The organism is Aeromonas sp. QDB14 (assembly GCF_027707845.1).
In the GTDB taxonomy this organism is placed as follows: Bacteria; Pseudomonadota; Gammaproteobacteria; order Enterobacterales; family Aeromonadaceae; genus Aeromonas; species Aeromonas caviae.
Map to the genome: position 1 here is coordinate 1 of NZ_JAPCJD010000014.1, position 56,549 is coordinate 56,549.

At 61.8% G+C, this 56,549-nt stretch carries 55 protein-coding genes and 1 tRNA gene (1 of these 56 running past the window's edge); 42 read left to right on the plus strand and 14 right to left on the minus strand.

Features of this window, described 5'->3' with window-relative positions; all coding sequences use genetic code 11:
• Positions 1-152: 152 nt before the first annotated feature.
• Entirely contained in the window at positions 153-1,403 is a 1,251-nt protein-coding gene (locus PG887_RS06725) for a methyl-accepting chemotaxis protein (protein WP_270821382.1), read from the minus strand.
• A 100-nt stretch (positions 1,404-1,503) separates the two neighbouring features.
• Here PG887_RS06725 and PG887_RS06730 point away from each other — a divergent pair, with 100 nt between their 5' ends.
• From PG887_RS06730 to PG887_RS06770, 9 genes are all read left to right on the plus strand, one after another.
• Positions 1,504-2,256: a potassium channel family protein gene (locus PG887_RS06730; protein ID WP_029314808.1), complete on the plus strand. Its 753-nt coding sequence runs from the start codon at positions 1,504-1,506 to the stop codon at positions 2,254-2,256.
• Positions 2,257-2,408: 152 nt separating this feature from the next.
• Positions 2,409-3,014, plus strand: coding sequence for a TIGR04211 family SH3 domain-containing protein (locus PG887_RS06735; RefSeq protein ID WP_223915461.1), 606 nt, complete (start codon positions 2,409-2,411; stop codon positions 3,012-3,014).
• Positions 3,015-3,179: 165 nt separating this feature from the next.
• Positions 3,180-3,953, plus strand: coding sequence for an NAD(+) diphosphatase (gene nudC / locus PG887_RS06740; RefSeq protein WP_223915464.1), 774 nt, complete (start codon positions 3,180-3,182; stop codon positions 3,951-3,953).
• Positions 3,954-4,092: 139 nt separating this feature from the next.
• Positions 4,093-5,160 (plus strand): uroporphyrinogen decarboxylase, encoded by a 1,068-nt coding sequence (gene hemE, locus PG887_RS06745; RefSeq protein ID WP_043154833.1) that lies wholly within the window; start codon positions 4,093-4,095, stop codon positions 5,158-5,160.
• A gap of 151 nt (positions 5,161-5,311) precedes the next feature.
• Entirely contained in the window at positions 5,312-6,241 is a 930-nt protein-coding gene (locus tag PG887_RS06750; RefSeq protein ID WP_043154831.1) for an ROK family protein, read from the plus strand.
• 50 nt (positions 6,242-6,291) lie between these two features.
• Positions 6,292-7,302 (plus strand): erythrose-4-phosphate dehydrogenase, encoded by a 1,011-nt coding sequence (epd, locus tag PG887_RS06755; RefSeq protein ID WP_041211676.1) that lies wholly within the window; start codon positions 6,292-6,294, stop codon positions 7,300-7,302.
• A 66-nt stretch (positions 7,303-7,368) separates the two neighbouring features.
• On the plus strand, positions 7,369-8,532 hold the full coding sequence (locus PG887_RS06760) for a phosphoglycerate kinase (protein ID WP_052815671.1): 1,164 nt from the start codon (positions 7,369-7,371) through the stop codon (positions 8,530-8,532).
• Between the two features lie 115 nt (positions 8,533-8,647).
• Complete coding sequence (gene fbaA / locus PG887_RS06765; protein ID WP_010675658.1) at positions 8,648-9,727, plus strand: class II fructose-bisphosphate aldolase; 1,080 nt, start codon at positions 8,648-8,650, stop codon at positions 9,725-9,727.
• 153 nt (positions 9,728-9,880) lie between these two features.
• Positions 9,881-11,182: an NAD(P)/FAD-dependent oxidoreductase gene (locus PG887_RS06770; RefSeq protein WP_041213912.1), complete on the plus strand. Its 1,302-nt coding sequence runs from the start codon at positions 9,881-9,883 to the stop codon at positions 11,180-11,182.
• A gap of 18 nt (positions 11,183-11,200) precedes the next feature.
• Here PG887_RS06770 and PG887_RS06775 read toward each other — a convergent pair whose 3' ends face one another.
• The 4 genes from PG887_RS06775 to cutA all read right to left on the minus strand — a co-directional run bounded on the left by PG887_RS06775 (position 11,201) and on the right by cutA (position 14,321).
• Positions 11,201-11,626: a hypothetical protein gene (locus PG887_RS06775; protein WP_270821383.1), complete on the minus strand. Its 426-nt coding sequence runs from the start codon at positions 11,624-11,626 to the stop codon at positions 11,201-11,203.
• 86 nt (positions 11,627-11,712) lie between these two features.
• Positions 11,713-12,165: a GNAT family N-acetyltransferase gene (locus PG887_RS06780; protein ID WP_052224802.1), complete on the minus strand. Its 453-nt coding sequence runs from the start codon at positions 12,163-12,165 to the stop codon at positions 11,713-11,715.
• A gap of 63 nt (positions 12,166-12,228) precedes the next feature.
• Complete coding sequence (locus tag PG887_RS06785; RefSeq protein WP_270821384.1) at positions 12,229-14,007, minus strand: protein-disulfide reductase DsbD; 1,779 nt, start codon at positions 14,005-14,007, stop codon at positions 12,229-12,231.
• Positions 14,004-14,321 (minus strand): divalent-cation tolerance protein CutA, encoded by a 318-nt coding sequence (gene cutA, locus PG887_RS06790; protein WP_270821385.1) that lies wholly within the window; start codon positions 14,319-14,321, stop codon positions 14,004-14,006. The genes PG887_RS06785 and cutA overlap by 4 nt, the downstream gene beginning before the upstream one ends.
• Before the next feature lie 183 nt (positions 14,322-14,504).
• Between cutA and PG887_RS06795 the strand changes: the two genes are divergently transcribed.
• Positions 14,505-14,846 (plus strand): hypothetical protein, encoded by a 342-nt coding sequence (locus PG887_RS06795; RefSeq protein WP_010675652.1) that lies wholly within the window; start codon positions 14,505-14,507, stop codon positions 14,844-14,846.
• Between the two features lie 70 nt (positions 14,847-14,916).
• Here PG887_RS06795 and PG887_RS06800 read toward each other — a convergent pair whose 3' ends face one another.
• The gene (locus PG887_RS06800; RefSeq protein ID WP_201996509.1) at positions 14,917-15,354 is read right to left on the minus strand and encodes a PACE efflux transporter; all 438 of its coding nucleotides are present in this window, start codon (positions 15,352-15,354) and stop codon (positions 14,917-14,919) included.
• Between the two features lie 124 nt (positions 15,355-15,478).
• On the opposite strand from PG887_RS06800, the gene PG887_RS06805 reads away from it, so the two are divergent.
• Positions 15,479-16,360 (plus strand): LysR family transcriptional regulator, encoded by an 882-nt coding sequence (locus PG887_RS06805; protein ID WP_270821386.1) that lies wholly within the window; start codon positions 15,479-15,481, stop codon positions 16,358-16,360.
• Positions 16,361-16,367: 7 nt separating this feature from the next.
• Here the strand turns inward: PG887_RS06805 and ygfZ are convergent, their stop codons facing one another.
• The gene (gene ygfZ / locus PG887_RS06810) at positions 16,368-17,279 is read right to left on the minus strand and encodes a tRNA-modifying protein YgfZ (protein WP_182951366.1); all 912 of its coding nucleotides are present in this window, start codon (positions 17,277-17,279) and stop codon (positions 16,368-16,370) included.
• Positions 17,280-17,392: 113 nt separating this feature from the next.
• Here ygfZ and PG887_RS06815 point away from each other — a divergent pair, with 113 nt between their 5' ends.
• Together PG887_RS06815 and PG887_RS06820 are read left to right on the plus strand one after the other, a co-directional pair.
• Entirely contained in the window at positions 17,393-17,662 is a 270-nt protein-coding gene (locus PG887_RS06815; RefSeq protein WP_010675648.1) for an FAD assembly factor SdhE, read from the plus strand.
• Positions 17,663-17,720: 58 nt separating this feature from the next.
• Entirely contained in the window at positions 17,721-18,092 is a 372-nt protein-coding gene (locus PG887_RS06820) for a protein YgfX (protein WP_270821397.1), read from the plus strand.
• A 120-nt stretch (positions 18,093-18,212) separates the two neighbouring features.
• Here PG887_RS06820 and nadB read toward each other — a convergent pair whose 3' ends face one another.
• On the minus strand, positions 18,213-19,820 hold the full coding sequence (nadB, locus tag PG887_RS06825) for an L-aspartate oxidase (RefSeq protein WP_270821387.1): 1,608 nt from the start codon (positions 19,818-19,820) through the stop codon (positions 18,213-18,215).
• 181 nt (positions 19,821-20,001) lie between these two features.
• On the opposite strand from nadB, the gene rpoE reads away from it, so the two are divergent.
• From rpoE to pdxJ, 10 genes are all read left to right on the plus strand, one after another.
• Positions 20,002-20,583: an RNA polymerase sigma factor RpoE gene (gene rpoE, locus PG887_RS06830; RefSeq protein ID WP_270821388.1), complete on the plus strand. Its 582-nt coding sequence runs from the start codon at positions 20,002-20,004 to the stop codon at positions 20,581-20,583.
• A gap of 22 nt (positions 20,584-20,605) precedes the next feature.
• Entirely contained in the window at positions 20,606-21,193 is a 588-nt protein-coding gene (locus PG887_RS06835; RefSeq protein ID WP_041211670.1) for a sigma-E factor negative regulatory protein, read from the plus strand.
• Between the two features lie 21 nt (positions 21,194-21,214).
• Positions 21,215-22,195, plus strand: a complete 981-nt coding sequence (locus PG887_RS06840; protein WP_104454755.1) for a MucB/RseB C-terminal domain-containing protein — start codon at positions 21,215-21,217, stop codon at positions 22,193-22,195.
• 90 nt (positions 22,196-22,285) lie between these two features.
• On the plus strand, positions 22,286-22,747 hold the full coding sequence (locus PG887_RS06845; RefSeq protein WP_270821398.1) for a SoxR reducing system RseC family protein: 462 nt from the start codon (positions 22,286-22,288) through the stop codon (positions 22,745-22,747).
• A gap of 159 nt (positions 22,748-22,906) precedes the next feature.
• A complete protein-coding gene (lepA, locus tag PG887_RS06850; RefSeq protein ID WP_042016225.1) occupies positions 22,907-24,700 on the plus strand; it encodes a translation elongation factor 4 in 1,794 nt (597 codons plus the stop codon).
• A gap of 3 nt (positions 24,701-24,703) precedes the next feature.
• Complete coding sequence (lepB, locus tag PG887_RS06855) at positions 24,704-25,627, plus strand: signal peptidase I (RefSeq protein ID WP_010675640.1); 924 nt, start codon at positions 24,704-24,706, stop codon at positions 25,625-25,627.
• Positions 25,628-26,299 (plus strand): ribonuclease III, encoded by a 672-nt coding sequence (gene rnc / locus PG887_RS06860; RefSeq protein ID WP_010675639.1) that lies wholly within the window; start codon positions 25,628-25,630, stop codon positions 26,297-26,299.
• Between the two features lie 61 nt (positions 26,300-26,360).
• Positions 26,361-27,260 carry a GTPase Era gene (gene era / locus PG887_RS06865; protein ID WP_041211854.1) on the plus strand — a complete coding sequence of 300 codons (900 nt, stop codon included), beginning with the start codon at positions 26,361-26,363 and terminating at the stop codon, positions 27,258-27,260.
• Positions 27,261-27,971: a DNA repair protein RecO gene (gene recO / locus PG887_RS06870; RefSeq protein ID WP_039040537.1), complete on the plus strand. Its 711-nt coding sequence runs from the start codon at positions 27,261-27,263 to the stop codon at positions 27,969-27,971.
• Between the two features lie 157 nt (positions 27,972-28,128).
• Entirely contained in the window at positions 28,129-28,866 is a 738-nt protein-coding gene (gene pdxJ, locus PG887_RS06875) for a pyridoxine 5'-phosphate synthase (RefSeq protein WP_010675636.1), read from the plus strand.
• A 150-nt stretch (positions 28,867-29,016) separates the two neighbouring features.
• On the opposite strand, the gene PG887_RS06880 is transcribed toward pdxJ, so the two are convergent.
• The 3 genes from PG887_RS06880 to barA all read right to left on the minus strand — a co-directional run bounded on the left by PG887_RS06880 (position 29,017) and on the right by barA (position 33,201).
• On the minus strand, positions 29,017-29,898 hold the full coding sequence (locus PG887_RS06880; protein WP_104454752.1) for an N-acetylmuramoyl-L-alanine amidase: 882 nt from the start codon (positions 29,896-29,898) through the stop codon (positions 29,017-29,019).
• Between the two features lie 32 nt (positions 29,899-29,930).
• Entirely contained in the window at positions 29,931-30,416 is a 486-nt protein-coding gene (locus tag PG887_RS06885) for a DUF1456 family protein (protein WP_270821389.1), read from the minus strand.
• A 64-nt stretch (positions 30,417-30,480) separates the two neighbouring features.
• Positions 30,481-33,201 carry a two-component sensor histidine kinase BarA gene (gene barA, locus PG887_RS06890; RefSeq protein WP_270821390.1) on the minus strand — a complete coding sequence of 907 codons (2,721 nt, stop codon included), beginning with the start codon at positions 33,199-33,201 and terminating at the stop codon, positions 30,481-30,483.
• A 269-nt stretch (positions 33,202-33,470) separates the two neighbouring features.
• Here barA and rlmD point away from each other — a divergent pair, with 269 nt between their 5' ends.
• The 14 genes from rlmD to rpoS all read left to right on the plus strand — a co-directional run bounded on the left by rlmD (position 33,471) and on the right by rpoS (position 48,356).
• A complete protein-coding gene (gene rlmD / locus PG887_RS06895; RefSeq protein ID WP_104454749.1) occupies positions 33,471-34,793 on the plus strand; it encodes a 23S rRNA (uracil(1939)-C(5))-methyltransferase RlmD in 1,323 nt (440 codons plus the stop codon).
• Positions 34,794-35,142: 349 nt separating this feature from the next.
• Positions 35,143-37,353 (plus strand): GTP diphosphokinase, encoded by a 2,211-nt coding sequence (relA, locus tag PG887_RS06900; protein ID WP_010675631.1) that lies wholly within the window; start codon positions 35,143-35,145, stop codon positions 37,351-37,353.
• Positions 37,354-37,524: 171 nt separating this feature from the next.
• Positions 37,525-38,322, plus strand: a complete 798-nt coding sequence (gene mazG / locus PG887_RS06905) for a nucleoside triphosphate pyrophosphohydrolase (protein WP_042016228.1) — start codon at positions 37,525-37,527, stop codon at positions 38,320-38,322.
• 141 nt (positions 38,323-38,463) lie between these two features.
• Complete coding sequence (gene pyrG / locus PG887_RS06910) at positions 38,464-40,101, plus strand: glutamine hydrolyzing CTP synthase (protein ID WP_039041042.1); 1,638 nt, start codon at positions 38,464-38,466, stop codon at positions 40,099-40,101.
• Positions 40,102-40,190: 89 nt separating this feature from the next.
• Complete coding sequence (gene eno / locus PG887_RS06915; protein WP_043154803.1) at positions 40,191-41,492, plus strand: phosphopyruvate hydratase; 1,302 nt, start codon at positions 40,191-40,193, stop codon at positions 41,490-41,492.
• A gap of 177 nt (positions 41,493-41,669) precedes the next feature.
• A complete protein-coding gene (gene ftsB, locus PG887_RS06920) occupies positions 41,670-41,987 on the plus strand; it encodes a cell division protein FtsB (RefSeq protein WP_010675628.1) in 318 nt (105 codons plus the stop codon).
• Positions 41,980-42,711 carry a 2-C-methyl-D-erythritol 4-phosphate cytidylyltransferase gene (gene ispD, locus PG887_RS06925; RefSeq protein WP_134996885.1) on the plus strand — a complete coding sequence of 244 codons (732 nt, stop codon included), beginning with the start codon at positions 41,980-41,982 and terminating at the stop codon, positions 42,709-42,711. The genes ftsB and ispD overlap by 8 nt, the downstream gene beginning before the upstream one ends.
• A gap of 58 nt (positions 42,712-42,769) precedes the next feature.
• Positions 42,770-43,246, plus strand: coding sequence for a 2-C-methyl-D-erythritol 2,4-cyclodiphosphate synthase (ispF, locus tag PG887_RS06930; protein ID WP_052814805.1), 477 nt, complete (start codon positions 42,770-42,772; stop codon positions 43,244-43,246).
• A complete protein-coding gene (truD, locus tag PG887_RS06935) occupies positions 43,246-44,304 on the plus strand; it encodes a tRNA pseudouridine(13) synthase TruD (RefSeq protein ID WP_160837289.1) in 1,059 nt (352 codons plus the stop codon). Before ispF ends, truD begins: the two co-directional genes overlap by 1 nt.
• Positions 44,285-45,046, plus strand: a complete 762-nt coding sequence (surE, locus tag PG887_RS06940) for a 5'/3'-nucleotidase SurE (RefSeq protein ID WP_041211067.1) — start codon at positions 44,285-44,287, stop codon at positions 45,044-45,046. Before truD ends, surE begins: the two co-directional genes overlap by 20 nt.
• A gap of 4 nt (positions 45,047-45,050) precedes the next feature.
• Complete coding sequence (locus PG887_RS06945; RefSeq protein WP_010675623.1) at positions 45,051-45,668, plus strand: protein-L-isoaspartate(D-aspartate) O-methyltransferase; 618 nt, start codon at positions 45,051-45,053, stop codon at positions 45,666-45,668.
• Positions 45,665-46,246 carry a YqaA family protein gene (locus PG887_RS06950; RefSeq protein WP_010675622.1) on the plus strand — a complete coding sequence of 194 codons (582 nt, stop codon included), beginning with the start codon at positions 45,665-45,667 and terminating at the stop codon, positions 46,244-46,246. The genes PG887_RS06945 and PG887_RS06950 overlap by 4 nt, the downstream gene beginning before the upstream one ends.
• Before the next feature lie 9 nt (positions 46,247-46,255).
• Positions 46,256-47,326 (plus strand): LysM peptidoglycan-binding domain-containing protein, encoded by a 1,071-nt coding sequence (locus tag PG887_RS06955; RefSeq protein WP_160837271.1) that lies wholly within the window; start codon positions 46,256-46,258, stop codon positions 47,324-47,326.
• Between the two features lie 46 nt (positions 47,327-47,372).
• Positions 47,373-48,356 carry an RNA polymerase sigma factor RpoS gene (gene rpoS, locus PG887_RS06960; protein WP_010675620.1) on the plus strand — a complete coding sequence of 328 codons (984 nt, stop codon included), beginning with the start codon at positions 47,373-47,375 and terminating at the stop codon, positions 48,354-48,356.
• Positions 48,357-48,429: 73 nt separating this feature from the next.
• Here rpoS and tsaD read toward each other — a convergent pair whose 3' ends face one another.
• Positions 48,430-49,443, minus strand: coding sequence for a tRNA (adenosine(37)-N6)-threonylcarbamoyltransferase complex transferase subunit TsaD (tsaD, locus tag PG887_RS06965; RefSeq protein ID WP_010675619.1), 1,014 nt, complete (start codon positions 49,441-49,443; stop codon positions 48,430-48,432).
• Between the two features lie 179 nt (positions 49,444-49,622).
• Here tsaD and rpsU point away from each other — a divergent pair, with 179 nt between their 5' ends.
• From rpsU to PG887_RS06990, 5 genes are all read left to right on the plus strand, one after another.
• Complete coding sequence (gene rpsU, locus PG887_RS06970) at positions 49,623-49,838, plus strand: 30S ribosomal protein S21 (RefSeq protein WP_005309452.1); 216 nt, start codon at positions 49,623-49,625, stop codon at positions 49,836-49,838.
• 15 nt (positions 49,839-49,853) lie between these two features.
• Positions 49,854-50,297, plus strand: coding sequence for a GatB/YqeY domain-containing protein (locus tag PG887_RS06975; RefSeq protein ID WP_041211069.1), 444 nt, complete (start codon positions 49,854-49,856; stop codon positions 50,295-50,297).
• Positions 50,298-50,386: 89 nt separating this feature from the next.
• Positions 50,387-52,174 (plus strand): DNA primase, encoded by a 1,788-nt coding sequence (dnaG, locus tag PG887_RS06980; protein WP_113068962.1) that lies wholly within the window; start codon positions 50,387-50,389, stop codon positions 52,172-52,174.
• 183 nt (positions 52,175-52,357) lie between these two features.
• Entirely contained in the window at positions 52,358-54,253 is a 1,896-nt protein-coding gene (gene rpoD, locus PG887_RS06985; RefSeq protein WP_263639565.1) for an RNA polymerase sigma factor RpoD, read from the plus strand.
• 194 nt (positions 54,254-54,447) lie between these two features.
• Positions 54,448-54,524 (plus strand) — tRNA-Ile (locus PG887_RS06990).
• A gap of 47 nt (positions 54,525-54,571) precedes the next feature.
• On the opposite strand, the gene PG887_RS06995 is transcribed toward PG887_RS06990, so the two are convergent.
• Together PG887_RS06995 and PG887_RS07000 are read right to left on the minus strand one after the other, a co-directional pair.
• Positions 54,572-55,042 (minus strand): tetratricopeptide repeat protein, encoded by a 471-nt coding sequence (locus tag PG887_RS06995; RefSeq protein WP_270821391.1) that lies wholly within the window; start codon positions 55,040-55,042, stop codon positions 54,572-54,574.
• Between the two features lie 147 nt (positions 55,043-55,189).
• Positions 55,190-56,549, minus strand: partial view of an alpha amylase C-terminal domain-containing protein gene (locus tag PG887_RS07000; protein WP_270821392.1) — the 3' portion only. The gene runs 1,217 nt beyond the window's last position; only the last 1,360 of its 2,577 coding nucleotides appear in the window; the start codon falls outside the window, past its right edge — the gene reads right to left on this strand; it ends in the stop codon at positions 55,190-55,192.

A 56,549-nucleotide genomic window follows, 5' to 3' on the forward strand; every position in this document is an offset into this window, starting at 1 on the left:
CCCAGGGCGGTGAAGATATCAAAGACCCGTTTTCCGGTAAATCGCAATGCGGCTCCGCTTAAGTGAACAGCATTGGGCCCCTAAGGGGGCCTTCCAGTGTACTCAAATCACGACCTCAGGCCAGCCTGAAGGTTTGACGATGGGCGCCAGCATCAGGCCAGCTTGAAGGCCTGGATATGGCTGTCCAGCGTCTGGCTGTGGTGTTCCACCAGTTCGGAGGCATCTTTCAGCTCCCGCAGCACCACGACGGAGCCTTCCACCACCTGTTTGACCTGCTCCAGGTTGGCATTCATCTCTTCGGCGACCGAGCTCTGCTGCTCGGAGGCGGCGGCGATCTGGCGGTTCATGTCGGCCACTCCCTGCACCCGCTGCACTATGGTGTCGAGCTGGGTACCAGCCTGAGTCACCTGCTCCACCCCCTTGTCCGCCTGCTGCACGCTCTCGGCCATCAGGCCGACGGCCTGGCGGGCGTTGCCCTGAAGCTGCTCGATCATCTTCTGGATCTCGACGGTGGCCGCCTGGGCACGGTTCGCGAGTTCGCGCACCTCGGAGGCGACCACGGCAAAACCGCGACCCGCCTCACCGGCGCGGGCGGCCTCGATGGCAGCGTTCAGGGCCAGCAGGTTGGTCTGCTCGGAGATGCTGCGGATGGTGTCCACCACGGAGCCGATGCGATCGACCTCGTGCTCCACTTCGTTGACCACGGTGGAGGAGCGCTGGATGTTGCCGGAGAGAGTGTCGATGGTGTTGACGGTAGCCGCCACGCAGCGGCTGCCCTCCTCGGCCAGCTGGCTGGTTTCGGCGGTGGCGTGGGACGCCTGCTCCGCGTGGTTGGCCACTTCTCGAATGGCACCGACCATCTGGCTCATGGCGCTGGCAAGCTGCTCAATCTGGGTGAACTCCTCGTTGATGGCCTCGTTCGCCTCATCCATGCAGAGAGTCACCTGGGAGGCGATCTCGTTGAGCTCCTTGCAGGCGGCACGCTGGGTCCCGAACACCTCCTTGAGGTTCTCCTGGGAGTGGGCCACCGCCTTGGCGATGTCGCCGAACTCGTCCCGGGACTTGAGCAGCACGCTGTGGCTGAGATCCTTGTTGGCGAAACGCTCCAGCAGCCCCACCAGGTAGTGGACCTGCTTGACCATGAGGCGGGAGCCGGTGAGCAGCAGCACCACGAAGACGACCCCCATGAGCGCCGTCTCCACCAGCCCGGTCCAGAGCAGGCGATCGGCGATGGTGTTGGCCATGGCGGCATCAATGCCCTCGCTGAGCAGGGTCGCTTCCAGGTTGCTGGCATCGAACCAGAGTTTGGCCAGCAGCAGCAGGGTGCTGAACACCATGAGCAGCACCACCTTGGGCACCAGTCGGATGTTGCTCATGCGCCTCTCCAGCGGGTTCAACTGCATAATTTTTCTCCTTTCAACGTCCATTATTCCTTTGCCGTCATAGCTATCGGCATTATCTTCCTTTTTATTAATTTGCACCGTGCTTAAAGTTGGAAAATGTATGCGACATCACTTAACTCATTTGCGTACCATGGATCTGCTGATGGGGTTTCTCTCCGTGATTTCGGTTTGCCTGGTGGCTGCTCGCTGGCTGGGGCACGGTGAACTGAGCCCCCAGACTTTGCAGCTCTTTTATGATGTCGACAGCCTGATCTGCTACTTCTTCCTCGCTCACTTCGCCTATGGCTGGGCGCGTGCCTCCGACAGGATGGCTTTCTTCAAGAGCAACTGGTTCTATCTGCCCGGCAGCCTGCCCATGGTGGAACAACTGCGCTGGGCGCGGCTCATCCAGCTGTGGCGGGTCTACCAGTTGCTCCGGGACAGACCGGATCTGCTGGCCATGTTCCGTCGTGAACGCAACGAAACCACCCTCTCCGGCATTCTCTTCCTCTTCTTCCTGTTGCTGGGGGTCGGCTCCGGCGTCATGTACTGGCTGGAAACGGGGCAACCCGGCAGCCAGATCCAGACTCCTTACGATGCCTTCTGGTGGACGCTGGTGACCCTCTCTACCGTGGGGTACGGGGATCTGGTGCCCAAGACGGAGGAGGGGCGCTTCGTCGCCAGCCTGCTGATCCTCTTTGGCGTGGGGTTGTTTGGCGCCCTCAGCGGCTTCATGGCCAGCCTGTTCGTCCATCCCGGCAAGACCAACGACGACACCGCGGTGTGGCGACGCCAGCAGAGCGAGCAGCAGGCGCAACTGCTCAAAGAGCTCAAGGCCCTGCGCGCCGAGGTGCAGGCGCTGAAACAGAAGTAGGTGCGACGTCTGGAATGGTCGCGTGGCAAACCGGCGGCGCTGCGAGACAGCTCTCACTCGGGGAGATGGCGCTTTTCTTTGCTTGTCCTTTGACCCGCAGGCGGCTTAACATTCGGCCTGCAACCTAATCCAACGAAGAGAATCGATCGACCATGCGCGCCCTTCTCGGGATCCTGATCTGCTTGTGTGCCCAACAGGCACTGGCCGATACCCGCTATGTTTCAGACAACATCTTTACCTATATCCACAACGGTCCGGGTACCAAGTACCGGATCCTCGGCAGCGTCAAGGCCGGTGAGCCGCTGGAGGTCAAGGCGGTAAACCAGGAGGCCGGATTCACCCAGGTGGTGGACGGTCGTGGCCGCGAGGGCTGGATCAAGAACAGCGAGCTGCAGGGGGAGATCAGCCTGCGTGAACGCCTTCCCCAGGTTCAGAAAGAGCTGGACGAAGCCAAGGCCCGTCTGCTGAACCTCAATGGCGACAACGAGAAACGTTTCGCCGAGAAGGATGGCAAGATCGCCGAGCAGAGCAAGGAGATCGCCAGCCTCAAAGCCCGTCTGGACAGCCAGAGCGCCGAGATGAGCAGCCTCAAGGAACAGAACGACGCCCTGACCCAGAGCTATGACAACCGTGAGCACGACATGCAGATGGACTGGTTCATCCGCGGTGGTGCCATGGTGGGGGGCGGCATCCTGCTCGGGATCCTCCTGCCCATGCTCCCGCGCCGTCGCAAGAGCAGCGAGCGCTGGATGAACTGATCGCCCGGGCGGTCAACAGGATGAAAGGTCGCCAGAGGCGGCCTTTTTTCATGGTGTGCCTGGCGAGAAGAGGGCCATGTCGGGGGTCGCCATCGGCCCTTCCCGCTCGTAATATGAGGCAAACGATCCTGTGCCGCGCGCATTCTCAACAAGAGCCTTCATCATATGTCATCAACTGAACAGGCCTTCTGGTTCGTGCTGGGGGGCGATCACCTCGTCCTGCTGGATGAACAGGGGCGCATTCCACAAGGGCCCCGCGCCGTTTTGCCCACCCATCTGCACACTGCCCCCTTCGAGCACTTCGACGAGTTGGACGGCCTGCCTTGCCATCTGCTGGATCTGGAGGCGGAGACCAAGGCCATGGCCCCGCTGCGCCAGCTCATGGTGGCGGGGGACGAAGAGGGCTTTCGCCTCGCTGGACGGGCCTGGCAGCTCGCCACTTTTCGCCGTACCCATCGCTTCTGCGGTGAGTGCGGCGCCCCCATGACCCCGAGGGAAGGGGAGTGGGCCCAGGGGTGTCATCACGGCCATGTCGTCTATCCGCGCATCTCCCCCTGCATCATCGTCGCGGTGCGCAAGGGGCCGGCCATCTTGCTGGCAGCCCACCGCCGTCACTATCAGGCGGATGATCCCATGTATACCGTGCTGGCCGGCTTCGTGGAGGCAGGGGAGAATCTGGAGCAGTGCGTGGCGCGGGAGGTGTTCGAGGAGAGCGGCATCCGGGTGACCAATGTGCGTTACGTGGCGAGCCAGCCCTGGCCCTTCCCCCACAGCCTGATGATGGGCTTCACCGCCGACTACGAGAGCGGCGAGATCCGGGTGCAGGATGACGAACTGGTGGCGGCAGGCTTCTTTGAGGCTGACCGGCTGCCGCGATTGCCCCCTCATGGCACCATAGCGCGCCGGCTCATCGAACAGTGCCTCGCCGAGGCGCGTTGAGGGAAAACAGGGGCGCTTGTATGCGCCCCCTCACATCTTTGCACTCCTGCGGCGATGTGCGGCGTCAGGGGCGCCCTCAGCCTTGCACAAAGTGGTATCATGTCCGCCATTTTATGCGTGACATGACTCAGGAACTGGGATGAAAGAGCTGAAAAACGATCGATACCTGCGTGCCCTGCTGCGCCAGGAAGTGGACATGACCCCGGTATGGATGATGCGTCAGGCTGGCCGTTATCTGCCGGAATACAAGGCGACCCGCGCCGTTGCGGGGGATTTCATGTCCCTGTGTCGCAACGCCGAGCTGGCCTGTGAAGTCACCTTGCAGCCCCTGCGCCGCTATCCACTCGATGCCGCCATTCTCTTCTCCGACATCCTGACCGTGCCCGATGCCATGGGGCTGGGCCTCTACTTCGAACAGGGGGAAGGCCCGCGCTTCGAGCGCCCGATCACCTCCATGGCCGACGTGCAGGCCCTGCCCATCCCGGATCCGGAAGACGAACTCGGCTATGTGATGAATGCGGTGCGCACCATCCGCCGCGAGCTCAAGGGCGACGTGCCGCTCATCGGCTTCTCCGGCAGCCCCTGGACCCTGGCCACCTACATGGTGGAGGGGGGCAGCTCCAAGGCGTTCACCAAGATCAAGAAGATGATGTATGCAGAGCCGCAGACCCTGCATCTGCTGCTCGACAAGCTGGCGGACAGCGTGATTAGCTATCTCAACGCCCAGATCAGGGCGGGTGCCCAGGCGGTCATGGTATTCGACACCTGGGGCGGCGTGCTCACCCCGCGCGATTACCGCGACTTCTCCCTGCAGTACATGCACAAGATCGTCGATGGCCTGATCCGTGAACATGAGGGCCGCCGTGTGCCGGTCACCCTGTTCACCAAGAACGGCGGCCAGTGGCTGGAGCAGATCGCCGCCACCGGCTGCGATGCCCTGGGGCTGGACTGGACCACCGACATCGCGGACGCCAAGCGCCGGGTCGGCGACAAGGTGGCGCTGCAGGGCAACATGGACCCCTCCATGCTCTACGCCACCCCGGAGCGGATCCGCGAAGAGGTCGCCACCATTCTGGCCGGTTTCGGTCATGGCAACGGTCATGTCTTCAACCTGGGGCACGGTATCCATCAGGATGTGGACCCGGAACACGCCGGCGTGTTCGTCAACGCGGTGCATGAGCTCTCCGCCCGGTACCACGGTCGCTGAGGGCGGCAAACAGCGTGATGAACGGGGCCTGCGGGCCCCGTTTTGCTGTCCGTGACACAGGGGGCTGCATCCTGGTTGCGGCTCGGGTTACACTGCACCCCCATGTTGGCAGTCGTGGCCGGGATGGGGTCGTTGAGGGGCAGGAGGCTGGATGGAGAAGCAGGCGTGGGATTGGGGGATCGACCTTGGCGGGACCAAGTGCGAGTGCGTGGTGCTCGATGGCGACGAGGTGTTGCTGCGCCACCGCATTCCCACTGAACGGCACGGCGGCTACCAGCACATGCTGGGCCAGATCGCCAAACTGGTGGACGAGTGTGCCGCCAAACTCGGTCAGCGTCCTGCACTCATCGGCATGGGGACGCCGGGGGCCCGGGACCCCCAGACCGGGCTGCTGAAAAACAGCAACACCACCGAGTTCAACGGCAAGCCGCTCAAGGAAGATCTGGAGCGCAGGCTGGGCGTCCCCGTTCTCATCGCCAACGACGCCAACTGTTTCGCCCTGGCGGAAACCCATCTGGGGGCGGTGCGCCAGCAGCATCCCGATGCAAAAGTGGTGTTTGGCATCATCATGGGCACCGGGGTCGGGGCCGGCATCGTCATCAACGGCCAGATCCTCAACGGTCACCACGGCATCGCCGGGGAGTGGGGGCACAACGTCCTGTTGCCAGAGGGGCCAGAGTGCTACTGCGGCAAGCGCGGCTGCGTCGAAACCCTCATCAGCGGCCCGGCGCTGGAGGCCTGGTACGAGGCCAGGACCAAACGCCGTCTCTCGCTCGCCCAGATTGCTGCGGCCAGTGCCCATGATCACGTCGCCAGGCTCACCATGGACAGGTTGCACCTGCTGTTCGGCCAGGCCCTCGCCAACGTGATCAATATTCTCGATCCGGACGTCATCGTCATCGGTGGCGGCGTGGGCAATGTGCAGAGCCTCTATCGCGCCGGGCGCGAAACGGTATTGCCCTTCCTGTTCAACCCCCGTTTCGCCACCCCCATGATAGCGCCGGCCCTGGGGGACAGCGCCGGGGTATTCGGTGCCGCACTGCTGGCCCGCGGCGTCTTTCGCGAGGCACTGCTCTCGTGAGTCGCCCCTTCCTCCCATCCCTTTGTCGCAGCTAAGGACACAACGTTTCCATGATCAAGATTGCCATCAACGGCTATGGCCGCATCGGCCGCAACGTGCTGCGGGCCCTCTACGAGAGCGGCCGCGACAAGACCATCAAGATAGTGGCCATCAACGAGCTGGCGGCCCCCGAGGCCATGGTGCACCTGACCCGCTTCGACACCAGCCACGGCCGGTTCCGCTATCCGGTGCAACTGGCGGGCAACAGCATGCAGGTGGGGGAGGATCTCATCGCCCTGTTTGCCGAGCGGGATCCGTCGAACTTGCCGTGGCGGGCGCTGGGGGTGGACGTGGTGCTGGACTGCACCGGGGTGTTCGGCTCCCGGGCCGATGCCGAGCTGCATCTGGGGGCGGGAGCGGGCAAGGTGCTCTTCTCCCATCCGGCGGACGCGGATGTGGACGCCACCATCGTCTACGGGGTCAACCACCAGGTGCTGACCGGGCGGGAGCGGATTGTCTCCAACGCCTCCTGCACCACCAACTGCGTGGTCCCCGTCATCGAAACATTGCATCGAGAATTTGAGATAAATTGTGGTACTATTACGACAATTCATTCGGCCATGCACGATCAGCAAGTCATCGATGCCTATCACGGTGACTTGCGCAGAACCCGGGCAGCCAGCCAGTCCATCATCCCGGTGGACACCAAGCTGGCAAAGGGGTTGGAACGTATCCTTCCCCACTTTGCCGGCAAGTTCGAGGCGATCGCGGTGCGGGTACCGACCATCAATGTAACCGCCATGGATCTGAGCATTACTGTTCGTAAAAAAGTGACAGTTAGTGACGTAAATCAAGCCCTGCAACGGGCATCCAGAGGTACATTACACGGTATTCTGGACTACACGGAAGAGCCACTGGTCTCCGTAGACTTTAATCATGATGCACACTCCTGCATCATTGATGGTACCCAGACCCGGGTCAGCGATGCCAACCTCGTCAAGATGTTGATGTGGTGCGATAACGAATGGGGCTTCGCCAACCGCATGCTGGATACCACCCGGGCCATGATGGCCGCAGGCTGAAAGTCTGCACCGGGCGCAAGGTTACTGTTTTTTTAACATTACCTGAAAATATATAGAGGACTGAATATGTCTGTTATCAAGATGACCGACCTGGATCTGGCGGGCAAACGCGTTCTGATCCGTGCTGACCTGAACGTGCCGGTAAAAGACGGCAAGGTCACTTCCGATGCACGTATCGTCGCCACCCTGCCGACCATCAAGCTGGCTCTGGAAAAGGGCGCCAAGCTGATGATCACCTCCCACCTGGGTCGTCCGACCGAGGGTGAATACAACGAAGAATTCTCCCTGGCTCCGGTTGTCAACTATCTGAAAGACGCACTGTCCTGCCCGGTTCGTCTGGCCAAGGATTACCTGGACGGCGTAGACGTCGCCGCCGGTGAGCTGGTCGTGCTGGAAAACTGCCGTTTCAACAAGGGCGAGAAGAAGAACACCGAAGAGCTGGCCAAAAAATACGCCGCCCTGTGTGACGTCTTCGTGATGGATGCGTTCGGTACCGCTCACCGCGCCGAAGGCTCCACCTACGGTGTGGCCCAGTTCGCCCCGGTTGCCTGTGCTGGCCCCCTGCTGGCCGGTGAACTGGAAGCCCTGGGCAAGGCCATGCTGAAGCCCGAGCGCCCCATGGTTGCCATCGTCGGCGGCTCCAAGGTCTCCACCAAACTGACCGTGCTGGAATCCCTCTCCAAGATCGCTGACCAGCTGGTCGTCGGTGGTGGCATCGCCAACACCTTCATCGCCGCTGCCGGTCACAACGTCGGCAAGTCCCTGTGCGAGCACGATCTGATCGACACCGCCAAGAAGCTGGCTGCCGAGACCAACATCCCGGTGACCACCGATGTAGTTGTCGGTGCCGAGTTCTCCGAGTCCACTCCGGCCACCATCAAGTCCGTGTCCGACGTGACCGACGGTGACATGATCTTCGACATCGGCCCGGATTCCGCCAAGGCCCTGGCCGACATCATCATGAACGCCAAGACCATCCTGTGGAACGGCCCGGTCGGTGTGTTCGAGTTCGACCAGTTCGCTGAAGGCACCAAGGTGATCGCCGAAGCCATCGCCGCTTCCCCGGCCTTCTCCATCGCTGGCGGTGGTGACACCCTGGCTGCCATCGACAAGTTCGGCATCGCCGACAAGGTCTCCTACATCTCCACCGGCGGCGGCGCCTTCCTGGAGTTCGTAGAAGGCAAGGTACTGCCGGCTGTCGCGATTCTCGAAGAGCGCGCCAAAGCCTAATTGACCCGGGACGGGGGGCAAAAGCCTCCCGTTTCGTTTATCATGTGGCCGCTGTGCCGGTTCATGATGAACCCCCCACTTTTTATTAACGGCATACGAGACAGGACGATTAAACATGTCTAAGAAAATTTTCGACTTCGTAAAACCCGGCGTGATCACTGGTGATGACGTTCAGAAAGTGTTCGCCATCGCCAAGGAAAACGGCTTCGCTCTGCCGGCCGTCAACTGCGTCGGTACCGACTCCGTGAACGCCGTGCTGGAAGCTGCTGCCAAGGTCAAAGCCCCGGTTATCGTACAGTTCTCCAACGGTGGTGCCGTGTTCACCGCCGGCAAGGGTCTGAAGCTGGAAGGCCAGCAAGCTGCCATCCTGGGTGCCATCTCCGGTGCCAAGCACGTGCACGCCGTTGCCGAAGCCTACGGTGTTCCCGTGATCCTGCACACCGACCACGCCGCCAAGAAGCTGCTGCCGTGGATCGACGGTCTGCTGGATGCCGGTGAGAAGCACTTTGCTGAAACCGGCAAGCCGCTGTTCTCCTCCCATATGCTGGATCTGTCCGAAGAGTCTCTGGAAGAGAACATCGACATCTGCTGCGAGTACCTGACCCGCATGGCCAAGATGAACATGACTCTGGAGCTGGAACTGGGCTGCACCGGCGGTGAAGAAGACGGCGTGGACAACAGCCACCTGGACCAATCCTCCCTGTACACCCAGCCGGAAGACGTGGCCTACGCCTACGAGCGTCTGTCCAAGATCAGCCCGCGCTTCACCATCGCTGCCTCCTTCGGCAACGTACACGGTGTATACAAGCCGGGTAACGTCAAGCTGACTCCGAAGATCCTGGACAACTCCCAGAAGTACGTCTCCGAGAAGTTCGGTCTGCCTGCCAAGTCCCTGGACTTCGTGTTCCACGGTGGCTCCGGCTCTACCCTGGAAGAGATCCGCGAATCCATCTCCTACGGCGTGGTGAAGATGAACATCGACACCGACACCCAGTGGGCGACCTGGGAAGGCGTGCTGAACTTCTACAAGTCCAACGAAGCCTACCTGCAAGGCCAGCTGGGCAACCCGGAAGGTGCCGACAAGCCGAACAAGAAGTTCTACGATCCGCGCGTATGGCTGCGTGCCGGTCAGACTTCCATGATCGCGCGTCTGGAGAAGGCCTTCTCCGACCTGAACGCCATCGACGTACTGTAACTCGCAGCACCTTGATTGCATGAAAAGGCGCCCTTCGGGGCGCCTTTTGCATTTCTGTGATCCTGACGGGCTGGATTGGGGATGGGGGGCTGGGTATTATCGATGACACCCGTTTAATTTAGTAAACGAATGCAACCAGGCAGGATGCTGAGCATGCAGACAGGAAGACAGGGACATCAGGAACACACGGCCTCCTATTACGCGGCCACTCGCAACGACCATCGGCAGTGGCCCGAGCTCAGTGGTGAGCTGGATGCGGACGTCTGCGTCATCGGTGGCGGTTTCACCGGCCTCAACACCGCCATCAACCTGGCCGATGCCGGTTACAAGGTGGTGTTGCTGGAGGCCAACCGCATCGGCTGGGGAGCGTCGGGGCGCAACGGCGGCCAGCTGATCCGCGGCATCGGCCACGATACCAGCCAGTTCGCCCGCTGGATTGGCGAGGCGGGCGTGCGGGAGCTGGATCTGATGGGGATCGAAGCGGTGCAGCTGGTGCGCGAGCGGGTCGAGCGTTTCAATATCGAGTGCGATCTCACCTGGGGCTATTGCGATCTCGCCACCAAGGCGCGTCACCTGAAGGGGTTCGAGGAGGATGCCGAGCACCTGGCGAGCCTGGGTTACCGGCACGCACTGAAAATGGTGGCACGGGAGGAGATGCACACCGTGGTCGGATCGGATCGCTATATCGGCGGGATGATCGACATGGGCTCCGGTCACCTGCATCCTCTCAACCTGGCCCTCGGCGAAGCGCGTGCGGCAGCCAGTCTCGGGGTCTCCCTGTTCGAACACTCAAGGGTGACCCACATCGACTACGGCGAGCGGGTCGAGGTGACCACGGCCCACGGCCGGGTCAGCGCGGACTACCTGGTGATCGGCTGCAACGCTTACCTGGGCGACCTCCAGCCCGATCTCGGGGGCAAGGTGCTGCCGGCGGGCTCCTACATTCTCGCCACCCAGGTGCTGGAGAAGCGCCTGCGCCAGCGCTTGCTGCCACAGAACATGGCGGTGTGCGATCAGAACGTGGCGCTCGACTACTATCGGCTGTCGGCGGACGGTCGCCTGCTGTTTGGCGGGGCCTGCAACTACTCGGGCCGTGACCCCCGCGACATCAAGGCCTTCATGCTGCCCAAGCTGCTGCGGGTCTTCCCCGAGCTCGCGGGTACCGCCATCGAGTTCCAGTGGGGAGGCATGATAGGCATAGGCGCCAACCGGCTGCCCCAGATAGGCCGCCTCGAGCAGCATCCCAACGTCTTCTATGCCCAGGCCTATTCGGGCCATGGCCTCAATGCCACCCACATGGCGGGCAAGCTGGTGGCGGAGGCGATCAAGGGGGAGAGCCGGGGCTTCGATCTCTTCAGCCGCGTCCCTCACATGACCTTCCCGGGTGGCCCGGCGTTGCGCTCTCCGTTGCTGGCGCTCGGGATGCTCTGGTATCGGCTGAAGGATCTGCTCTAAGGGGAGGGGGGCTCGGGATTATCCCTGCTGGGTCGCGTCTGACTCGGCCAGGCGCCAGCCCTGCTCCGTCTTCATCATCCAGACCTGGGTCTCCTGTGCCAGGGCCTGGCCTGCCTCGAAGTCGCCATATTTGCGCTCGAGCTCCATCAGCCCCATCTCCTGCTGGAAGGGGCCGACCCTGTCATAGACCAGATCCTCGTCGTGCAGCACCTGCAACTGATCCAGTCCCTGCTTGAAGTGGAGCTGGTAGCTCACCTTGACCAGATAGACCCCCTCCATCCGCTCCTCCTTGCCGAGCACGGCGAAGTCGCGGATGTCGAACAGGTCAGCATCTGTGCCCGCCTGCAACCTGGCGGTGACCTGGCTCTGGATGGTCTCTTCACCGGGACCTGCGTTGCAGCCATAAAGCCAGAGGGCCAGCAGGGGGATGAACCACTTTTTCATCAAAACTCCGGATGATGCGAGACAGGAGGGGCAAAGTTTGCCACGGTACGGGCCAGATACAAGGGATAGCCAGAAAAATCAGCAGTCTATGGCAGGTCCGAGGTAAGGGGACGGCGAACGATGCAGGTCATGACCAGGGTATCGCCGCTGAACCCGGCGATCTGTTTGCGATCTACTTGCTGGAAGCCGTGCTTGGTCCAAAAATGCAGGGCTGGCAGGTTGGTTTCTATGACCCCGAGCCGCATGTTGGTGCAACCCCAGTTTGCCGCCATCTCCATGAGCCGTAGGACGACTTGGCTGCCGATGCCACGGCCTTGCCTGCACTCCTTCAACAGCAGCAGACCGAGATAGGCGGTATCCGGTGTGGGATAGCCACGGATGAGATCGACGCAGCCAAGCAATTCTTCCCCCTCCAGCACGGCCAGCACAAACTTGTCCTCTTGCCCCATCCCCGGTGGACAGACCTTGAGTATCTCTTCGGCATCCGCAGGGACAGGCCCCTTGCTTTCGGTCAGCCAGCTGTAGGCTGGGGCTGCCATGACAACTTCCTCCAGCCAGCCCCTGTGCTCTGGGTGAAACGCTGACAGACGCCGGAGCTCCATCTAGCGCAGCTTGTCCAGCTGGCCGAGAAATTCGGCAGGCCCCATGAAGCCGGTCACCCGCTGGCCGTTCACCTCGTTACCATCGCGATCGAAGAAGAGGAGGGTCGGCAATCCCAGCACGTTGAGGCCGTTGAGCAGATCCACGTCGGCGTCGTCGTTGGCGGTGACGTCCGCCTGCAGCAGCACCATCTCGCTGAAGCGCGCCTGCACATCGGGGTTGCTGAAGGTCTTGTGCTCGAACTCCTTGCAGGCCACGCACCAGTCGGCGTAGAGATCCAGCAGCACCGGCTTGCCGCGGGCGGCGGCAAGCTGCACCTTGAGATCGTCCAGGGTCTTGATGCGGATGAATCGGGGGGCCTGGGTCTGGGCGGCGGCATTGGCCCCCTCGGGTGGCAGCAGCAGATCCTTGCCCACCACCACCAGGCCCATCATCCCCAGCAGCAGGATGAAGCCGCCGAGGCTCTTGCCCACCGAATGGGCGCGATGCTGGTTGTGGTGATAGAGATAACCGCACAGCACCAGCCCCCAGCCAAGCCAGAGCAGGGTGGCGACGAGGTCGCTCAGGAGCCTTGAGAGCAGCAGGATGGGCACCGCCAGCAGCGCAAACCCGAAGAGTTGCTTGATCACATCCATCCAGGCGCCGGCCCTGGGCAGCAGCTTGCCGCCAGAGGTGCCTAGCAAGAGCAGCGGCAGCCCCATGCCCAGGGAGAGGGCATAGAGGGCCGCACCGCCGAGCCAGAGATCGCCACTCTGGGCCACGTAGATAAGGGCCCCGGAGAGCGGCGCCGTGGTGCAGGGAGAGCAGACCAGTCCCGAGATCATGCCCATGATGGCGACGCCGGCCACGGATCCGCCCTGCTGGCGGTTGGAGAAGCCCGAGAGACGGGTTTGCAGGCTGCTCGGCAGTTGCAGGGTGTAGAGCCCGAACATGGAGAGGGCGAGCAGCACGAACATCACCGAGAGGCCGATGAGCACATAGGGGTGCTGCAGGGCCGCCTGGAATTGCAGGCCCGCCGAGGCGACGACGAGCCCGAGCAGGGTATAGGTGACCGCCATCCCCTGCACATAGACAAAGGAGAGCAGGAAGGCGCGACGGGTGGAGAGGCGATGCCCGGCCCCGGCGATGATCCCGGTCAGGATGGGATACATGGGGAAGACGCAGGGGGTGAAGGCGAGGCCGAGACCCAGGGCGAAGAAGGCGGCGACGCTGATCCAGAACCCCTGGCTGCCGAGGGCGGCCGCCAGCCTGTCCTGCTGGCTGCCCGGCACGTCGGTGCCCTGAAGGCTGGTCACCGCTTCCGCCCGGGCGGGGGCGGCGAGGGGCTCGACGGCGATCCGCTTGTCGGTGGGTGGGTAGCAGAGTCCCTCGGTGCAGCCCTGGTAACTCAGAGTGAGGCTGGCCGCGTCCCCGACCCGGGTCAGCGCCACGGGGATCTGCACCTCCTGGTAATAGACCCGGCTCTTGCCGAAGAAGTCATCCTCGTGCTCGGTGCCGGGGGGCAGGACGGGCTCGTCGAAGGCGAGGTTCTCTCCCTTCACACGGATGCTGTGGCGATAGAGGTAGTAGCCGTCGGCGATGCGTATCCGGAGCAGCAGCCGATCACCCTGTTGTTCGCTCTCGAGGGCGAAGGCCTGATCCACCTTGAGGAATCTGGGCTGGGTCTCGATGCCGAGGCTGCCGAGCAGATCCTGGCTGCTGGCCCGGGCGGGGGCCGTCGTCAGGACGCAGAGCAGGCCCAGCAGCATCAGCAGGAAGGAGAGGGGGCGAGAGGCGGTCATGAGGTCTCCTGTGTCAACCAGTCGAGATAGGCAGGGTGGCCCTGGCTTGCCGGGAGCGCCAGGATCTCCGGTACCTCGTAGGGATGGTGGGCGAGAATGCACTGGCGCAGGGGCTCGAACAGCGCGGCCCGACTCGTGATGACGAGCTGGATCTCCCGGGTTCGTTCCGTCTTGCCCTGCCAGCGATAGACGGAGGTGACCCCGGGCAGCTGGTTGATGCAGGCGGCGAGGCGCTGGTCGAGCAGCTGCTCGCAGAGGCGGTCTGCACTGGTCTCGTCGGGGCAGGTGCAGAGCACCAGAATGGCGTCGGTCATAGGGATGGACGGTCTCGGCAACGGGGCGCACGGGCCCCCTGGATCAGCCGTTACTATACCGGGCCGGGGGGCAAATAGCACCCAGCCCCCCGCACCCGGAATAAGTCATGCGCCCGAGATGGACGCTGTGAAAAGGACAGGGCAGAATGAGCGGGCTTGTTCCAATTCTACGTAAGGAAATGTATGACCCAACAGAATGAGCAGCAGAGAAACCGCATGTTGAGCCTGTTGCGTGAAGGGGAGCGCCGCATGCTGGTGCAACTGGCCGGTCTGCTGCGTACCAGTGTCGACGAGATCAATGCGGAGCTGGAAAAAGAGGAGCTGTTGTCGGCGTTGGAGCAACCCATCACGGTGGAGTACCTCAACGGCGTGGTGCAGCATCATCTGTTCGAACGCCTGCACAAGGGGGACATGGTGGCGGCCCAGCGCATGCTGAACCAGTACCAGAGCGACCTCGAAGCCATGATGCGCCAGGAAACCAGGCAGGACGACACCCCGCCGGAAGAGGTCAAGGCCCAGGCCTGACCCCGCGAGGCCCTCTTCAGCACCATCATGCCATCGCATGATGGTGCCTCGCCCTTACCCCTCGAATCGCTTATCCCAGCGCCTTCTGCACCTGTCCCATGGGAATGGGGAACACCTTGTCGTAACTCCAGTTGTAGACGAAGGCATAGACCAGGTAGAAGAGCACGAAGCCCATATCCAGCACCAGCGCCTCCAGCAGGCCGATGTCGAGCCACCAGGACATCACCGGCAGGGCCACGATCAGCAGGCCCCCCTCGAACCCCATGGTGTGCAGCACACGCTGCCACAGCGCCTTGTGGGTGTGGCCCTGATAGCGCAGCAGCAGCTTGTCCACCCCGATGTTGTAGACATAGTTCCAGACGGTGGCGACCACCGAGAAGAACAGGGCCAGGGGGCCCATGTGGTTGAGCCCGACGCCGGTCACCCAGCTGGCCAGCGGGGCGGCGATCAGCAGGCCAATCAATTCGAAGCCGATGGCGTGGCGCAGGCGGTCACGGGTCGTACGCATGGTCTGTCTCTCTCTTTGGTCAGGGAATGGCGGCAATGTATCGCCAAAACCGGATAGATTCACGTTGGTATCTATCGCTAAAATAGATAGATGTGACGACACAACAGCACGGCGGAGCTGGCTCATGACCCCTTCACTGGAACACTTCAAGGCATTGCTGGCGACGGCCGAGACCGGGTCGTTCTCGGCGGCGGCGCGCAGGCTGGGCAAGGCCCAGTCGGTGGTGAGTGCCGCCATCGCCAATTTGGAGATCGATCTCGGCCTTGCGCTGTTCGATCGCAGCGGCCGCTATCCCGTGCTGACCGAGGCGGGGGCCCGCATCTGTCAGGAGGCGGGGGTGCTGCTGGCCCAGAGCGAGCGACTGCAGGCCATCGCCGGCGAGCTGGCCAACGGCGTCGAGTCGCGCCTCACCCTGGCCATCGACGATGACTCCCACCTGCCCTGGCTTGGTTACCTGCTGGAGGAGTTCGCCAGCCGTTACCCGGCGGTGGAGCTGGAGCTGCTGTTTCCGCTGATGGAAGACGTGACCGAGCTGCTCAAGAGCGGCCGTGCCCAGCTCGGCATCAGCTACCAGAAGGCGCACCCCGAGCGGGAGCTGGTCTCCCGCTCCCTGGGGACGGTCACCATGCCCCTGGTGGTCTCTCCGGATCACCCCCTGGCCCACAAGACGCCGTTGAAGGAGAGCGACCTGCAAGGGGCTCGCCAGTTGATGGTGACTGGACGGCGGGAGGGGACGGAGCGCCATCGCTTCCGCCTCTCGGCGCAAGTGTGGTGGGTGGAGGGGGATCTCGGGATCCTGGAGCTGGTGAAACTGGGGCTGGGATGGGCGGCGGTGCCCGAGTTTCTGCTGCACCGGCCCCTGGCGCGGGGGGAGCTGGTGGTGCTCAAGCCGGACTTCATCGCCGAGGCGGAACTGGCGCTGGAGTTGCAGTGGTATCGCGCCCGCCCGCTCGGGCAGGCGGGGCGCTGGTTGCAGGAGGCACTGCTGGCGCGGGTGCCTCGCTAGGGGGGATTCAGTCGATCAACGCGTAGGGCAGGGGTTGCAAACTGAGGCTGGAGCCCTCTTCCAGCTTGAGGCGGAAGCGGGCGTCGGCCTCGGTGTCCTTGGGCAGCACGGCGGTGAGCCACACCTGACCCTGCTGCTGCCAGGCGTTGAGCACCAGACCGCTGCGGCGCCAGTTGTCACCGAGCTGGATCTCCAGGGTGTCACCGCTGGCCACCTGCGTTGCGGCAGTGCCGCTCAGCACGAAGAGGGCGCGGTTGTTGGCGCCGCGATATTTGGCGCGCGCCACCGTCTCCTGCCCCATGTAGCAGCCCTTGTTGAAGCTGATGCCATCAAGGGCTTGCAGGTTCAGCATCTGGGGGATGTATTCCCCCTGATGGACCGCTTCCAGATGGGGGAGACCGGCTTTGATTTCCAGCCCCCACCAGAGTCCTTCGTCGCCCACCGGCAGGTTCAGGGCCAGCGGGGATGTGCTCGCCAGCAGCCAGCGGTCCGCCTCCACCCTGACTGCCATGCCGCCCTCCACCAGACCGGTGCCGGTCAGCGCGAAGTGCTGTGCCATCCAGTCGTCCGTCCCCTGACCAGCCAGTCCGGTCAGGCTGCCCTGAAACTCGCCGATCTCGACCTTGGCAAAGATCGCAAACTTCTTGAGCTCCGGCAGCTGGCGGGCCAGCACTGACGGCTTGGTCAGCATCAGCAGGCTGTCTTCCAGGCAGAGCAGGCGAAAATCGCTCCACAGCTTGCCCTTGGGATCGCAGTGGCCGCCGAGGGTGCTCTGGCCCGGCTGCAGGGCGTTGACGTCGCAGGTCACCTGACCTTGCAGATACTTGGCGCGATCCGGGCCGCCGAGGCGGGTGATGGCCAGATTGGTCAGGGAAAACAGGGTCGGCTCGGCAGGAAGAAGAGGGGTCGGCAGGCTCACGATGGGATTCCAGAGACAGAAAGTATGTGACCTGCATGGTAAAGACGTAAGGAATGTTTGTCAGCCGGAAAATCCTGCTGCTACCATTCCCCGGTCTTTGTAAGGAGAGTTCCATGTTGAACCCAAGTGAGAAGTCCCGCCTGAAGTGGGCCTGCCGTCGCGGCATGCTCGAGCTGGATGTGATCTTTATGCCCTTCTTTGAGCACGAGTTCGATGGCCTCGGCGAGGCCGAACAGCGCACCTTCATCCGCCTGCTGGAGTGCGAGGATCCCGAGCTGTTCCGCTGGTGCATGGGTCACGGCGTGCCCGAGGATCCCGCTTTTGCCGCCATGATCCCCCTGATCCTCGAGCGCAACCAGGCCCGTCACGATAGCCTGCGCTGAGCCCGACTCGCGACCGCCACCCCTCATGGCCAGCCTCGCGTCTCCCCAGCGGGTAGTGATGCCCGTGATCGCCTCCCGCCAGCAGCGTCTGTTGCTGTGCATCCTGTTTCTGTTGCTGCTCTTGCCCGTCGCCAGCCTGATCCAGGGCTGGCAATGGGGGCTGTTCCTCCCTGTCTGGGGGCTGGGCCTGTGGCGCGCGTTGCGTCGCCATCCGGCGGCGAGCGGCGTGCTCGTCTGGGACGGGGAGTGGCTCGAGTGGCAAGGGGCGCGCCATCGGCTGGATCCCCGCAGCCGCATCCTGCCCGGGGTGCTCTGGTTGCGGCTGAAGACGGTGGGGGGCTCCGAGGGGCAGCTCTGGCTCTTCTCCGATGCCCTGGCCCCTGCACACTACCGCGCCCTGGCCCGCGCCATCCACCTCGCTGTCCGCTAGGGGCGTCTCTCTCTACCTGCTACATCTGCCGCTCATAGCAGATGACCCCGCCTGGGCGGGGTCATCTGGGGGAGGGCATACGCCCGAATCGAACGCAACGACCTTATTCCTGATCCGGCGTCATTCCCGATCCGGGGTCAGCACGGTCGGCTTGGAGTCCGGCTGCATGTCCGGATAATCCAGGTTGTAGTGCAGACCGCGAGACTCCTTGCGCTCCAGGGCGCAGTTGACGATGAGCTCGGCCACCTGCAACAGGTTGCGCAGCTCCAGCAGGTTGTTGGAGACCCGGAAGTTGGCGTAGTACTCCTGCACCTCCTGCTTGAGCAGATCGATGCGACGCTTGGCCCGGGCCAGGCGCTTGTTGGTGCGCACTATGCCCACGTAGTCCCACATCATCAGTCGCAGTTCGTGCCAGTTGTGCTGGATCACCACCTGCTCGTCCGAGTCATCCACCTGGCTCTCGTCCCAGGCCGGCAGGCTGGGGGGCACCACGCTGGTGGGCAGCTTGGCCAGGATGTCGGCTCCCGCCTGATGGGCATAGACCACGCATTCGAGCAGGGAGTTGGAGGCCATGCGATTGGCGCCGTGCAACCCGGTATAGGTCACCTCGCCGATGGCATAGAGGCCGGGGATGTCGGTCTGGCCGTTGTTGTCGATCATCACGCCGCCACAGGTGTAGTGGGCCGCCGGGACGATGGGCATCGCCTCCCTGGTGATGTCGATACCGACCGCGAGGCAGCGCTCATAAATGGTCGGGAAGTGCTTGATGATGAAATCCGCCGGCTTGTGGCTGATGTCCAGATACATGCAATCCGCCCCGAGGCGCTTCATCTCGTGGTCGATGGCGCGGGCGACGATGTCCCGCGGGGCCAGCTCGGCCCGCTCGTCAAACTCCGGCATGAAGCGGCTGCCGTCCGGGCGGCGCAGATAGGCCCCCTCGCCACGCAGCGCCTCGGTCAGCAGGAAGTTGGGGTCGTCCGGGTGGAACAGGCTGGTGGGGTGGAACTGGTTGAACTCCAGGTTCGCTACCCGGCAGCCGGCGCGCCACGCCATGGCGATGCCGTCGCCAGAGCTGACGTCCGGGTTGGAGGTGTACTGGTACACCTTGGAGGCCCCGCCGGTGGCCAGCGCCACGAAGCGGGCGCGGATCACCTCGACCTGCTCGGCGTTGCGATTCCAGACATAGGCTCCCAGTACCTTGTTGCCCGGCAGACCCAACTTGCGGGTGGTGATGAGATCGACCGCGTTGAAGCGCTCCATCAGCTGGATGTTGGGGTGGGCGCGCACCTGGTCGATCAGGGTGAGCTGCACCGCCTTGCCGGTGGCGTCGGCCGCGTGGAAGATGCGTCGATGGCTGTGGCCCCCTTCCCGGGTCAGGTGATAGTGGGATTCCCCCTCGGCATCCTCTTCCTGATCGAAGGGGACCCCTTGCTGAATGAGCCACTGGATGGAGTCGCGGGCGTTGCGGGCGGTGAACTCCACCACCGCCGGGTCGCACAACCCGGCGCCGGCGTTGAGCGTGTCGCTCACGTGGGATTCGATGCTGTCGGTCTCGTCGAACACGGCAGCGATGCCTCCTTGCGCATAGAGAGTGGCCCCCTCACTGATGGGCCCCTTGCTCAGAACCAGGACTTTGGCCTGGTCTGCCAATCGCAACGCGAGGGACAGACCGGCGGCACCGCTGCCAATGATGAGTACGTCGCAAAGGTATTCAACACTTGCTTTCATAAGTATCATTGGCCTGGATTAAGAACTGGCCCCATGGTAGCCCAAGGGGGGTTGTGATGCAGCCCGCATCACATTTTTTTCAATGCAAGCGAACTTTCCCTGATTCCTCCTGTCTGAACTTGTGCGCTTAGAAGGGGCCGGAAAAGAAAAACGATAACCTGATGGGGGTTTTACGGCTCTGATGAGCGACCAGAATCTACTGGACGAACAGCTGGTTGAACGGGTCCAGCGTGGCGATAAAAATGCATTCAACCTGTTGGTACGCAAGTACCAGCACAAGGTGGTCAACCTGGTGGCCAGGTATGTCAACAATCCGGGCGATGTACCGGATGTGGCGCAGGAGGCATTCATCAAAGCCTACCGTGCGTTGCCGACATTCCGTGGCGAGAGCGCGTTTTACACCTGGTTGTACCGGATTGCCGTCAACACGGCCAAAAACTACCTGACGTCACAGGGGCGCAGACCGCCCAGCAGTGATGTCGAAGTGGACGAGGCTGAATATTATGGTGGTGGTGAAGCCCTGCAAGAGGTGGCCACCCCGGAAAACCTGGCGCTGACCGACGAGATCAAGCGTACTGTGTTTACCGCCATAGAAGCCTTGCCAGAAGATTTGAGAACGGCGATCACCCTTCGTGAAATGGAAGGGCTGAGCTACGAGGAGATTGCGGAGATCATGGATTGCCCTGTGGGTACGGTGAGATCCCGCATCTTCCGGGCGAGGGAAGCAATCGATAAAAAGCTGCAACCTCTGATCGAGCATTAACTGGGGAAAGACAGGCAAACTTATGGCAAATAAAGAGCAACTTTCAGCCCTGATGGATGGCGACCTCAGCGAAATCGAGGTACTGAACGAGCTGGGAACGGATCCCGCTCTGCAGGATACCTGGTCGCGTTACCATCTGATCGGTGATGCCATGCGGGGTGACCTGCCGGTCAATCTGCAACTGGATCTCAGCGACAGCATCATGCTGGCGCTGGAGGATGAACCCGCCATACTGGCGCCCAAGCCGGCACAGCCTGCTGCGCCCCAGGTGCAGCCCGCCGGCAAGGTGATCCCCTTCGTTCGCCGCTTTGGCCAGCAAGTGGGGCAGTATGCCATTGCCGCCTCCGTGGCTGCCGCCGTCATCTTCGGCGTGCAGCAGTACCAGGGCAAGGATGGTGTGCCGACCAGCCCGGTGCTCAATACCATACCCGTCGGTGGCAGTGCTGCGCCGGTGAGCGTGCACTATCCCCAGGATGGCAGCCGGACCGGTGTGCGTCAGCAAGGTCTGAGCGAGCAGCAGATGCAGGAGCAGCGCGAGCGCATCAATGCCTTCCTGCGCGACCATCAACTGCAACAGCGTCTGCTGCAAGACAAGCAGATTCAGGAATAACGCATTTTTAGGGATCAGATCGTGCGCCAGTCCAGCCGTATCCTGCTGGCCTCTCTCCTGTTGATTTGTGCCAAGGCCTCGGCTGACGATCTGTCGGCCGAGGCCTTGTTGCAGCAGATGCAGAGTGCCGTTTCGCAACAAAACTTCGAATTGTCCATGGTCAAGGCCCGCCAGGGGCGCCTCGAGCCTATCCGTTTCAGCCACGGGATCATCGATGGCAAGGAGGTGGCTCACTTGAGCTATCTCGACGGCAAGGCCGTGGAGTTCCTGCAACGCCAGAACGAATACACCTTCTTCGAAAACACCCATGAACCCTACACCCTCAAGGGGGCGCGTTTCCCCGGGGTCTGGTCGAGCCTGGTGAGGATGCCGCTGCCCCGGGTGATGGAGAGTTATGACCCCGTGCTGGCGGGCCGCAGCCGGGTGGCCGGCCTGGTGGCACAAGTGGTACGGCTGGTGCCCAAGGAGGCGGACAAGTACGGCTTCGTGCTCTGGATTGACGAACAGAGCCATCTGCTGCTGCGGGTGGACATGGTGGATCGAGAAGGCAATCTGGTGGAGCAGGTGCTGGGGGTGGATCTGGACAGGCAATCTGCGCCGGTCCCCTGGCTGGTCACCCTGGCACGCAGCAAGCTGCCGGATGCGCTGGCGCTGGAAGATGCCTATCCCGCTCCCCAGCAGACCCTCAACTGGCACCTGACCTGGTTGCCCGATGGCTTCAAGGTGCTCTCTCAGGATCGGCATCAGCTGGTCAGCACCAGTCTGCCGGTGGATTACATGATGCTCTCCGACGGGCTGGTGGATCTCTCCGTCTACGTCTCACGGGTCGATCCCAAGCAGGCGGTGCGCCAGCAGTTGATTCGCCAGGGGGCTACCTCGCTGGTGAGCTTCGTCAACGAGGTCGGGGTGGAGATCACCGTGGTGGGCGAGGTGCCCGCCGAAACCGCCAAGCGCATCGCCGAGGCAGTGCAGCCCCTGGCCCGCAACGAGGCGGTGCAGTGAGTCTTTGCCGTGAGACTTGCCCTGAGGGTGCCGCCGTGTTGAGATCCGGTGCATCCACCGCCCCCTGTGAGGAGTCATCAGGTGAGTAACATGAGTGAAGAGCTGGCCACAGTAGTGGCCATCGACGGCAATCACGCCTGGGTGGAGTGCGAGCGGCGATCCGCCTGCAGCGGTTGCCACCAACAATCCAGCTGCGGGACCGGCACCGTCGCCAAGGCCTTTCCCATGAAGGCGCAGCGGCTGCGGGTCGCCCTCACCGGCGATGTGGCGGTGGGCCAGCAGATCCGCCTGGGCATCCCTCAGGCCAGCATCCTGTGCGGTGCGGCCCTGGTGTACGTGTTGCCGCTCTTCTGTCTGATGCTGGGCGCCCTGCTCGGCCAGCTCTGGCTGGTGCCGCTCTTGTCGGCGGGAGAGGGGGTGACCATCCTCTGCTGCCTGCTGGGCGGCGCCATCGGATTTTTACTGGTTCGTTACTTTTCTGACCGGCTCGAGCAGGGGGAATACGGTCCCCGCATGCTCGGGGTGGTGCTCAATACCCGTCATCTCTCTTGAGGAGCCGGGTCTGGCGGAGGGCATCCAGGTGCCCAACGCCCGCCAGACAAGGCGCTATTTGTGGGGCCCGCCGACTAAAGATTGGCCGTCGACCGGGTTATCCAGTAAAATCCTGCCCTCATATCCGACCCTAACTTAATTTTGAGTGATTCTTGCTCGATGAAACACATTCGTAACTTTTCGATTATTGCGCACATCGACCACGGTAAGTCGACCCTGTCGGACCGTCTGATCCAGACTTGCGGCGGCCTGTCCGATCGCGAGATGCAGGCCCAGGTGCTGGACTCCATGGATCTGGAGCGCGAGCGCGGCATTACCATCAAGGCACAGAGTGTGACCCTGAACTACCAGGCACAAGACGGTAACACCTATCAGCTGAACTTTATCGACACCCCGGGCCACGTGGATTTCTCCTACGAGGTTTCTCGCTCCCTGGCTGCCTGTGAAGGGGCACTGCTGGTGGTGGATGCCGGTCAGGGGGTTGAGGCACAGACTCTGGCCAACTGCTACACCGCCATGGAAATGGAGCTGGAAGTGGTGCCGGTGCTGAACAAGATTGACCTGCCGGCCGCAGAGCCCGAGCGGGTTGCCGAGGAGATCGAGGACATCGTCGGCATCGACGCGGTGGACGCGGTGCGCTGCTCCGCCAAGACCGGCCTCGGTGTCGATCTGGTGCTGGAAGAGATCGTCGCCAAGATCCCGTCCCCGGAAGGGGATCCGGAGGCGCCGCTGCAGGCGCTGATCATCGACTCCTGGTTCGACTCCTATCTCGGGGTCGTGTCGCTCGTGCGGATCAAGAATGGTTCCCTGAAGAAGAACGACAAGATCAAGGTGATGAGCACCGGTCAGGTGTGGGGTGTGGATCGCATCGGTATCTTCACGCCGAAGCAGGTGGACACCGACGGCCTGGGTTGTGGCGAGGTAGGTTGGGTCGTCTGCGGCATCAAGGATATCCACGGTGCGCCGGTGGGGGATACCCTGACCCTGGCCAAGCACGGTGCCGAGAAGGCGCTGGCCGGCTTCAAGAAGGTGAAGCCCCAGGTCTATGCGGGCCTGTTCCCCATCTCCAGCGATGACTACGAGTCGTTCCGCGATGCGCTGGAGAAGCTCTCCCTCAACGATGCCTCCCTGTTCTACGAACCGGAGAGCTCCACGGCGCTGGGCTTCGGCTTCCGCTGCGGCTTCCTCGGGATGCTGCACATGGAGATCATCCAGGAGCGTCTGGAGCGTGAATACGATCTGGATCTCATCACCACTGCGCCGACCGTGGTCTACGAGATCGAGCTGAACGATGGCTCCACCATCCACATCGACAGCCCGGCCCAGATGCCCGCCATCAACAACATCAAGGAGATGCGCGAGCCCATCGCCGAATGCCACATCCTGCTGCCGCAGGAGTACATGGGCAACGTCATCACCCTGTGCATCGAGAAGCGCGGCGTACAGACCAACATGGTCTACCACGGCAAGCAGGTGGCGCTGACCTACGAGATCCCGATGGCGGAAGTGGTGCTCGACTTCTTCGACCGTCTGAAGTCCACCAGTCGCGGCTACGCCTCCCTTGACTACGGCTTCAAGCGTTTCGAAACCTCCGACATGGTCCGTCTGGACATCATGATCAACGGCGAGCGGGTCGACGCCCTGGCCATCATCACCCACAAGGAGAACGCCCAGTATCGCGGTCGCCAGGTGGTGGAGAAGATGCGCGAGCTGATCCCGCGCCAGATGTTCGACATCGCCATCCAGGCCGCCATCGGCAACCAGATCATCGCCCGCAGCACCGTCAAGGCATTGCGTAAAGACGTCACCGCCAAGTGCTACGGTGGTGACGTGAGCCGGAAGAAGAAGCTGTTGAACAAGCAGAAAGAAGGCAAAAAGCGGATGAAGTCTCTGGGCCGTGTGGATGTGCCGCAAGAGGCCTTCCTCGCCATTCTCCACGTCGGAAAGGATTAATCGATGGCAAGCACCTTTTCCCTGATCCTCGTCGTCGTCACCCTGCTGACCGGCATCATCTGGACGCTCGACAAGCTGGTCTGGGCCAAGCAGCGGGCGGCCAAGATTGCCGCCGCCCGTGCCAATGCCGGTCCGGATGTGGACGAGAAGACACTGGCCAAGGTGGCCCCCATGCCGGTCTGGATCGAACAGACCGGCGGGGTTTTCCCGGTGATCGCGCTGGTGCTGATCCTGCGCTCCTTCATCTTCGAGCCGTTCCAGATCCCGTCCGGCTCCATGATGCCGACCCTGCTGGTGGGCGACTTCATCCTGGTGGAGAAGTTTGCCTACGGCCTCAAGGACCCGGTGACCAACACCAAGTTCCTCGAGACCGGTGAGCCGAAGCGCGGTGATGTGGTGGTCTTCAAGTATCCGCTGGATACCCGGGTGGACTACATCAAGCGGGTGGTCGGCATGCCCGGCGATCGGGTCATCTATCGCAACAAGGAGCTGATGATCCGGCCCAAGTGCGATGAGCAGGAAGGGAAAACGTGCCCAGGCTTCCAGAAGCTGGACGTCAAGTTCGAGCAGCGCGGCGAGTTCAGCCAGATGGGGATCCCGCTGGATCGCTACACCGAACAGCTGGGCGATGTCTCCCACGAGACCTTGCGCAACCCGCTGATGCCGGACCTGGTGGACCGCTACTATCGCCAGCCCGGGACCTACCCCGACGAGTGGGTAGTGCCGGAAGGCCACTATTTCGTGATGGGTGACAACCGCGACAACAGCACCGACAGCCGTTTCTGGGGTTTCGTGCCCGAGCAGAACCTGGTAGGCAAGGCGGTCGCCATCTGGATCAGTTTCGAATTCGAGCGCGAGGAAGGGTCCAGCTTGCCGAGCTGGGTGCCGACCGGTGTGCGCTTCAACCGCATTGGCGGAATCAAGTAAATGAATATCAAGATGAACAGACTGCAGTCCCGTCTCGGGCATGTCTTTCAGGATCCTGAGCTGCTGACCCGGGCACTGACCCATCGCAGCGCAGGGTCCCGTCACAACGAGCGCCTGGAATTTCTGGGGGACTCCATCCTGAGTCTGGTGATTGCCGATGACCTCTTCCACCGCTTCCCGCAGGCGGCGGAAGGGGATCTCAGCCGGATGCGCGCCACCCTGGTGCGCGAGAAGACGCTGGCCGAGCTGGGCCGGGAATTCGACCTCGGGGATCACCTGATCCTGGGGCCGGGGGAGCTGAAAAGCGGCGGTTTTCGCCGCGAGTCCATCCTGGCCGACACCGTCGAGGCGGTGATCGGCGCCATCTATCTGGACACGGATCTGGAGCGGGTGCGCAGCCTCCTGCTCGGCTGGTATGCCAGCCGCCTTGGCGAGATCAAGCCCGGGATCGAACAGAAGGATCCCAAGACCCGTCTGCAAGAGATCCTGCAGGGCAGCCGCAAATCCCTGCCGACCTACACGGTGACCAACGTCAAGGGCGAGGCCCACAACCAGGAGTTCACCGTCCAGTGCGAAGTGGATGGGCTGGATGGCCCCCTGGTCGGGATCGGCTCCAGCCGCCGCAAGGCCGAACAGGCCGCGGCGCAGCAAGCACTGGAACGGCTGTCATGAGCACCATGACGGATCCGGCACTGTGCGCTCTTTTCACTCCATCAGCATTGGGAACGCGGTCATGACAGATACCACCTATTGCGGCTTTGTCGCCATCGTGGGCCGCCCCAACGTGGGCAAGTCCACCCTGCTCAACAAGTTGCTCGGCCAGAAGGTCAGCATCACCTCGAAGAAGCCCCAGACTACCCGTCACCGGATCCTGGGGATCGACACCGAGGAGAACCATCAGACCATCTATGTGGATACCCCGGGTCTGCACATCGAGGAGAAGCGGGCCATCAACCGCCTGATGAACCGCGCCGCCACCAGTTCCCTGGGGGACGTGGCCATGGTGGTGTTCGTGGTGGACGGCACCCACTGGACCAAGGATGACGAGATGGTGCTGGGCAAGCTGCGCCACCTCAAGTGCCCCGTGGTGCTGGCGGTCAACAAGATCGACAACGTCAAGGAAAAAGAGGATCTGCTGCCGCACCTCGAGTGGCTGGGTCAGCAGATGAACTTTGCCCACATCCTGCCCATCAGCGCCGAGAAGGGCACCAACGTGGAGAAGATCCGCGAGTGGGCCAAGGATCTGCTGCCGGAGAACGTCCACTTCTTCCCGGAAGATTACGTGACCGACCGCTCTTCCCGCTTCATGGCCTCCGAGATCATCCGCGAGAAGCTGATGCGCTTCACCGGCGAGGAGCTGCCCTATTCGGTGACGGTGGAGATCGAGCGCTTCAAGGTGGAGGAGACCGGTCTCTACCACATCCACGGGCTCATCCTGGTGGAGCGCGAAGGCCAGAAAAAGATGGTCATCGGCAACAAGGGCGAGAAGATCAAGACCATCGGCACAGAGGCGCGCATCGACATGGAACGGCTGTTCCAGAACAAGGTGCATCTCGAGCTGTGGGTCAAGGTCAAGTCCGGCTGGGCCGACGACGAGCGGGCCCTGCGCAGCCTCGGGTATGGCGACGACTGATTGCTGACCCCGGCTTTCGTCATCCACAGTCGGCCCTATCGGGAGACCAGCCAGCTGGTCGAGGTCTTCACCCAGGATAGCGGTCGATTCACCCTGGTGGCTCGCGGTTCCCGCGGGCCACGCTCCTCTCTGAAGGGGCTGCTTCAGCCCTTCACCCTGCTCACCATTGCCTGGCGCGGCAAGGGGGATCTCAAGAACCTCACCCAGGTGGAGTGCCCGGATCACTCGTTGCGCCTCGGCGGGGATCGTCTCTTCTACGGCCTCTATCTCAACGAGCTGGTCTACTACCTGCTGGAAGCGCACACCCCCTTCCCCGAGGTGTTCGACGCCTATGCCCGTGCCATCATGGCACTGGCGGACGGAGAGACCCCGGAGCTGCCCCTGCGCCGCTTCGAGTTCCTGCTGCTGCAGGCCCTGGGCTACGCGGTGGACTTCGAATATGCCGCGGACGACGACTCCCCCATCGACCCCACCCTGCTTTACGGCTTCGAGCGGGAGCTCGGCTTTGTCGCTTGCGAGCGGGCGCCGGATCCCCGTACCCTGTTCCTCGGCGCCCACCTGCTGGCCTTCGCCGAGGGGCGTTTCGACACGCCTCCCTTGCTGCAGGCGGCCAAGCGTTTCAGCCGACTGGCGCTGCAGCCCTATCTCGGCAAGCGTCAACTGAAGAGCAGGGAGCTCTTTTTGAAGCGAAAAGGCAGTGTTTCAAGCTGATTTTTATTATCTGGTGATGTTTTGTGTTTATGACATCGCCTTTCATGAACAATAATGCTGTCGCCGCGACCAGAACCGGCCTGCGGCGGCACATGGACAGAGGAGCGGGCTCCACCCGCTCCGGCATTCACAGATGACCTGTATCAAGGAGTAAGCAATGAGCGAGATCTACCTGGGTGTGAACATCGACCATATCGCCACCCTGCGCAACGCCCGCGGCACCCAGTATCCGGATCCGGTACAGGCCGCCTTCGTGGCCGAGCAGGCCGGTGCCGATGGCATCACGGTCCACCTGCGGGAAGATCGCCGCCACATCACCGACCGGGACGTGGAGATCCTGCGCCAGACCATCCAGACCAGGATGAACCTGGAGATGGCGGTGACCGAGGAGATGATCGGCATCGCCTGCCGCATCAAGCCCCACTTCGTCTGCCTGGTGCCGGAGAAGCGCACCGAGGTGACCACCGAGGGTGGTCTGGACGTGGCGGGCCAGCTGGACAAGGTGACCGATGCGGTGACCCGTCTTGCGGCTGTCGGTGCTCAGGTATCCCTCTTCATCGATGCGGATCCGTTGCAGATCGATGCGGCCGCCGCGAGCGGTGCTCCCTTCATCGAGATCCACACCGGCCGCTACGCCGATGCCACCACGGATGCCGAGCGCAACGCCGAGTTCAAGCGCATCGCAGCCGGTGCTTCCTACGCCGCAGGCAAGGGCTTGAAGGTCAATGCGGGCCACGGTCTGCACTACCACAACGTCAAGGCTATCGCCGCCATCCCCGAGCTCTATGAGCTCAACATCGGTCACGCCATCATCGGCCGCGCCGCCTTCGACGGTCTGGCCAAGGCGGTCAGCGACATGCGTGCGCTGATGCAGGAAGCCCGTCAGGGGATCTGATGCCGCTTCGCAGGTATCGCAACCACAAGGGACGCTTCGGCGTCCCTTGTGGTTTTCAGGAGTGGAAGGCGGGGTGAACCCCGTGCTCATCTGGCATGGGGCCGGGCATCCGTGTGCAGAGGGCGAAAGGAAAGGGGCGCCTCAGCCTGGTTACGGGAAGTAGCGCTCCAGCAGGGCGGTGAGGATGGCCTGGCACTCGGCATCCGGCTCGCCGGTGATCAGGGCAGGGCGAAAGTGAAGCTGGAAGGCGCGCAGGGCGGCGCGGCTCTGCTCATCCCAGGCGCCGTGCTGGGGTAGGCCGTAGCCGTAACGGGCAAGCTGCTGCTGCCATTGCAGCGCATCCCAAGGGATGAGCTGCGTCTGGCGCAGCTCGGCCACCCGGGCCTCGTCGGGCCAGGCGCCGACACCGTAGCGCAGGGCGAGCTCGCGCCAGGGGAACCGGGGGCCGGGATCCTGCTTGCGCTCGGGGGCGACATCGCTGTGGGCCAGCACCTGGGTGGGGGGGATCTGGTAGCGTTCGACCAGATCCCGGGCGAGGGCGCCGAGGGCGGCGATCTGGGCAGGGGGATAGGGTTGCCAGTGTCTCAGATGGGCGGGCAGGGCCGCGTCTTTCTCGTCATACCCGAGATTCACTATCTCGATACCGAGCGAACTGGCGTTGAGCCCGGCGTAGTGATGCCAGCGACTGCGTCCGGCGTGCCAGGCCCGCTGGCTGTCGGGCACCAGCTGGTAGACCGGGAACGGTTGCTCGTCGGTGTCTCGGGGGATCAGGTAGTGGGCGCTCACCTTGTGCTCCGGCTCGGTCAGCAGGCGCAGGGAGCGGGCATCCTCTTCATCCGTGTAGTGCAGGATGAGGAAGGCGATGCGCTCGTTCTGGCTGGCGCTCTGATGATCCTGATTGAGCCGATAGGGCGCAGGCTGGCAGGCGCCGAGCAGCAGGATGAGGGGCAGTGACCAGAACCAGCGCGCCGCGAACCGGCACGCGCCGCCGCTCGCCGACGGGCGTGGAGCCAGCAGGCGGCGCCAGCCCATGGTCTAGCCTCGCACCTGGCCGGAGGCGGTCATCAGGGCTCGGGCCTGTATTTGGCGGTGAGGCCAATCAGGAAGTTGCGCAGGATCTGATCCCCGCAATCCTGATAGTGCTTGTGATTCCTGGCGCGGAACAGGGCGCTCAGCTCGGACTTGGAGAGGTTGAAGTTCGCGAGCTTGAGGGTGCCCAGCATCTCCTCTTCCTTGTAGTTGAGGCCGATGCGCAGCTTGCGCAGGATCAGGTTGTTGTTGATCCGGTTCGGGATCACCTGGGGCGGGGCATCTTCCCGCACACCGCGGCGCAGGGCGATGAAGCCGTCGAGGAACTGGCTCAGTGCCGAGTCCGGGCAGGCGGCAAAGCCCGCTTCCTGTGCCTCGCCCTCTTCCGCCTCCTTCATCAGCCAGCCGTGCAACTGGGCATGGGTGATGGCCAGATTGCCCTTGGCAAAGATCTCGACCATCTGGTCGTTGCTGATGCTGAGGGCATAGCGCAGGCGGCGCAGAATATCGTTGTTGGTCATGTTGACTCCTGTGGAAACGGCGCAGATGTTACCACCTGCCGCCTGTCCAGTCAGAAAAAGCGCCTCAGTCGGTCAGGGCCAGGTAGCGGGGGGCCTCCTGCCTCACCTGCTCCAGGGCATCCTGCAGCTCCAGCAATTCGGGCTCCAGATCGCTCACGGCGACCCCGTCGCGCAGCTGCTGCTCGAGCTGGGAGAGCAGGCGTTGCAGACCCGGCACCCCGGAGTAGGCGCAGCCACCGTTGAGGCGGTGGAGCTGGGCCAGCACGTCTGCATCGTCGACACTCCCTTCCAGCGCCGCCGCCAGGATGGGCTCCACCTCGTCGAAGCTGGCCAGCAGCATGGTCAGCATCTCCCGGGCGAGGGCCGGCTTGCCGGCGGCCTGACGCACGGCGAGGGGCCAGTCTATCTGCTGATCCCCGTGATTCTGGTGCCGCCTGTGGGCGAAGTCGGTGATGAGCTGCGCCAGCATCCCCTCGTCGATGGGTTTGGCCAGGTAGTCGTCCATGCCCTGGCGAATGAGGCGCTCCCGCTCACCGGGAATGGCATGGGCGGTGACCGCGACGATGGGGGTCTCGGTGTTGAGGGAGTGGTGGCGGATCGCCTGGGTGGCGCTGATGCCGTCCATGACGGGCATCTGGATATCCATGAAGATGATGTCGAACGGCTGGCTCTGGGCCAGGTTGACCGCTTCCTTGCCGTTCTTGCACACCACCACCTCGGTCACCATCTCCTTGAGCATGGCGGCGATGAGCTTGAGGTTGGCGGCGTTGTCATCCACCGCCAGCACCTTGACCGCCTGCACGCTGCGCGGCGTCGGCGCGGGCAGGGGGGCACGGCGTACCGCCTCGGGGGAGAGCAGGGCGTGCAGCAACTTGCGATGGTTGATGGGCTTGGAGAGGCAGTGGACGGCGCCGTGGGCCAGCATGGCGTCGTAGAGGGCCGGCTCGTGGCTGCTGAGCAGCACTATGGTGTTCTGCTGGCCGTCCAGTCCGTCGAGACGGGCAATCACCTGCTGCGGGCTTTGCAGGGTGCTGCTGCCGATGAGCACCATGTCCTGGCTGCTCATCGGGGGCCACTCCTCGTCCACCGTCAGGGAGTGCACATCCAGGTGCCACTCTCCCAGCAGGGCGAGCAGGGAGGCGTGAGTGAAGGGATCTGGCTCCAGCAGCCAGACCCGCTTGCCCTGGATGCGATCCAGCGGAAGCCGCTCGCTCTGGGGCAGGGGCGAGACATCCAGATCCAGGTGGAACGAGAAGACCGACCCCTTGCCGAGTTCGGATTCGAAGCGGATCTGGCCCCCCATCTGCTGCACCAGCTTCTGGGTGATGACGAGCCCGAGCCCGGTGCCCCCATAGCGGCGGGAGATGGAGGAGTCTGCCTGGTTGAAGGCCTGGAACAACTGGCGCTGCTGCTCTTCGGAGATGCCGATGCCGGTATCGCGAATCAGCACCCGCAGGCGCACCTTGTTGCCGCTGGATTCCCCGGTCTGCTCGACACGCACGTCCACGTTGCCGCGCTCGGTGAACTTGATGGCGTTGCCGGTGAGGTTGGTGAGCACCTGCTGCAGACGCATGGGGTCGCCGGTGAGGTAGTCCGGCACGGCGGCATCCACCTGGAGGGAGAGTTCGAGCTGCTTGTCGTGGGCGCTCGGCCCCAGCAGGTGCATGGTCTCGTTGAGGGTGTCCCGCAGGCTGAAGGGGATGTGCTCGAGCTGCAGCTTGCCCGCCTCCAGCTTGGAGAAGTCGAGGATGTCGTTGATGATCCCAAGGAGGTTGCGCGCCGACTTCTCGATGGTCTGCATGTAGTCGGTCTGGCTCGGGGTCAGACTGGTCTTGAGCAACTGGCGGGTGAAGCCGATGACCCCGTTGAGAGGGGTGCGCAGCTCGTGGGACATGTTGGCGAGGAACTCGGACTTGACCCTGGCCGCCTCCTGGGCGCGCTTCTTCGCCATGTCGAGCTCGACGTTCTGGATCTCGATCTGCTCGAGGGTCTCCCGCAGATCCGACGTCGCCTGATCGATGTTCTGCTGCATCTCCTCGTGATATTCGGAGAGCGCCTTGGCCATGGCGTTGATGCCGTTCTTGAGCATGTCCAGCTCGCCGGTGAGCTGGCCGCTGACCCGGGTATCGAGCCGCCCCTCCCTGATCCGGTGCACCGCCTGCACCATGTCGGTGATGGGCTGGGTCACGCTCTTGACCAGACGGAAGCCGAACAGGGCGCTGATGGCCAGCCCGATGAGCACGATGATGACCGCGAAGAAGGCGTCGCGGTACTGCAGGACGATGGCCCTGTCCGTGGCGAGTTGCATGGAGATGTAGCCGATGACCGGCGGCTCCAGATCGCTTGGCAGCGGGAAGCCGTCCAGGCTGGTCTCTGCCTGGATGGGGGTGCGCAGTATGATGTCATCGCCGTTGACGGAGACGCTGGTCAGGGCCGGGATGACGCTGCCGTCCGGCAGACGAAGCTGGCTGAAGTCCCTGTGGTAGTTGGACGTCACGAACAGCTGGTTCTCCTGGGTGAAGACGGCGATGGACTTGATGAAGGGCGAGTTCTTGCGATGGGTGAGCCCGATCAGCCGCTTGAGGGATTCGCGGCTGTGCTGTGTCATGCCGTATTCGCTGGCGATGGCCAGGGGCTCGATGATGTTGATGCCCTGATCGATGAGGTTGTTTTCCAGCTGCTGATAGCGGTGGAAGGTGAAATAGCCGGCGATGAGGCCGCCGATGATGAGGGTCGGCAAGATGGTGAAGGCCAGCACCCGGGCCCTGAGACCGTACTTGGTCATGCCGCCGACCTGTCTTTCGCAAGAGAAGCCATGACCCGGGGCGCATGCAGGCACCGGGGTCGGGCAGGCAATACAGTCACTGTCGCTGTACGGGGTCTCAGGCCGTATCCGGTCATATCAATGGGCCACTTTTGGTCAGAATGGACGATGGGGCGGATGCCGCGGCTGGGGCCCTCAGGCCGTATTTGGTCATACGATTATTCTTGTGGGACAATGGTCTGCCGCAGATTCCACAATCATGACATAGCCACCTATAGGCACCAAGTTTTATGGCCCAGTTTTTTAAGCCCCAAAAGAAATCCACCCAGCCCCAACGTATTGAATTTACGGTAGACAGTCTGGATCACCACTGTGTCGGCATCGGCCGTCATCAGGGCAAGGCCATCTTCGTCGAAGGGGCGCTGCCCGGCGAGGCCATCAAGGCCCGCATCATCGACGACAAGAAGCACTATGCCCACGCCGCCCTGCAACAGGTGGTGACCCCGGCGGCCAACCGGGTCGCCCCCTTCTGCGACCACTATCGCGAGTGTGGCGGTTGCAGTGCCCAGCACCTGGGAGAGAGAGATCAGCTGGCGGCCAAGGAGGCTGGACTGGTCAGCCTGTTCGAGCGCCTTGGCAACATCCAGGCGCCTACGCTGGCACCTGCGCTGACGGGGGAGTCCCACGCCTACCGCCGGGTCTGCCGTCTGGCCATCAAGTTTGACAAGAACGGTCGCTGTACCCGGGTGGGCTTTCGTCGTCGCCAGTCGAACGATCTGGTAGAGATTGCCGGCTGTCCTGTGCTGGCCGAGCCCCTCTCTGCCCTTATCGCCCCTCTGCGCGAATGCCTCAACCGGCTGAAGAGCCAGCGCGAACTGGGCCATGCGGAACTCATTCAGGGGGAGCAGGGCATTCTGATGCTGCTGCGCCATACCGGTCGCCCCACCGAGGCGGATCGGGCGCACTTGACCGAGTTTGCCACCGCCCAGGGGATAGACCTCTATCTGCAGGCGGCGGACGAGCAGATCGAACCTCTGCGTCAACAGTCTCAGCCAAGTTACACGCTGGATGGCCTGTCTCTTGCATTCGCTCCCGGCGACTTCATCCAGGTCAACGGGCCCGTCAACCAGCGCATGGTGGAGCAGGCATTGAGCTGGCTCGACGCAGGCAAGGATGACAAGGTGCTGGACCTCTTCTGCGGCATCGGCAACTTCACCCTGCCGCTGGCCCGCCAGGCCCGCGAAGTGGTGGGGGTGGAAGGGGAGCTCGCCATGGTGACGCGTGCACAGGAGAATGCCCGCCGCAACGGAATCGACAACGCCCGCTTCTACAAGGCGGACTTGAGCGGCGACATCGTGGGCATGTCCTGGGCCCGGGAAGGGTTCGATCTGGTACTGCTGGATCCGGCCAGACCCGGGGCGCTGGAGGTGATGAGCCACGTGGCGGCACTTTCCCCCAAACGGGTGGTCTATGTTTCCTGTAACCCGGTCACCCTGGCCCGTGACAGTCAGGTGCTGGTGCAGGGGGGCTACAAGCTGACCCGTCTGGGGATGCTGGACATGTTCCCCCACACCGGTCATCTGGAGTCCATGGCGCTGTTCGAACGGGGCTGAGTCGAGGCGACCGCATTATTCTGGATGAATCAAGATGCGGTCGTGATGATTTTTCGATGTGCATGATGCTGCCAGAGTGAGGTAAAACAGGTGTTTTTCGCTGCCTTCAACGGGCAGGGCAGAATGCGGTTATCTTGGTTTTCCAGCGGCGGCAGCGCTGTTTGAGCGGGAGTGATTAGGGTAATCTAGGTCGTCGATAGTGGATCGGGTGCGGGGAAGAGCCCTGTCACCTTGCGCGGTGACATGCCTTGAAAACTCTTTCATGCATCCCCATTTGAGGCAGTCATCAGTTGATGAGGGGATGAGGAGAGCATCGGCTTTCGACCCCACACTTTTAAGGATTGATACCATGGTTGCGGTGCGCGATATTCATTTGAAAGACAATTTCACTCTGGATGAGTGGGTCAGTTCCCTTACCCTGAGTGAAAGTGACAAGAATCAGTTGCGAACCGTCTACCAGTATTGCCTGACCCTGGGTGACGAAGCGCTCACCAACCGCCTGCTGGTGCGCGGGGTCGAGATGGTGGGCATCCTGCTGATGCTCAGCATGGATCTCGCCACCCTCAAGGCCGCCATTCTCTATCCCTTCGTCGAAGCCGGTCTCATCAGCCAGGAAAAGGTGAACGAGGACTTCGGCCCCAAGATCGCCAAGCTGGTGGAAGGGGTGCTGGAGATGGAGGCCATTCGCTCCCTGCAAACCCTTCACCGCAGCGAAACCTCGCCGGAGCAGGTGGACAACGTGCGCCGCATGCTGCTCGCCATGGTCGAGGACGTGCGCGCCGTGGTCATCAAGCTGGCGGAGCGCATCGCCTGCCTGCGTGAGGCGAAGAAAGCGGATGAGGAGACCCGGGTGCTGATGGCCCAGGAGATCACCAACATCTATGCTCCCCTTGCGAACCGCCTCGGTATCGGTCAGCTCAAGTGGGAGCTCGAGGATCTCGCCTTCCGCTACCTGCACCCGGACACCTACAAGCAGATCGCCAAGCAACTGGACGAGAAACGGCTCGACCGCGAGCGCTACATCCGCGAATTCGTGCAGTCCCTGCGCGATGCCCTGGCCGAGGCCGGCGTCGAGGCCGAGGTCTATGGCCGACCGAAACACATCTACAGCATCTGGCGCAAGATGCAGAAGAAGCACCTCGAATTCAACGAGCTGTTCGATGTGCGCGCGGTGCGGGTGATCACCAAGCGGCTGCAGGATTGCTACGCGGCGCTCGGTATCGTTCACACCCATTTCCACCATATTCCCCGCGAATTTGACGACTATGTCGCCAACCCCAAGCCCAATGGCTACCAGTCCATCCACACCGTGGTGGTGGGGGAGGAGGGCAAGACGGTGGAGATCCAGATCCGTACCGAGCAGATGCATCAGGATGCGGAGCTCGGTGTGGCTGCGCACTGGCGCTACAAGGAAGGGGCCCAGGCCGCTGCCAAGACCAGCACCTTCGAAGACAAGATCGAATGGCTGCGTAAACTCCTCGCCTGGCAGGAGGACCTCTCGGAGAGCGGCTCCTTGCTGGACGATCTGCGCAGTCAGGTGTTCGAGGACAGGGTTTATGTCTTCACTCCCAAGGGCGATGTCATCGACCTGCCGGCAGGGGCGACGCCGCTCGACTTCGCCTATCACGTGCACAGCATGATCGGTCACCGCTGCATCGGCACCAAGATCGACGGCCGCATCGTGCCTTTCACCTATACGCTGCAAACCGGTGATCAGGTGGAGGTGATCACCCAGAAGGAGCCGAACCCGAGCCGCGACTGGATGAACCCGAACGCCGGCTTCCTGCGCTCCAGCCGGGCGCGGGCCAAGGTGGCCACCTGGTTCAGAAAGCTGGACCGGGACAAGAACATCGCCGCCGGCAAGGAGCTGCTGGAGAAAGAGCTGGACAGGCACAACCTCACCCTATCCAAGGTGGACAAGGTGGTGCTGGAGCGCTTCCATGCGGAGGAGCTGGAAGATTTGCTGGCCGGTATCGGCAGCGGCGACATCCGCATCAACCAGCTGCTCAATTATCTGGACACCCGCTACAACAAGCCGACGGCGGAAGAAGAAGATCGCCGTCTGCTGGAGAAGCTGGAGCAGAAGGCCAATGTGCCCTTCCGCCCCAAACCCAAGGATCACATCGTGGTGGAAGGGGTGGGCAACCTGATGACTCACATCGCCCGCTGCTGCCAGCCCATCCCAGGGGACGCCATCCAGGGCTTCATCACCATGGGACGGGGGGTTTCCATCCACCGGGAGGATTGCGAGCAGCTCAAGGAACTGTCGCGTCGCAACCCGGAGCGCTTGATCGATGCGGTTTGGGGGGAGAACTACTCCGGCGGTTACGGTCTCACCATCCGCATTCTCTCCAACGACAGATCCGGTCTGCTGCGCGACATCACCACCGTGCTCGCCAACGAGAAGATCAACGTGATGGGGGTGCGTTCGCGCTCCAACGTGCGCGAGCAGACCGCCGAAATCGACATGGAGCTGGAGATTTACAACATCAACGCCTTCAACCGGGCATTGGCCAAGCTCAGTCAGCTCAACGACGTGATCAGCGCCAAGCGGCTGTAATGCTCAACAGACCGGCCCCAGTGGCCGGTCTGCATTTTCTCCCTCCTTGCAGAGCATTGAAGACGGTTATCATGCACCCCATCTCCGTCCGCCATGGCTCCACATCATGTGGAACAGTGGCGTGAGCGGATCTTCATGAACCCCATTTACCGAATCGAAAGTGAGTTGCCCATGTCCCAACGCTACGACCTTCCCCAACTGCTCGACATCATGGCCAGATTGCGTGACCCGAACGGGGGCTGCCCCTGGGATCTCAAGCAGAGTTTCCAGACCATAGTGCCGCACACCCTGGAGGAGGCCTACGAGGTGGCGGATGCCATCGAGAGCGAAGATTGGCAAGGGCTGAAGGGGGAACTCGGTGATCTGCTGTTCCAGGTGGTGTTCTATGCCCAGCTCGGCAAGGAGCAGGGATTGTTCGACTTTGCCGACATCGTCGATACCGTGAGCGAGAAGCTCATTCGCCGCCACCCCCATGTCTTCTCCGATGCCGACCTGGGTGACGAGCAGGCGGTCAAAGCGAACTGGGAGGCGGAAAAGGCGAAAGAGCGTGCGGCGCTCGACAAGGAGAGCGTGCTGGACGATATCCCCCTCTCCCTGCCTGCCCTGACCCGGGCCGCCAAGATCCAGAAGCGCTGCGCTACCGTCGGTTTTGACTGGAAGACGCTGGGGCCCGTGGTGGACAAGATCCACGAGGAGATCGACGAGGTGATGGAAGAGGTGTTGATGGCGGATGTGGACGAGGGGCGGGTGAGCGACGAGCTCGGTGATCTCTTGTTCGCCACCGTCAACCTGGTGCGCCATCTGGGCAAGGATCCCGAGCAGGTGCTGCGGGCTGCCAACACCAAGTTTGAGCGTCGTTTTCGTCAGGTTGAACACTTTATTGCCGCAGAAGGTCTGAAAATGACGGATTGCTCCCTGGAGAAGCTGGACGAGGCCTGGAACAAGGCCAAGGAAACCGAGCAAAGTTGATTTGGCGCAAGACGGGGCGGCGGGGAGCCTGATAGATTTTTGTTCATTGTTTGGGAGTGGGGGTTTTGGTATACTGTTTCCCCGTCCTGCTTCATCCCCGAAGCACCCCTTAAAATTCCCTAAACTTCTTTCAGGTTCAGCATGACGACCAAATATATTTTTGTGACTGGTGGCGTTGTTTCATCCCTCGGCAAAGGCATTGCCGCAGCTTCTCTGGCAGCCATTCTGGAAGCCCGTGGTCTGGATGTGACCATCATGAAACTGGACCCGTACATCAACGTGGATCCGGGCACCATGAGCCCGACCCAGCATGGTGAAGTGTTCGTAACCGAGGACGGGGCCGAAACCGATCTGGATTTGGGCCACTACGAGCGTTTCATCCGCACCAAGATGACCCGTCGCAACAACTTCACCACCGGCCGCATTTATGCGGACGTGCTGCGCAAGGAGCGTCGTGGTGACTATCTGGGCGCCACCATCCAGGTGATCCCGCACATCACCAACGCCATCAAGGAGCGGGTGATTGCCGGTGCCGAAGGCCATCAGGTTGCCATCGTCGAAGTGGGCGGTACCGTGGGCGACATCGAGTCCCTGCCGTTCCTTGAAGCCATTCGTCAGCTGGCGGCCATCGTGGGTCGCAACAACGCCATGTTCATGCACCTGACCCTGGTTCCTTACCTGGCCGCCGCCGGCGAGGTGAAGACCAAGCCGACGCAGCACTCCGTGAAGGAGCTGCTCTCCATCGGTATCCAGCCGGATGTGCTGATCTGCCGCTCCGACCGCGCCATTCCGGCCAACGAACGTGCCAAGATCGCCCTGTTCTGCAACGTGCCCGAGCGCGCCGTCATCTCCATGAAGGATGTCGACTCCATCTACAAGATCCCGGCGCTGCTGAAATCCCAGGGTCTGGACGGCTACATCACCGAGCGCTTCGGCATCGAGTGCAAAGAAGCCGACCTGGCCGAGTGGGAACAGGTCATCTATGAAGAGGCCAACCCGACTGCCGAAGTCACCATCGGCATGGTGGGCAAGTATGTCTCCCTGCCGGACGCCTACAAGTCCGTCAACGAAGCGCTCAAGCACGGTGGCCTGAAGACCCGTCTCTCCGTCAACATCAAGTACATCGACTCCCAGGACATCGAGACCCGTGGCGCCGAGCTGCTGGAAGGTCTGGATGCGATCCTGGTACCGGGCGGCTTCGGCGAACGCGGTGTGGAAGGCAAGATCCTGGCCGCCAAATATGCCCGCGAGAACAAGATCCCGTACCTCGGTATCTGCCTGGGCATGCAGGTTGCCTTGATCGAATACGCCCGCAACGTGGCGGGCATGGAAGGGGCTCACTCCTCCGAGTTCAAGAAAGACAGCCCGTACCCCGTGGTCGGTCTCATCACCGAGTGGGTGGATGACGAAGGCAACGTCGAGACCCGGACCGAGAAGTCCGATCTGGGCGGTACCATGCGTCTGGGCTCCCAGCTCTGCCACCTGGTGGAAGACTCCAAGGTGCGTCAGATGTACGGCAGCCCGACCATTTACGAGCGCCACCGTCACCGTTATGAAGTGAACAACAAGCTGCTGCCGCAGATTGAAGCGGCAGGTCTGAAGGTGACCGGTCTCTCCGCCGACAAGAAGCTGGTGGAAATCATCGAGATCCCGGATCACCCCTGGTTCGTGGCCGCGCAGTTCCACCCGGAGTTCACCTCGACTCCCCGTGATGGCCACGCCCTGTTCGCCGGTTTTGTGAAGGCGGCGGGCGAGTATCAGAAGCGTAATTTGAAGTAATTGAAAATAAATGCGGTTGGGGCTCTGTGCCACAGCCGCTTTTTTTGGCATATTTTTGTTGTTTTTTTACGAAACCTGAGGAAATACACATGTCCAAGATCGTTAAAGTGATCGGTCGTGAAATCATCGACTCCCGTGGTAACCCGACCGTTGAGGCCGAAGTTCACCTGGAAGGTGGTTTTGTTGGTATGGCAGCCGCTCCGTCTGGCGCGTCTACCGGTTCCCGCGAAGCGCTGGAACTGCGTGACGGCGACAAGAGCCGTTTCCTGGGTAAAGGCGTGCTGAAAGCCATCGAAGCCGTCAACGGCCCGATCGCTCAGGCTCTGCTGGGTAAAGATGCCAAGGACCAGGCCACTGTCGACCAGATCATGATCGACCTCGACGGTACCGAGAACAAATCCAAGTTCGGCGCCAACGCCATCCTGGCTGTTTCCCTGGCCAACGCCAAAGCTGCCGCTGCTGCCAAAGGCATGCCGCTGTACGCCCACATCGCCGAGCTGAATGGCACCCCGGGTGTCTACTCCATGCCGCTGCCCATGATGAACATCATCAACGGTGGTGAGCACGCCGACAACAACGTCGACATCCAGGAGTTCATGATCCAGCCGGTTGGCGCCAAGACCCTGAAAGAAGCCGTTCGTATGGGCGCAGAAGTGTTCCACAACCTGGCCAAAGTGCTGAAGTCCAAGGGCTACAACACTGCCGTCGGTGACGAAGGTGGTTTCGCTCCGAACCTGAAATCCAACGCCGAAGCGCTGGAAGTGATCGCTGAAGCCGTTGCCGCTGCCGGTTACAAACTGGGCACCGACATCACCCTGGCCATGGACTGTGCTGCGTCCGAGTTCTACGACGCAGAGAAGAAAGAGTACAACCTGAAGGGCGAAGGTCGTATCTTCACCTCCAACGGTTTCTCCGACTTCCTGGCTGACCTGACCACCAAGTTCCCGATCGTCTCCATCGAAGATGGCCTGGACGAATCCGACTGGGAAGGCTTCGCCTACCAGACCGCCGAACTGGGCAAGAAAATCCAGATCGTGGGTGACGACCTGTTCGTAACCAACACCAAGATCCTGAAGCGCGGTATCGACAACGGCATCGCCAACTCCATCCTGATCAAGTTCAACCAGATCGGTTCCCTGACCGAAACTCTGGCTGCCATCAAGATGGCCAAAGACGCTGGCTACACTGCCGTCATCTCCCACCGCTCCGGTGAGACCGAAGACGCGACCATCGCCGACCTGGCTGTGGGTACCGCTGCTGGCCAGATCAAGACCGGTTCCATGAGCCGTTCTGACCGTGTTGCCAAGTACAACCAGCTGATCCGTATCGAAGAAGCCCTGGGTGCCAAGGCTCCGTTCCGTGGTCTGAAAGAAGTGAAGAACCAGGCTTAATTTTCGCCTGCGCTCATGCTTCACAAAGCCCCGCCATCTGGCGGGGCTTTTTCGTTCTGCGCTTATGGGCGTGTGCGAACTGCATTTTTTATTCCGACCAACCCATCCGGCACACAGGCTTTCTTTTGTCTTGCCTGCGAATATGGGAAACTAGGCCGCTTGAAGGAGACTCAGTGCATGCGGCTACTCACTCTTATCCTGCTCCTCCTGTTGGGAGGGCTGCAATATGACCTCTGGCTGGGGAAAAACGGCCTCTCCGACTATCGGGAACTCTCCACCGCCATCGAGCGGCAGCAACAGGACAACCTGGTACTCAAGGATCGCAACAGTCTGATTTACCGGGAAATCGACGATCTTACCTCTGGCCTTGAGGCCATCGAGGAGTTGTCGCGCAACGATCTTGGCTATATCAAGCAGGGCGAGACCTTCTACCGAATCATTCCCAAAGAAAAGGATCAGGTGACGGAGCCTGATGGTGCCCCCTACGATGACTGATAGCCTGAGCGGCCTGACCGCCATCGTCCCGGCTGCCGGTATTGGTAGTCGCATGGGGGCCAGTTGCCCTAAGCAGTACCTTTCCCTGGCAGGGAAATGCATTCTGGAGCACACCCTGGAGCGTCTGCTCTCCCATCCCGCCATCGCCCGTGTGATCGTGGCGCTGGCGCCCCACGACCGCTGGTTTGAGACCTTGACTGTGGCAACCGATCCGCGGGTGCTGCGAGTGCAAGGGGGAAGCGAGCGTGCCTACTCCGTGCTCAATGCGTTGCACGTTGCAGAAGGGGAGTGGGCACTGGTGCATGACGCGGCCCGGCCCTGTCTGACCCACGAGGATCTCGATGCGCTCATTGCTGCCGCCATGGCCTCTGGCGGTGCCATCCTCGGCAGCCGGGTGCGCGATACCATGAAGCGCACCGATGCGGCCGGCAATATCCTCGCCACCGTGGATCGCGAGCAGCTCTGGCATGCCCTGACGCCCCAGATGTTTTTGGTCCGCCCCCTCAAGCGGGCGCTGGAGGAGGGGCTGGCGCTCGGCGCCGCCATCACCGATGAAGCCTCCGCCATGGAGCGCGCCGGTTTCCCCGTGCGCATGGTGGAAGGGCGGGCCGACAACATCAAGGTGACCCGGCCGGAAGATCTCTCCCTGGCCGGGCTCTATTTACAGCAACAACGTGCGTGCCGGTCGGCACGACCCGATTCATCCCCAGAGGAGCAGGCATGATCCGCACCGGACATGGTTTTGATGAGACAGATTTCCGTGTATTGAGGAGGGCGCAGGCATGATGCGGATCGGACATGGTTTTGATGTTCACAAGTTTGGCGGGGTTGGTCCCTGCATGCTGGGCGGGGTGGCGGTGCCCTATGAACAGGGCCTGCTGGCCCACTCCGATGGCGACGTGGTGCTGCATGCGGTGAGCGATGCCCTGCTGGGGGCCATCGGCGCCGGTGACATCGGCCGCCACTTTCCCGATACCGCCGCCGAATTCAAGGGCATCGACAGCCGCATCCTGCTGCGGGATGTCTTTGCCCGCGTGCAGCGCGCAGGTTATGCCATCGGCAACCTGGATGTGACCATCATCGCCCAGGCCCCCAAGATGGCCCCCCATATCGACGCCATGTGCGCCGTGCTGGCCGCAGATCTGCAATGTGATTTGAACCGGGTGAACGTCAAGGCGACCACCACCGAACAACTCGGATTCACGGGGCGCAAGGAAGGGATCGCCACCGAAGCCGTCGTCTTGCTGGTGAAACAATGATGCTTGAACAACTTGCCTATCTGCACGGGACGCCCACTGCTCGCGGCATCCTCAAGGCCGAGGCCGCCGACTTCGTGGTCAATGAAGATCTCGGGTTTGCACCTTGCGGCGAGGGGGAACACATCTTCGTCCGGGTACGCAAAACCGGCGAGAATACCGCCTGGGTGGCTGGCCTGCTGGCCGATGCGGCCGGGGTTGCCCGCAATGCGGTGACCTGGGCTGGTCTGAAAGATCGCCATGCGGTGACCGAACAGTGGTTCGGCATCCATCTGCCGGGCAAGGGCGAGCCGGGTCTCTCGGTCATCGAGAACGACAACATCCGGATCCTTGAGGTGAAGCGCCACAACAAGAAGCTGCGGGTCGGCTATCTCAAGGGCAACCACTTCACCCTGCGTCTAACCGGTCTGGAGCAGGCCGACGGGCTGGAATCCCGTCTGCAGGCGATTGCAACCCAGGGGGTGCCCAACTACTACGGCGAGCAGCGTTTCGGCCGCGGTGGCAACAACCTGGAGGCCGCCAAGGCGATGTTCGCCGGCAAACGGATCAAGGATCGCAACAAGCGCTCCCTCTATCTGTCCGCCGCCCGCAGCATGCTGTTCAATGCCATCGTCAGCGCCCGCATCGAGCAGGGGCTGGCCCATCAGCTGCTGGCTGGCGACTGCGTGATGCTCAAGGGCAGCCACTCCATCTTCAGTGAAGAGAGCGTGACGCCCGAGCTCGAGGCGCGCCTTGCCTCCGGAGACGTGCAACTGACCGCTCCCCAGTGGGGCCGTGGCCGTCTGGCGAGCCAGGGGGCAGCCGCCGAGTTCGAGCAAGGAGTGCTGGCCTCTTATGGCGACTGGTGCGAGGGGCTGGAGAAAGCCGGGCTGGATCAGGACAGGCGCCCGCTGCTGCTCAAGCCGGAGCAGATGAGCTGGCAACGGGAGGACGAGGTGTTGACCCTGTCGTTCTTCCTGCCTGCCGGCGCCTTTGCCACCAGCGTGGTACGAGAGTTAATGCAGGCCGAAGAGGCCGATCACGGTCTCAGGAACTCAACCGATGCGAATTCTGGTCAGTAATGACGATGGGGTACACGCCGAGGGCATTCGCGCCCTCAGCGAGGCGTTGCGTGCCTGTGGCGAGGTCGTGGTGGTGGCGCCGGATCGCAACCGCAGCGGTGCCAGCCACTCCCTGACGCTGGAAGTGCCGCTGCGGGTCACCCGCCTCGATGCGTCCAGTTTTCACGGCATCAAGAGTTATGCGGTCAAGGGGACGCCGACCGACTGCGTTCATCTGGCGGTCAACGAACTGCTGCGCCCTGAGCCCGACATGGTGGTGGCCGGTATCAATCACGGGGCCAACCTGGGGGATGACGTCATTTACTCGGGGACGGTGGCGGCCGCGACGGAAGGGCGTCATCTTGGTTTCCCCTCCATCGCCGTATCGCTGGTGGGCAAGACCCATTTCGCCAGTGCGGCCCACTACGCCGCCCAGCTGGTGCGGGGGCTGATGGTGCATCCGTTGCCTGCGGATCAGATCCTCAACGTGAATGTGCCTGACCTGCCGCTCGAGCAGATCAAGGGGATCAGGGTGACTCGTCTTGGCAATCGCCACCGGGCGGAGTCGGTGATCCGCACCGAGGATCCCCGTGGTCAGCCGGTCTACTGGATTGGTCCCCCCGGCAACCAGCAGGATGCGGGAGAGGGAACGGACTTTGCCGCCATCGAGCAGGGTTATGTCTCCATCACTCCCCTGACCATCGACATGACGGCCTACGGCAGTCTGTCGACCCTGGGCGCGTGGCTGGATCTGCAGGGATGACGTTGTGATAGTACAGCGCCTGTTGAATCAACTGATTGCCCAGGATGTCCGCGATTTCCGCGTATTGGCGGCGATCGCGAAGGTGCCGCGCCAGCTGTTTGTGGACGAGGCCATGGCCCACAAGGCCTGGGACAATACGGCCCTGCCCATCGGCCATGGGCAGACCATCTCCCAGCCTTACATCGTGGCGCGCATGACCGAGCTGCTGATCCAGAACGATCCGGCCCATGTGCTGGAGATCGGGACGGGATCGGGCTACCAGACGGCGGTACTGGCCCACCTAGTGGAGCATGTCTACACCATGGAGCGGATCAAGTCGCTGCAGTTTCAGGCCCGGCGCAGATTGCGCCAGCTCGATCTGCACAATGTGTCGGCCAAGCACGGCAATGGGTGGCTAGGTTGGCCCAACAAGGGCCCTTTCGACGCCATTCTGGTGACGGCGGCGGCCAGTGAGGTCCCCAAGGCCCTGACCGATCAGCTGGCTGACGGTGGTCGTCTGGTGTTGCCGGTGGGTGATGGCCAGCAGACCCTGCAGCTCATCGAGCGATCGGGCTCCCAGCTCACCAGCCGGATCCTGGAGCCGGTACGTTTCGTTCCCCTGATTGACGGAGATGTCGAGTGAAGTTGTTTTCCCGCCTTTATGTTCTGGTGATGCAGTGGGCACGCCACAAGTATGCCCCCTGGTATCTGGCCATCACCGCCTTTATTGAATCCATCTTCTGGCCCATTCCGGTGGATGTGATGCTGGCGCCCATGGCGCTCGGCAAACCTCATCGCGCCTGGCACTATGCCGCGCTGGCCACCCTCTTTTCGGTGCTGGGCGCCCTGTTTGGTTATCTGCTCGGCTATGCCCTGTGGGAGCCAGTGGTGCAGCCGCTGGTGACCTCGGTTGGCTATGAGGACAAGATTGCCCTGGCCGAGCAGTGGTTCGCGCAGTGGGGCATCTGGGTTATTTTTATTGCCAGCTTCACGCCGATCCCCTACAAGGTGTTTACCGTCACGGCTGGCTTGCTCCACATGGCACTGTTGCCTTTCATCCTGACCTCGCTGATCGGTCGTGGCATGCGCTTCTTCCTGGTTGCAGGTCTGATGCGCTGGGGCGGCGAGAAGATGGAGCGCAAGCTGATGCACTATGTGGATGTGCTGGGCTGGCTCTGTATTGGTTTGGCCGTTGCGGCCTATTTCTGGTTTAGTCGTTAAGGATCCACTATGTGTTCGCGTGTTTGGCAAGGTAGCGGTGTCGTCGTGTTGTCATGGCTGCTGCTTGCCTGTTCCTCCAGCAAGACTGCGGCTCCGGTGCACAGCCTGGGCAATGATCAGGTCGCTTCGACCATCCCCGTGCGTCAAGGTATGACCAAGCCCGGCATTGCAGGCAACGGGTACACCGTGGTCAAAGGAGACACTCTCTACTCCATTGCATTTCGTTCTGGCATGGATGTGGCTTCGCTTATCAGCATCAATGGCATCACTCCCCCCTATAACATTTATCCCGGCCAGCAGCTCAGGCTCGATGGCGCTTCCGCCCCCATGGCGGTGGCAACCGTCGGCAGCCCTGTCAGTCGTGGCAGCGTGACGGGGTCTGGCAGTTACGAGGTGCGCCGTGGCGATACTTTGAGCAGCATCGGTCGCCAGTTCGGTCTCTCCAACCAGGCCTTGGCCCAGCGCAACAACCTCCAGGCTCCTTATGCATTGCACGTGGGCCAGGTGCTCAATGTGGGGGGCGCGGGGTCCTCGGGTGGTCAGATGGTGGCAGCAACCACACCGGTGGTGACCAGCACGGGGCCCAAACCCCTGGCCACGGCTCCGGCAGGTACGACCACACCATTTATTGCTCAGAAAACGATTGCTCCTGCCTCGTCAACAGCATACGCTCAGGCGAAAGAACAAAAAACCGTCAGTTCCTCGTCAACACTCTCCTGGCATTGGCCGACCAAAGGGCGGATCGTTGAAGGCTTCTCCGTTGCGGAACAAGGCAACAAGGGCATCGACATTTCCGGCCAGAAGGGCCAACCCATTTACGCTGCGAGCAGCGGCAAAGTGGTCTATGCGGGCAGTGCACTGCGAGGTTATGGCAAGCTGATAATTCTCAAGCACAGCGATGACTACCTCTCCGCCTACGCTCACAACGATGAGTTGAGGGTCAAGGAGGGAGACACCGTGAAGGGCGGAGCGGTTATCGCCAATATGGGTAGCACGGATGCGCCGGATGTGCGCTTGCACTTTGAAATCCGGTACAAAGGCAAGTCGATCAACCCGATGGGCTATTTGCCAAAGCGTTAACTCAGAGAGCTGAGTCTTACTCTGGTGTAGGTCAGGGAGAGATATCATGAGCCAAGAACAACTGGTAATGCAGGATGCAGAGTTAGAGTTCGACGAGGAGCTGGAGGTTCAGGAGGAAGAAGAGGTTCAGGAAGTGGCGGCCGAAGCCGAAGAGACCATTTCCGATGAACTGATGGCGCCCGAGCTGAACAAGGTAATGGACGCCACCCAGCTCTATCTGGGGGAGATAGGCTTCTCCCCCTTGCTCACGGCTGAAGAGGAAGTCTACTACGCCCGCCGTGCCCTGCGTGGCGACAAAGCGGCGCGCAAGCGCATGATCGAATCCAACCTGCGCCTGGTGGTCAAGATTGCCCGGCGCTACAACAACCGCGGCCTGGTGCTGCTGGATCTCATCGAAGAGGGCAACCTCGGCCTTATCCGCGCCGTCGAGAAGTTCGACCCCGAGCGAGGCTTCCGTTTCTCCACCTATGCCACCTGGTGGATCCGCCAGACCATAGAGCGGGCCATCATGAACCAGACCCGTACCATTCGTCTGCCCATCCATGTGGTCAAGGAGCTGAACGTCTATCTGCGCACTGCGCGCGAGCTTTCTCATCGTCTCGACCATGAGCCGACCGCCGAGGATATCGCCTCTGCACTGGATCGCTCTGTGGACGATGTGAATCGCATGCTCAAGCTCAACGAGAAGATCACCTCGGTGGATACTCCCATTGGTGGCGATCGCGACAAGGCGCTGCTGGACGTGCTCTCCGACGAGCGCGGCATGGGGCCCGAGCTGGAGTCCCAGGAAGATGACATGCGCAGCAGCATAGTGCACTGGCTGGAGGAGCTAAATCCCAAGCAGCGCGAAGTGCTGGCCCGCCGTTTCGGTCTGCTCGGCTATGAACCGGCCACCCTGGAAGACGTGGGCGCCGAGATTGGTTTGACCCGCGAGCGGGTGCGCCAGATCCAGGTGGAAGGGTTGCGCCGTCTGCGGGAGATCCTGCTGGGGCAGGGGCTCTCCATTGAGGCGCTATTCCGCACCAATTAAACGGGTATGAATACCGTCATCAAGATGAAAAAGGGGCCGCAGGCCCCTTTCTTTTTGTCGTGGATCGTCAGGATCACACCGGATCCAGGGTATCCAGCGGCCAGCGCGGCACGGCCTTGACGACCAGGGGTTCGAAGACTCCCGCCTTAAGGCGTTGCATGCCGGCATAGGCGATCATGGCGCCGTTGTCGGTGCAGTATTCGGTGCGCGGGTAGAAGACTTCACCTTTGAGGCTCTCCATCAGCTCGGCCAGCTGGGCGCGCAGATGACGGTTGGCACTGACGCCGCCTGCCACGACCAGACGATTGAGACCGGTCTCTTTCAGGGCACGGCGGCACTTGATGGCCAGGGTGTCGACCACCGCATCCTCAAACGCCCGGGCGATGTCGGCACGGGTCTGTTCATCATCACCGTTGGCGGCAATGGTGTTGGCGGCGAAGGTCTTGAGACCGGAGAAGCTCATGTCGAGCCCGGGACGGTCGGTCATGGGACGCGGGAAGGTAAAGCGTCCAGTGGTGCCCTTCTCCGCCAGCCGGGAGAGCAGCGGACCACCGGGGTAGTCCAGACCCATCAGCTTGGCGGTCTTGTCGAACGCCTCACCGGCGGCATCGTCGATCGATTCGCCCAGCAGCTGGTAGCTGCCGATGCCATCGACCCGGACCAGCATGGAGTGGCCGCCGGAGACCAGCAGCGCCACGAAGGGAAACTCGGGGGCTCGCTCTTCCAGCATGGGGGCCAGCAGGTGACCTTCCATGTGGTGCACGGCGATGGCTGGCTTGTCCCAGGCCATGGCCAGCGAGCGGCCTATGGTCGCCCCGACCAGGATGGCGCCAACCAGACCTGGCCCCGCGGTATAGGCGATGCCATCGATGTCATCCTTGCCAAGTCCGGCCTCTTTCAAGGCGGCCTGGATCAAGGGGATCGTCTTGCGTACATGGTCCCGGCTGGCGAGCTCGGGAACAACGCCGCCGTAGTCCGCATGCAGCTTGACCTGGCTGTACAACTGGTGGGAAAGGATCCCTTTTTGATCATCGAAGATCGCGATCCCGGTTTCGTCACAGGATGTCTCTATGCCCAATACACGCATTGCTAAAAAATTTCACTGCTAAAATGAGACGGCTATGGTAACCTTCGCGGGTTTTTTAAACCAGAGCGATCTCTGCGGGTTTACTTTCATTCCCTGTCCAGAGTATAATTTCGCACCATTTTAAGACATGCTGATCGATTGAAGGTCAGCTAACAATTTATCACTGAGGTGAAAGGCACATGCCAGTAATCAAAGTCCGTGAAAATGAGCCGTTTGACGTTGCTCTGCGTCGCTTCAAGCGTTCTTGCGAAAAGGCCGGTATCCTGTCCGAAGTTCGTAGCCGTGAGTTCTACGAGAAGCCGACTACCATTCGCAAGCGCGCCAAAGCGTCCGCTGTCAAGCGTCACGCCAAGAAGCTGTCCCGCGAAAACGCACGTCGTATCCGCCTGTACTAATCAAGGGATCATGCCGTGTCTCTGAAGGATCAACTCAAGGATCAGCAAAAGCTCGCCATGCTTGCCAAAGACAAGCTTCGGTTGGGTGCTATCCGCTTGTTGATGGCAGAAATCAAGCAGCGTGAAGTCGATACCCGTGTCGAGCTCAATGATGAAGAGATCCTCGCTGTCGTGACCAAAATGGTCAAACAGCGTCGCGATTCCATCAGCCAGTTTGAAGCTGCCGGTCGCCAGGATCTCGCCGACAAAGAGTCCGCCGAGATCGTTGTGCTGCAGGAGTTCCTGCCACAACAGCTGACCGCAGACGAAATTGCCGCCCTGATCGAGCAAGCCATCACTGAAAGTGGTGCTGCCGTCATGGCTGACATGGGTAAAGTCATGGCTGTCTTGAAGCCAAAAATTCAGGGGCGTGCCGATGTCGGCGCCGTCAGTGCTCAGGTGAAAACCCGCTTGGCGTAACAGGCAACTCTCTTGTTTGGTCGAAGAAGCCGTGCTTCCCATTGGAATGCGCGGCTTTTTTATTTCCTATGCAATGAAACAGGACGGTTATGGCTGGCAGGATCCCGCAATCCTTTATCGATGATCTGCTCGTACGCACGGACATAGTCGAGTTGATCGACTCCCGTGTGCGGTTGAAGAAAGCCGGTAAGAACTACCAGGCTTGCTGCCCTTTTCATAACGAAAAAAGCCCCTCCTTTACCGTCAGCCAGGAGAAGCAGTTCTATCACTGTTTCGGTTGTGGTGCCCACGGCAATGCCATCGGCTTTGTCATGGAGTACGACGGCCTGGAATTCCCCGATGCCATCGAAGAGCTGGCAAGCCTGCACGGTATGCAGGTTCCCCGTGAGCAAACGGCGGGTGGATCAAGCCATAGCCAACCAGCCGTCAGCAAGGATCTGTTCGAGCTGATGAACCAGATTGCGCGCTTCTACGAGAGCAATCTCAAGAACGCGCCTCAGGCGGTGGAGTATCTGAAAGGCCGGGGCCTGACTGGCGAGGTGGTCAAGCGCTTCAACATCGGTTATGCCCCTGGGGACTGGGATCAGGTGCGTCGCCGCTTTGGCGCCAGTAGGGATCACGAACAACTGCTGATTTCGGGCGGTATGCTGATCCCCCGTGACAGCGGCCCGGGCAGCTACGATCGTTTCCGCGATCGCATCATGTTTCCGATCCGGGACAAACGCGGCCGGGTCATCGGCTTCGGTGGCCGAGTGTTGGGGGATGGCACGCCCAAGTACCTGAACTCCCCCGAAACCCCCATCTTCCACAAGGGGCGAGAGCTGTTCGGCCTTTATGAGGTCAAGCAGGCACACAAGGATCCGCGCCGGATCCTGGTGGTGGAAGGCTACATGGATGTGGTGGCGCTCGGCCAGTACGACATCGACTATGCGGTGGCGGCACTGGGGACTGCGACCACCAGCGATCACATCCACACCCTGTTCCGTACCACGGCAGAGGTGGTCTGTTGCTACGACGGCGACAACGCCGGTCGGGAAGCGGCCTGGCGGGCGCTGGATAACGCGCTCTCCCACCTGCAGGACGGCCGTGAACTCAAGTTCGTCTTTTTGCCGGATGGCGAGGATCCCGACTCGCTGGTACGCCAGATCGGCAAGGAGGGGTTCGAAGCGCTGCTCGACAAGGCCCAGTCGTTTGCGGATTTCATGTTCGAACGCCTCGGGCGCGATGCGGCTCTTTCCGGTGAGGCAGGCAAGTTTGAAGTGGCCAACAAGGCCGCTGAGCTGATTCGTCGGGTACCGGAAGGTTTCACGCGTGAGGGGTTGATTACCCGACTCTCCAGCATGATGCGCTGGGGAGAAAACAAGCAGCGGATTACCGAGCTGTTTGCCCGCAACAGCCAGCCCAAGGTGGAAGTCAACAAACCCAAGGCGACCAAGCTGACGCCGATCCGCAGGGCTCTGGCCCTGATGGTGCAGTATCCGGCGATCACCGCCGAGCTGCCGGCCATGCCCGAGTTGGCCGGGCTGCGCCTGCAGGGGATCCCTTTCCTGCTGCAACTGCACCAGCAGATCCTGATCCAGCCGGGAGTGACAACGGGTATCCTGCTGGAGCATTGGCGCGGTACCAAAGAGGGAGAAATCCTGGCCCAGCTGGCGATGCACGATTTGTTTGAAGAGGTAAAGCTCGACCAGGAGCCCGATATTCTGGGAGAATTACAGGATACCTTTGTCGGTTTCATCAACCTTTTCCTGAAGCAACGGATCGAAGAATTGCAGGCCAAGGTGGCGCAGGAAGGGCTAAGCTCTGAGGAAACTCAGGAGCTGATGATGCTGATCAGAGAGGTGCAGATTGAGAAAAGAAATGAGAGTGGGGCTTGATATTTGAGTGAGCAGTCCCAATATGAATAGCGTTGCCCGAATAGACGGGATTGAAAGCAAACACTTTATAACCACCTGGCCCCGACAACACTGCGGGCAGGGGTTTCTCATGACCGACGCCGCAACCAGACATAGCATGTCTGGCGGTTTTCTATTAGAATTGGCTATTTGCGCAGCAGCGCACTGTACGCGCAACCTAGCAACACCAACCGGATGAGTTCTATGGAGCAAACCCCGCAGTCTCAGCTTAAACTCCTCGTTGCCAAAGGTAAAGAACAGGGCTACCTGACCTATGCCGAGGTGAACGATCACCTCCCGCAAGACATTGTCGATTCAGACCAGATCGAAGACATCATCCAGATGATCAACGATATGGGCATTCAAGTGGTTGAAAACGCTCCGGATGCCGATGACCTTATCATGGCTGAAGGTGGTACCGCCGATGAGGACGCTGCCGAAGCAGCGGCCCAGGCTCTGGCATCTGTTGAATCTGAGATTGGTCGCACGACCGATCCCGTCCGCATGTACATGCGGGAAATGGGTACCGTCGAACTGCTGACCCGCGAAGGCGAGATCGACATCGCCAAGCGGATTGAAGACGGTATCAACCAGGTACAAAGCTCCGTCGCCGAGTACCCTGAAGCCATCACTTACCTGCTCGAACAGTACGACAAGTACGAAGCCGAGCAGCTTCGCCTGTCCGACATCATCTCCGGCTTCATCGATCCGAACGAAGTGGATGACGTGGCGCCGACCGCCACTCATATCGGCTCCGAGCTCAGCGAGGACGACCTCGCCGACGAAGACGAAGACGAAGATGAGGACGAAGACGAAGACGGTGACAACTCCGACGATGACGGCGACGGTGGCCCGGATCCGGAAGTCGCTCGCGAGAAATTCGGTGAACTGCGTGCCCAGTACGAGGTGACTCGTCTCTCCATTCAGCAGAATGGCCGTGCCCACGACGACACCCAGAATGCCATCGCCCAGCTGGCCGATGTCTTCCGTCAATTCCGCCTGATGCCCAAGCAGTTCGATCGCCTGGTCAACAACATGCGGGAGATGATGGAGCGTGTCCGCGTGCAGGAACGCATCATCATGAAGCTCTGCGTTGAGCAGGCCAAGATGCCGAAGAAGACCTTCGTTGCGGCCTTCACCAACAACGAGTGCGAAACTGCCTGGTTCGAGTACCAGAAGCAGGCCGGCAAGGCGTGGTCTCCCCGCCTGCTCGAGATGGACGAAGAAGTACTGCGTTCCATCGGCAAGCTGCAGCAGATCGAAGAAGAGACCGGTCTGTCCATCGCCCAGATCAAGGACATCAACCGCCGCATGAGCATTGGTGAGGCCAAAGCCCGCCGTGCCAAGAAAGAGATGGTCGAGGCCAACTTGCGTCTGGTTATCTCCATCGCCAAGAAGTACACCAACCGCGGTCTGCAGTTCCTGGATCTGATCCAGGAGGGCAACATCGGTCTGATGAAGGCGGTCGACAAGTTCGAATATCGTCGCGGCTACAAGTTCTCGACCTATGCCACCTGGTGGATCCGTCAGGCCATTACCCGCTCCATCGCGGATCAGGCCCGTACCATCCGTATCCCGGTGCACATGATCGAGACCATCAACAAGCTCAACCGTATCTCCCGCCAGATGCTGCAGGAGATGGGTCGTGAACCGAACCCGGAAGAGCTGGCCATGCGCATGGGCATGCCGGAAGACAAGATCCGCAAGGTACTGAAAATCGCCAAGGAGCCCATCTCCATGGAGACGCCCATCGGTGATGATGAAGACTCCCACTTGGGCGACTTCATCGAAGATACCACCCTGGCTCTGCCAGCGGATGCGGCCACCAGCGAGAGCCTGCGCAACGCGACCCGCGAAGTGCTGGCCGGGCTGACCGCACGGGAAGCCAAGGTACTGCGCATGCGCTTCGGTATCGACATGAACACCGACCACACCCTCGAGGAAGTGGGCAAGCAGTTCGACGTCACCCGTGAGCGTATCCGTCAGATCGAAGCCAAGGCCCTGCGCAAATTGCGCCATCCGAGCCGCTCGGAAGTGCTGCGCAGCTTCCTGGACGAGTAGTCCCGGGTTTTGTCAGCCTGACATAGCAACAAAAAGCCCCGCCATGCGGGGCTTTGTTTTATCCGTGCTGGCATGGGCGTGAAGAGGGGTCATGGAACCGCTTGAATATGGATGAAATCTCGCCAAGTGGTTGATCTGACTATGGACGGGGTATCCGCCATCCCCTATAATCCACGCCGCTAACCAGCATCAATGGCCCCTTAGCTCAGTTGGTCAGAGCAGTCGACTCATAATCGATTGGTCGTGGGTTCAAGTCCCCCAGGGGCCACCATTTTCAGACAAAGCCGCTATTTTGAGCGGCTTTGTCGTTTCTGGCGCTCACCAGCGCCTGTCCAGATCCTCGGCATAGAGTGCCATGGCGCACCGGTAGGGGAGCAGGGCGGGATCCGTGGTGGTGGTCGCGAGGATCCCCAGCAGCGTCTCCATCCCCTCCTTGCTGCGCCCTAGGTTGTAGCAGGTCATGGCACGAAACACCTTGAACTCCAGGGCATCGGGGAAGCGGGACAGGGCCTCGTCAAAGGTGGCCAGCGCCTCGGGATGACGGCCCGTGGTGCGATAGGAGCTGCCAAGTCCAAGCAGGGCCCCGCGCAGCGACGCCTCGCCAAGCCCCAGCGACACGGCCTTCTGATAGAGCGGAATGGCCTCGGCCTCTCGCCCCAGCATGTCGTGCAGTCCGGCCACTTCGTAATGCAGCTCGGCGTGGGCCGGGTACGCGATGAGTTGCAGCAGACCGTGCTGACGGGCTTCCTCGATCCGTCCCTCGGCCTTGAGGGTGTTCAACTGTTTCATATGCGCTCCTGCATGGGGATGAAGGATCAGTATGCCTGCCGACAGGCTGGCGGGGAACGGGTCATGGGGCCATGAAAAAGGCCTCCCGCCGATGGCGGGAGGCCTGGTTCGGCACCGGGGCGCAATGGCCCTGGCGTGTGTCCAGCCTTACTGGGCGCTCAGGCTGTAGGCCAGGGTCTGGTCGTTGAAGCGCACCACATAGGCACCGACCACTGCCGTGGTGATGTCTGCCCCGGCCAGCTCGGCCACGCCATCCTTGTTGGTGTCGCCGTAGTTCTGGGTCCAGTCCCCCTTGACGTCGAACTTGAAGCGCTGGCTGCCGTTGCCATCACCGCTGCCGGTGAAGGTGACGCTGGCCTGCCAGAGGTGATCCCCGACCAGGGACATGGGGGTGGTGCCCCAGTTGTTGGTGGTGCCGCGAATGTTGAGGCTGGCGACATTCTTGGCATAGGTGACGCTCACCGGAGTCAGGCTGTATTGCAGGGTCTGATCGTTGAAGCGTACCCGATACTGGCCGGTGACCGAGGTCAGGATGTCACTGCCGGCCAGTTCGGCCACGCCGTCCTTGTTGGTGCCACCGTAGTTCTTGCTCCAGTCCCCCTTGACGTCGAACTTGAAGCGCTGGTTTGCCTGACCATCGAAGGTGACGAGAGCCTCCCACTGGTTGTCGGCGACCAGCGTCATGGCAAGGGATCCCCAGGCATTGGGAGTGCCGCGGAAGTTCAGGGTGGGCAATACGCTGGCGTAGGTGCCGTTGTCATCGGTGACGGTCACGGTGGCGCTGGCACTGGCGGTCAACCCTTCCGCATCGGTCACGGTGACCGTCACGGTATGGGTACCCGGGGTATCGAACCGGACTGTCTCCGTGGCGGCGGTGCCCCCGCTGGACCAGCTGTAGCTCACCACGCCGCCGTCATCGCTGGAAGCGGAGGCGTCGAACACCACGCTCTCCCCCGCCTTGACGCTGAGGGTTTTGGGGGAGAGGGCTGCGACCGGTGCCTGGTTGCTGGTGAGGGGGGTGACCGTGTAGCGCAGATCACTCTCGCTCAGGGTGATGCGGTAGGTGCCCGCCCCGCTGACCAGGATATCCTTGCTGCTGCCCTTGTCGGCGATGCCATCCCCTTCGTTGTCGCCGTAGTTCTCGGCCCAGTTGCCGAAGACGTCGAACTTGAAGCGCTGGGCACCGGTGGCGTCACCGTTGCCGGTCAGGGTGAGGGTGGCGGACCAGACACGGTTGGCATCGACGGTCATGGGGGTGTTGCCCCAGGCGTTGTGGGTGCCGCGCAGGTTCATGCTGCTGAACTTGTTGCCCGGCAGGACGGAACCGCCGCAGGGGCTGGCCTTGGTGCAACCGGCGATGATGGCGGCCGCCTTCATGCCGGGGACGTTCAGGCTGGCCTTGCCGCTGCCATCGACGGTGACATAACCGCCGCTGCAGTAGTCATTGCCCCCCAGCAGGTTGCAGTACTCTCCGGCCGGCAGGCCGGTCTGCACCGAGGCCACCAGG

What these genes read in the sequence shown, in the direction of transcription:
- PG887_RS06725 (WP_270821382.1), bottom strand. Translation starts at nt 1,403, where the DNA reads ATGCAGTTGAACCCGCTGGAGAGGCGCATGAGCAACATCCGACTGGTG.
- PG887_RS06730 (WP_029314808.1), top strand. Translation starts at nt 1,504, where the DNA reads ATGCGACATCACTTAACTCATTTGCGTACCATGGATCTGCTGATGGGG.
- PG887_RS06735 (WP_223915461.1), top strand. Translation starts at nt 2,409, where the DNA reads ATGCGCGCCCTTCTCGGGATCCTGATCTGCTTGTGTGCCCAACAGGCA.
- nudC (WP_223915464.1), top strand. Translation starts at nt 3,180, where the DNA reads ATGTCATCAACTGAACAGGCCTTCTGGTTCGTGCTGGGGGGCGATCAC.
- hemE (WP_043154833.1), top strand. Translation starts at nt 4,093, where the DNA reads ATGAAAGAGCTGAAAAACGATCGATACCTGCGTGCCCTGCTGCGCCAG.
- PG887_RS06750 (WP_043154831.1), top strand. Translation starts at nt 5,312, where the DNA reads ATGGAGAAGCAGGCGTGGGATTGGGGGATCGACCTTGGCGGGACCAAG.
- epd (WP_041211676.1), top strand. Translation starts at nt 6,292, where the DNA reads ATGATCAAGATTGCCATCAACGGCTATGGCCGCATCGGCCGCAACGTG.
- PG887_RS06760 (WP_052815671.1), top strand. Translation starts at nt 7,369, where the DNA reads ATGTCTGTTATCAAGATGACCGACCTGGATCTGGCGGGCAAACGCGTT.
- fbaA (WP_010675658.1), top strand. Translation starts at nt 8,648, where the DNA reads ATGTCTAAGAAAATTTTCGACTTCGTAAAACCCGGCGTGATCACTGGT.
- PG887_RS06770 (WP_041213912.1), top strand. Translation starts at nt 9,881, where the DNA reads ATGCAGACAGGAAGACAGGGACATCAGGAACACACGGCCTCCTATTAC.
- PG887_RS06775 (WP_270821383.1), bottom strand. Translation starts at nt 11,626, where the DNA reads ATGAAAAAGTGGTTCATCCCCCTGCTGGCCCTCTGGCTTTATGGCTGC.
- PG887_RS06780 (WP_052224802.1), bottom strand. Translation starts at nt 12,165, where the DNA reads ATGGCAGCCCCAGCCTACAGCTGGCTGACCGAAAGCAAGGGGCCTGTC.
- PG887_RS06785 (WP_270821384.1), bottom strand. Translation starts at nt 14,007, where the DNA reads ATGACCGCCTCTCGCCCCCTCTCCTTCCTGCTGATGCTGCTGGGCCTG.
- cutA (WP_270821385.1), bottom strand. Translation starts at nt 14,321, where the DNA reads ATGACCGACGCCATTCTGGTGCTCTGCACCTGCCCCGACGAGACCAGT.
- PG887_RS06795 (WP_010675652.1), top strand. Translation starts at nt 14,505, where the DNA reads ATGACCCAACAGAATGAGCAGCAGAGAAACCGCATGTTGAGCCTGTTG.
- PG887_RS06800 (WP_201996509.1), bottom strand. Translation starts at nt 15,354, where the DNA reads ATGCGTACGACCCGTGACCGCCTGCGCCACGCCATCGGCTTCGAATTG.
- PG887_RS06805 (WP_270821386.1), top strand. Translation starts at nt 15,479, where the DNA reads ATGACCCCTTCACTGGAACACTTCAAGGCATTGCTGGCGACGGCCGAG.
- PG887_RS06815 (WP_010675648.1), top strand. Translation starts at nt 17,393, where the DNA reads ATGTTGAACCCAAGTGAGAAGTCCCGCCTGAAGTGGGCCTGCCGTCGC.
- PG887_RS06820 (WP_270821397.1), top strand. Translation starts at nt 17,721, where the DNA reads ATGCCCGTGATCGCCTCCCGCCAGCAGCGTCTGTTGCTGTGCATCCTG.
- nadB (WP_270821387.1), bottom strand. Translation starts at nt 19,820, where the DNA reads ATGAAAGCAAGTGTTGAATACCTTTGCGACGTACTCATCATTGGCAGC.
- rpoE (WP_270821388.1), top strand. Translation starts at nt 20,002, where the DNA reads ATGAGCGACCAGAATCTACTGGACGAACAGCTGGTTGAACGGGTCCAG.
- PG887_RS06835 (WP_041211670.1), top strand. Translation starts at nt 20,606, where the DNA reads ATGGCAAATAAAGAGCAACTTTCAGCCCTGATGGATGGCGACCTCAGC.
- PG887_RS06845 (WP_270821398.1), top strand. Translation starts at nt 22,286, where the DNA reads ATGAGTGAAGAGCTGGCCACAGTAGTGGCCATCGACGGCAATCACGCC.
- lepA (WP_042016225.1), top strand. Translation starts at nt 22,907, where the DNA reads ATGAAACACATTCGTAACTTTTCGATTATTGCGCACATCGACCACGGT.
- lepB (WP_010675640.1), top strand. Translation starts at nt 24,704, where the DNA reads ATGGCAAGCACCTTTTCCCTGATCCTCGTCGTCGTCACCCTGCTGACC.
- rnc (WP_010675639.1), top strand. Translation starts at nt 25,628, where the DNA reads ATGAATATCAAGATGAACAGACTGCAGTCCCGTCTCGGGCATGTCTTT.
- era (WP_041211854.1), top strand. Translation starts at nt 26,361, where the DNA reads ATGACAGATACCACCTATTGCGGCTTTGTCGCCATCGTGGGCCGCCCC.
- pdxJ (WP_010675636.1), top strand. Translation starts at nt 28,129, where the DNA reads ATGAGCGAGATCTACCTGGGTGTGAACATCGACCATATCGCCACCCTG.
- PG887_RS06880 (WP_104454752.1), bottom strand. Translation starts at nt 29,898, where the DNA reads ATGGGCTGGCGCCGCCTGCTGGCTCCACGCCCGTCGGCGAGCGGCGGC.
- PG887_RS06885 (WP_270821389.1), bottom strand. Translation starts at nt 30,416, where the DNA reads ATGACCAACAACGATATTCTGCGCCGCCTGCGCTATGCCCTCAGCATC.
- barA (WP_270821390.1), bottom strand. Translation starts at nt 33,201, where the DNA reads ATGACCAAGTACGGTCTCAGGGCCCGGGTGCTGGCCTTCACCATCTTG.
- rlmD (WP_104454749.1), top strand. Translation starts at nt 33,471, where the DNA reads ATGGCCCAGTTTTTTAAGCCCCAAAAGAAATCCACCCAGCCCCAACGT.
- relA (WP_010675631.1), top strand. Translation starts at nt 35,143, where the DNA reads ATGGTTGCGGTGCGCGATATTCATTTGAAAGACAATTTCACTCTGGAT.
- mazG (WP_042016228.1), top strand. Translation starts at nt 37,525, where the DNA reads ATGTCCCAACGCTACGACCTTCCCCAACTGCTCGACATCATGGCCAGA.
- pyrG (WP_039041042.1), top strand. Translation starts at nt 38,464, where the DNA reads ATGACGACCAAATATATTTTTGTGACTGGTGGCGTTGTTTCATCCCTC.
- eno (WP_043154803.1), top strand. Translation starts at nt 40,191, where the DNA reads ATGTCCAAGATCGTTAAAGTGATCGGTCGTGAAATCATCGACTCCCGT.
- ftsB (WP_010675628.1), top strand. Translation starts at nt 41,670, where the DNA reads ATGCGGCTACTCACTCTTATCCTGCTCCTCCTGTTGGGAGGGCTGCAA.
- ispD (WP_134996885.1), top strand. Translation starts at nt 41,980, where the DNA reads ATGACTGATAGCCTGAGCGGCCTGACCGCCATCGTCCCGGCTGCCGGT.
- ispF (WP_052814805.1), top strand. Translation starts at nt 42,770, where the DNA reads ATGATGCGGATCGGACATGGTTTTGATGTTCACAAGTTTGGCGGGGTT.
- truD (WP_160837289.1), top strand. Translation starts at nt 43,246, where the DNA reads ATGCTTGAACAACTTGCCTATCTGCACGGGACGCCCACTGCTCGCGGC.
- surE (WP_041211067.1), top strand. Translation starts at nt 44,285, where the DNA reads ATGCGAATTCTGGTCAGTAATGACGATGGGGTACACGCCGAGGGCATT.
- PG887_RS06955 (WP_160837271.1), top strand. Translation starts at nt 46,256, where the DNA reads ATGTGTTCGCGTGTTTGGCAAGGTAGCGGTGTCGTCGTGTTGTCATGG.
- rpoS (WP_010675620.1), top strand. Translation starts at nt 47,373, where the DNA reads ATGAGCCAAGAACAACTGGTAATGCAGGATGCAGAGTTAGAGTTCGAC.
- tsaD (WP_010675619.1), bottom strand. Translation starts at nt 49,443, where the DNA reads ATGCGTGTATTGGGCATAGAGACATCCTGTGACGAAACCGGGATCGCG.
- rpsU (WP_005309452.1), top strand. Translation starts at nt 49,623, where the DNA reads ATGCCAGTAATCAAAGTCCGTGAAAATGAGCCGTTTGACGTTGCTCTG.
- dnaG (WP_113068962.1), top strand. Translation starts at nt 50,387, where the DNA reads ATGGCTGGCAGGATCCCGCAATCCTTTATCGATGATCTGCTCGTACGC.
- PG887_RS06995 (WP_270821391.1), bottom strand. Translation starts at nt 55,042, where the DNA reads ATGAAACAGTTGAACACCCTCAAGGCCGAGGGACGGATCGAGGAAGCC.